This window comes from Pseudomonas sp. RG1 (assembly GCF_025910115.1).
GTDB classification, from domain to species: domain Bacteria; phylum Pseudomonadota; class Gammaproteobacteria; order Pseudomonadales; family Pseudomonadaceae; genus Aquipseudomonas; species Aquipseudomonas atacamensis.
In genome coordinates this window covers 1-56,967 of sequence record NZ_JAPCIK010000041.1, presented here as the reverse complement: position 1 = coordinate 56,967, position 56,967 = coordinate 1, and the positions used below count along the sequence as shown (strand labels likewise).

The 56,967-nt window shown below is 60.5% G+C and carries 55 protein-coding genes, 4 tRNA genes and 1 pseudogene (1 of these 60 only partly in view); 50 read left to right on the top strand and 10 right to left on the bottom strand.

The window, feature by feature from the left end:
* Positions 1–633 carry the 3' portion of a methyl-accepting chemotaxis protein gene (locus tag OK411_RS27210; RefSeq protein ID WP_413694519.1) on the top strand. The gene continues 249 nt to the left of window position 1, outside the view, so only the last 633 of its 882 coding nucleotides appear in the window; its start codon lies off the left edge, out of view; it ends in the stop codon at positions 631–633.
* A 255-nt stretch (positions 634–888) separates the two neighbouring features.
* Here OK411_RS27210 and OK411_RS20815 read toward each other — a convergent pair whose 3' ends face one another.
* Positions 889–1,647, bottom strand: a complete 759-nt coding sequence (locus OK411_RS20815) for a hypothetical protein (RefSeq protein WP_039764159.1) — start codon at positions 1,645–1,647, stop codon at positions 889–891.
* A 383-nt stretch (positions 1,648–2,030) separates the two neighbouring features.
* On the opposite strand from OK411_RS20815, the gene OK411_RS20810 reads away from it, so the two are divergent.
* The 4 genes from OK411_RS20810 (at position 2,031) to OK411_RS20795 (ending at position 2,443) form a co-directional block, all read left to right on the top strand.
* Positions 2,031–2,106, top strand: a tRNA-Glu gene (locus tag OK411_RS20810).
* Between the two features lie 2 nt (positions 2,107–2,108).
* Positions 2,109–2,184 (top strand) — tRNA-Gly (locus tag OK411_RS20805).
* Positions 2,185–2,288: 104 nt separating this feature from the next.
* Positions 2,289–2,364: transfer RNA gene (locus OK411_RS20800), tRNA-Glu, on the top strand.
* Between the two features lie 3 nt (positions 2,365–2,367).
* Positions 2,368–2,443: transfer RNA gene (locus tag OK411_RS20795), tRNA-Gly, on the top strand.
* Positions 2,444–2,578: 135 nt separating this feature from the next.
* Here OK411_RS20795 and OK411_RS20790 read toward each other — a convergent pair.
* From OK411_RS20790 to OK411_RS20775, 4 genes are all read right to left on the bottom strand, one after another.
* A complete protein-coding gene (locus tag OK411_RS20790; RefSeq protein ID WP_264365621.1) occupies positions 2,579–4,318 on the bottom strand; it encodes a dipeptidase in 1,740 nt (579 codons plus the stop codon).
* A gap of 187 nt (positions 4,319–4,505) precedes the next feature.
* Entirely contained in the window at positions 4,506–5,144 is a 639-nt protein-coding gene (locus OK411_RS20785) for a LysE family translocator (protein WP_016773667.1), read from the bottom strand.
* A 1-nt stretch (position 5,145) separates the two neighbouring features.
* Positions 5,146–5,916, bottom strand: coding sequence for a 2OG-Fe(II) oxygenase (locus OK411_RS20780; protein WP_264365620.1), 771 nt, complete (start codon positions 5,914–5,916; stop codon positions 5,146–5,148).
* A 90-nt stretch (positions 5,917–6,006) separates the two neighbouring features.
* Positions 6,007–6,633 carry an alanyl-tRNA editing protein gene (locus tag OK411_RS20775; RefSeq protein WP_217878670.1) on the bottom strand — a complete coding sequence of 209 codons (627 nt, stop codon included), beginning with the start codon at positions 6,631–6,633 and terminating at the stop codon, positions 6,007–6,009.
* Between the two features lie 89 nt (positions 6,634–6,722).
* On the opposite strand from OK411_RS20775, the gene OK411_RS20770 reads away from it, so the two are divergent.
* A complete protein-coding gene (locus OK411_RS20770; protein WP_024013940.1) occupies positions 6,723–7,721 on the top strand; it encodes a LysR family transcriptional regulator in 999 nt (332 codons plus the stop codon).
* Between the two features lie 645 nt (positions 7,722–8,366).
* On the opposite strand, the gene OK411_RS20765 is transcribed toward OK411_RS20770, so the two are convergent.
* Positions 8,367–8,774: a PA2817 family protein gene (locus OK411_RS20765; RefSeq protein ID WP_016771014.1), complete on the bottom strand. Its 408-nt coding sequence runs from the start codon at positions 8,772–8,774 to the stop codon at positions 8,367–8,369.
* 73 nt (positions 8,775–8,847) lie between these two features.
* Positions 8,848–11,295, bottom strand: a complete 2,448-nt coding sequence (locus OK411_RS20760) for an acyl-CoA dehydrogenase (RefSeq protein WP_110601722.1) — start codon at positions 11,293–11,295, stop codon at positions 8,848–8,850.
* 247 nt (positions 11,296–11,542) lie between these two features.
* Here OK411_RS20760 and OK411_RS20755 point away from each other — a divergent pair, with 247 nt between their 5' ends.
* The 4 genes from OK411_RS20755 to OK411_RS20740 all read left to right on the top strand — a co-directional run bounded on the left by OK411_RS20755 (position 11,543) and on the right by OK411_RS20740 (position 14,711).
* A complete protein-coding gene (locus tag OK411_RS20755; protein WP_264365619.1) occupies positions 11,543–12,202 on the top strand; it encodes a transglutaminase-like domain-containing protein in 660 nt (219 codons plus the stop codon).
* Positions 12,203–12,245: 43 nt separating this feature from the next.
* Complete coding sequence (locus tag OK411_RS20750) at positions 12,246–12,869, top strand: glutathione S-transferase family protein (protein WP_024013937.1); 624 nt, start codon at positions 12,246–12,248, stop codon at positions 12,867–12,869.
* Positions 12,870–13,002: 133 nt separating this feature from the next.
* Positions 13,003–13,935, top strand: coding sequence for an ABC transporter ATP-binding protein (locus OK411_RS20745; protein ID WP_016771010.1), 933 nt, complete (start codon positions 13,003–13,005; stop codon positions 13,933–13,935).
* On the top strand, positions 13,932–14,711 hold the full coding sequence (locus OK411_RS20740; protein WP_039760202.1) for an ABC transporter permease: 780 nt from the start codon (positions 13,932–13,934) through the stop codon (positions 14,709–14,711). The genes OK411_RS20745 and OK411_RS20740 overlap by 4 nt, the downstream gene beginning before the upstream one ends.
* 137 nt (positions 14,712–14,848) lie before the next feature.
* Here OK411_RS20740 and OK411_RS20735 read toward each other — a convergent pair whose 3' ends face one another.
* Positions 14,849–15,367 (bottom strand): DUF2062 domain-containing protein, encoded by a 519-nt coding sequence (locus OK411_RS20735; RefSeq protein WP_016770668.1) that lies wholly within the window; start codon positions 15,365–15,367, stop codon positions 14,849–14,851.
* A gap of 136 nt (positions 15,368–15,503) precedes the next feature.
* On the opposite strand from OK411_RS20735, the pseudogene OK411_RS20730 reads away from it, so the two are divergent.
* The 12 genes and pseudogenes from OK411_RS20730 to OK411_RS20675 all read left to right on the top strand — a co-directional run bounded on the left by OK411_RS20730 (position 15,504) and on the right by OK411_RS20675 (position 26,972).
* Positions 15,504–17,739 (top strand): annotated as a pseudogene (locus tag OK411_RS20730) (DNA internalization-related competence protein ComEC/Rec2).
* A gap of 101 nt (positions 17,740–17,840) precedes the next feature.
* Positions 17,841–18,476 carry a MotA/TolQ/ExbB proton channel family protein gene (locus OK411_RS20725; protein ID WP_016771007.1) on the top strand — a complete coding sequence of 212 codons (636 nt, stop codon included), beginning with the start codon at positions 17,841–17,843 and terminating at the stop codon, positions 18,474–18,476.
* Entirely contained in the window at positions 18,473–18,901 is a 429-nt protein-coding gene (locus OK411_RS20720) for an ExbD/TolR family protein (RefSeq protein WP_016771006.1), read from the top strand. The genes OK411_RS20725 and OK411_RS20720 overlap by 4 nt, the downstream gene beginning before the upstream one ends.
* A complete protein-coding gene (gene lpxK / locus OK411_RS20715; RefSeq protein WP_264365618.1) occupies positions 18,901–19,911 on the top strand; it encodes a tetraacyldisaccharide 4'-kinase in 1,011 nt (336 codons plus the stop codon). The genes OK411_RS20720 and lpxK overlap by 1 nt, the downstream gene beginning before the upstream one ends.
* A gap of 23 nt (positions 19,912–19,934) precedes the next feature.
* Positions 19,935–20,120, top strand: a complete 186-nt coding sequence (locus OK411_RS20710; protein WP_003179363.1) for a Trm112 family protein — start codon at positions 19,935–19,937, stop codon at positions 20,118–20,120.
* Positions 20,117–20,881: a 3-deoxy-manno-octulosonate cytidylyltransferase gene (gene kdsB / locus OK411_RS20705; protein ID WP_024013932.1), complete on the top strand. Its 765-nt coding sequence runs from the start codon at positions 20,117–20,119 to the stop codon at positions 20,879–20,881. Before OK411_RS20710 ends, kdsB begins: the two co-directional genes overlap by 4 nt.
* Positions 20,881–21,345, top strand: coding sequence for a low molecular weight protein-tyrosine-phosphatase (locus OK411_RS20700; protein ID WP_130927674.1), 465 nt, complete (start codon positions 20,881–20,883; stop codon positions 21,343–21,345). Before kdsB ends, OK411_RS20700 begins: the two co-directional genes overlap by 1 nt.
* Positions 21,342–22,361 carry a UDP-N-acetylmuramate dehydrogenase gene (murB, locus tag OK411_RS20695; RefSeq protein WP_136492924.1) on the top strand — a complete coding sequence of 340 codons (1,020 nt, stop codon included), beginning with the start codon at positions 21,342–21,344 and terminating at the stop codon, positions 22,359–22,361. The genes OK411_RS20700 and murB overlap by 4 nt, the downstream gene beginning before the upstream one ends.
* A gap of 249 nt (positions 22,362–22,610) precedes the next feature.
* Complete coding sequence (locus OK411_RS20690; protein WP_136492925.1) at positions 22,611–23,081, top strand: (2Fe-2S)-binding protein; 471 nt, start codon at positions 22,611–22,613, stop codon at positions 23,079–23,081.
* Positions 23,078–25,399 carry a xanthine dehydrogenase family protein molybdopterin-binding subunit gene (locus OK411_RS20685; protein WP_024013929.1) on the top strand — a complete coding sequence of 774 codons (2,322 nt, stop codon included), beginning with the start codon at positions 23,078–23,080 and terminating at the stop codon, positions 25,397–25,399. The genes OK411_RS20690 and OK411_RS20685 overlap by 4 nt, the downstream gene beginning before the upstream one ends.
* Positions 25,399–26,379 carry an XdhC family protein gene (locus OK411_RS20680; RefSeq protein WP_016770998.1) on the top strand — a complete coding sequence of 327 codons (981 nt, stop codon included), beginning with the start codon at positions 25,399–25,401 and terminating at the stop codon, positions 26,377–26,379. Before OK411_RS20685 ends, OK411_RS20680 begins: the two co-directional genes overlap by 1 nt.
* The gene (locus OK411_RS20675) at positions 26,376–26,972 is read left to right on the top strand and encodes a nucleotidyltransferase family protein (protein WP_136492926.1); all 597 of its coding nucleotides are present in this window, start codon (positions 26,376–26,378) and stop codon (positions 26,970–26,972) included. The genes OK411_RS20680 and OK411_RS20675 overlap by 4 nt, the downstream gene beginning before the upstream one ends.
* Positions 26,973–27,163: 191 nt before the next feature.
* On the opposite strand, the gene rne is transcribed toward OK411_RS20675, so the two are convergent.
* Positions 27,164–30,442, bottom strand: coding sequence for a ribonuclease E (gene rne / locus OK411_RS20670; protein ID WP_264365617.1), 3,279 nt, complete (start codon positions 30,440–30,442; stop codon positions 27,164–27,166).
* 699 nt (positions 30,443–31,141) lie between these two features.
* On the opposite strand from rne, the gene rluC reads away from it, so the two are divergent.
* Genes rluC through sppA form a run of 3 tightly spaced genes read left to right on the top strand, consistent with a single transcriptional unit; the run spans position 31,142 to position 33,764 of the window.
* Positions 31,142–32,101, top strand: coding sequence for a 23S rRNA pseudouridine(955/2504/2580) synthase RluC (rluC, locus tag OK411_RS20665; protein ID WP_016770994.1), 960 nt, complete (start codon positions 31,142–31,144; stop codon positions 32,099–32,101).
* Positions 32,088–32,750, top strand: coding sequence for an HAD-IA family hydrolase (locus tag OK411_RS20660; protein WP_041479448.1), 663 nt, complete (start codon positions 32,088–32,090; stop codon positions 32,748–32,750). Before rluC ends, OK411_RS20660 begins: the two co-directional genes overlap by 14 nt.
* 24 nt (positions 32,751–32,774) lie before the next feature.
* A complete protein-coding gene (gene sppA, locus OK411_RS20655) occupies positions 32,775–33,764 on the top strand; it encodes a signal peptide peptidase SppA (RefSeq protein ID WP_136492928.1) in 990 nt (329 codons plus the stop codon).
* Positions 33,765–33,850: 86 nt separating this feature from the next.
* Here the strand turns inward: sppA and OK411_RS20650 are convergent, their stop codons facing one another.
* Entirely contained in the window at positions 33,851–34,429 is a 579-nt protein-coding gene (locus OK411_RS20650; RefSeq protein WP_016770991.1) for a Maf family protein, read from the bottom strand.
* 105 nt (positions 34,430–34,534) lie between these two features.
* Here OK411_RS20650 and OK411_RS20645 point away from each other — a divergent pair, with 105 nt between their 5' ends.
* The 25 genes from OK411_RS20645 to OK411_RS20525 all read left to right on the top strand — a co-directional run bounded on the left by OK411_RS20645 (position 34,535) and on the right by OK411_RS20525 (position 56,920).
* Positions 34,535–35,062, top strand: coding sequence for a YceD family protein (locus OK411_RS20645; RefSeq protein WP_003204262.1), 528 nt, complete (start codon positions 34,535–34,537; stop codon positions 35,060–35,062).
* A gap of 13 nt (positions 35,063–35,075) precedes the next feature.
* Positions 35,076–35,258, top strand: a complete 183-nt coding sequence (gene rpmF, locus OK411_RS20640) for a 50S ribosomal protein L32 (protein ID WP_003179396.1) — start codon at positions 35,076–35,078, stop codon at positions 35,256–35,258.
* Between the two features lie 4 nt (positions 35,259–35,262).
* Entirely contained in the window at positions 35,263–36,273 is a 1,011-nt protein-coding gene (gene plsX / locus OK411_RS20635; RefSeq protein WP_264365616.1) for a phosphate acyltransferase PlsX, read from the top strand.
* A gap of 123 nt (positions 36,274–36,396) precedes the next feature.
* Positions 36,397–37,335 (top strand): ACP S-malonyltransferase, encoded by a 939-nt coding sequence (fabD, locus tag OK411_RS20630; protein WP_024013921.1) that lies wholly within the window; start codon positions 36,397–36,399, stop codon positions 37,333–37,335.
* A 16-nt stretch (positions 37,336–37,351) separates the two neighbouring features.
* A complete protein-coding gene (fabG, locus tag OK411_RS20625) occupies positions 37,352–38,095 on the top strand; it encodes a 3-oxoacyl-ACP reductase FabG (RefSeq protein ID WP_016770989.1) in 744 nt (247 codons plus the stop codon).
* 196 nt (positions 38,096–38,291) lie between these two features.
* Complete coding sequence (gene acpP / locus OK411_RS20620; protein ID WP_003175607.1) at positions 38,292–38,528, top strand: acyl carrier protein; 237 nt, start codon at positions 38,292–38,294, stop codon at positions 38,526–38,528.
* A 108-nt stretch (positions 38,529–38,636) separates the two neighbouring features.
* Entirely contained in the window at positions 38,637–39,881 is a 1,245-nt protein-coding gene (gene fabF, locus OK411_RS20615) for a beta-ketoacyl-ACP synthase II (RefSeq protein ID WP_038860467.1), read from the top strand.
* On the top strand, positions 39,881–40,696 hold the full coding sequence (pabC, locus tag OK411_RS20610; protein ID WP_136492930.1) for an aminodeoxychorismate lyase: 816 nt from the start codon (positions 39,881–39,883) through the stop codon (positions 40,694–40,696). Before fabF ends, pabC begins: the two co-directional genes overlap by 1 nt.
* Before the next feature lie 3 nt (positions 40,697–40,699).
* Entirely contained in the window at positions 40,700–41,881 is a 1,182-nt protein-coding gene (gene mltG / locus OK411_RS20605; RefSeq protein ID WP_264365615.1) for an endolytic transglycosylase MltG, read from the top strand.
* Positions 41,882–41,900: 19 nt separating this feature from the next.
* Entirely contained in the window at positions 41,901–42,533 is a 633-nt protein-coding gene (gene tmk / locus OK411_RS20600) for a dTMP kinase (RefSeq protein ID WP_016770985.1), read from the top strand.
* Complete coding sequence (locus OK411_RS20595) at positions 42,526–43,509, top strand: DNA polymerase III subunit delta' (protein ID WP_256809747.1); 984 nt, start codon at positions 42,526–42,528, stop codon at positions 43,507–43,509. The genes tmk and OK411_RS20595 overlap by 8 nt, the downstream gene beginning before the upstream one ends.
* A 42-nt stretch (positions 43,510–43,551) precedes the next feature.
* Entirely contained in the window at positions 43,552–43,908 is a 357-nt protein-coding gene (locus OK411_RS20590; RefSeq protein ID WP_016770983.1) for a PilZ domain-containing protein, read from the top strand.
* A gap of 15 nt (positions 43,909–43,923) precedes the next feature.
* Positions 43,924–44,715, top strand: coding sequence for a TatD family hydrolase (locus OK411_RS20585; protein ID WP_116658525.1), 792 nt, complete (start codon positions 43,924–43,926; stop codon positions 44,713–44,715).
* Between the two features lie 351 nt (positions 44,716–45,066).
* Positions 45,067–45,705 carry a TetR/AcrR family transcriptional regulator gene (locus OK411_RS20580; protein WP_016770981.1) on the top strand — a complete coding sequence of 213 codons (639 nt, stop codon included), beginning with the start codon at positions 45,067–45,069 and terminating at the stop codon, positions 45,703–45,705.
* 138 nt (positions 45,706–45,843) lie between these two features.
* Positions 45,844–46,812 carry a GTP 3',8-cyclase MoaA gene (locus OK411_RS20575; RefSeq protein ID WP_076563802.1) on the top strand — a complete coding sequence of 323 codons (969 nt, stop codon included), beginning with the start codon at positions 45,844–45,846 and terminating at the stop codon, positions 46,810–46,812.
* A gap of 180 nt (positions 46,813–46,992) precedes the next feature.
* Entirely contained in the window at positions 46,993–47,598 is a 606-nt protein-coding gene (locus OK411_RS20570; protein WP_016770979.1) for a DUF4823 domain-containing protein, read from the top strand.
* Positions 47,599–47,612: 14 nt separating this feature from the next.
* Entirely contained in the window at positions 47,613–48,173 is a 561-nt protein-coding gene (locus tag OK411_RS20565; RefSeq protein ID WP_136492932.1) for a DUF1285 domain-containing protein, read from the top strand.
* Between the two features lie 193 nt (positions 48,174–48,366).
* Positions 48,367–49,083: a FadR/GntR family transcriptional regulator gene (locus tag OK411_RS20560; protein WP_016770977.1), complete on the top strand. Its 717-nt coding sequence runs from the start codon at positions 48,367–48,369 to the stop codon at positions 49,081–49,083.
* Between the two features lie 133 nt (positions 49,084–49,216).
* Positions 49,217–50,092, top strand: a complete 876-nt coding sequence (locus OK411_RS20555) for an SMP-30/gluconolactonase/LRE family protein (protein ID WP_136492933.1) — start codon at positions 49,217–49,219, stop codon at positions 50,090–50,092.
* A 270-nt stretch (positions 50,093–50,362) separates the two neighbouring features.
* Positions 50,363–51,181, top strand: coding sequence for an SDR family oxidoreductase (locus OK411_RS20550; protein WP_136492934.1), 819 nt, complete (start codon positions 50,363–50,365; stop codon positions 51,179–51,181).
* Positions 51,182–51,319: 138 nt separating this feature from the next.
* A complete protein-coding gene (locus OK411_RS20545) occupies positions 51,320–52,324 on the top strand; it encodes a substrate-binding domain-containing protein (protein ID WP_110601693.1) in 1,005 nt (334 codons plus the stop codon).
* A 53-nt stretch (positions 52,325–52,377) separates the two neighbouring features.
* A complete protein-coding gene (gene araG, locus OK411_RS20540) occupies positions 52,378–53,925 on the top strand; it encodes an L-arabinose ABC transporter ATP-binding protein AraG (RefSeq protein ID WP_041479431.1) in 1,548 nt (515 codons plus the stop codon).
* A gap of 12 nt (positions 53,926–53,937) precedes the next feature.
* A complete protein-coding gene (araH, locus tag OK411_RS20535) occupies positions 53,938–54,906 on the top strand; it encodes an L-arabinose ABC transporter permease AraH (protein WP_038861078.1) in 969 nt (322 codons plus the stop codon).
* 305 nt (positions 54,907–55,211) lie between these two features.
* On the top strand, positions 55,212–55,925 hold the full coding sequence (locus OK411_RS20530) for a GntR family transcriptional regulator (protein ID WP_016770970.1): 714 nt from the start codon (positions 55,212–55,214) through the stop codon (positions 55,923–55,925).
* On the top strand, positions 55,922–56,920 hold the full coding sequence (locus OK411_RS20525) for an ADP-ribosylglycohydrolase family protein (protein ID WP_264365614.1): 999 nt from the start codon (positions 55,922–55,924) through the stop codon (positions 56,918–56,920). Before OK411_RS20530 ends, OK411_RS20525 begins: the two co-directional genes overlap by 4 nt.
* Positions 56,921–56,967: the final 47 nt, after the last annotated feature.

Genomic DNA, 56,967 nt, shown 5'->3' with positions numbered 1-56,967 from the left:
AAGGTCGAGAGCGGCCAGCAGGTGGTGCGCCAAAGCATGGCGCGGATCGAGCAGTTGGCGGATTCGGCGACCTCGGCCAGTTCCAGCATCGAGAGCCTCAGCGCCGAGATTCAGAATATCGGCACGGTGCTGGAGGTGATCAAGAGCGTGGCCGAGCAGACCAATCTGTTGGCGCTGAACGCGGCGATCGAAGCGGCGCGGGCCGGCGAGCAGGGCAGGGGATTCGCGGTGGTGGCCGATGAAGTGCGTGCACTGGCGCGGCGCACGCAGCAATCGACCGAGGAGATCGAGCGCCTGGTCAGTGCTCTGCGCGCGGCGGCGCAGTCGTCGGTGCAGCAGATTCGCAGCAGTGGCGAGTTGGTCAAACTGGCGGTCAGTGATGCGTTGCAGACCGAAAGTGCGCTGGGGAGTATTGCCGCGGCGGTGTCGTTGATTCAGCAGATGAATCAGCAGATCGCGGCGGCGGCGGAGGAGCAGAGTTCGGTGGCGGAGGAGATCAACCGCAGTGTTACGCAGATTCGTGCGAGTGCGGATCACTCTTCCGTAGCGATGCGCGGGAATGCGGCTTCGAGTGTTGAGCTGGCGCAGTTGGGTGGGGAGTTGCGCTCGATGGTTGGGCATTTTCGGCTTTGAGTCTTGGCGGCCTTTGGGCCGGCCAGGCTCTCGGCTTCGCCGCGTGGTGATGGCCCGGGTTTGCTTTTGCTGTTCTGTGGGAGCTGGCTTGCCAGCGAAGGCGGCCTGACACCCGGCCGATTTTTACCTGAGAACACTGCTTCCCAATGTGGGAGCGAGCCTGCTCGCGAAAGCGATCTTCAATTCACACCCTTTTTCAATTCGCCCACAAAAAAGCCACCAATAACGGTGGCTTCTCTCCCCAGCATTCGCGCCTCAGTCGTAAATCACTTTCTTCTTCCAGTCCGCATCGGCTTCGACATCCTTCAAGCCGGCGGTCAGTTGGTTTTCTTCACCTTCCACCGGGGCGATCTTGTCCATGACTTGGGCGTTGGCTCGGGCGAGGAGTTTTTCCAGGTATTGCAGTTGCTCGGCATACATCTGCGGGTCCTGCTGTTTGCGCAGGTATTGCACGCCGCGTTCGAAGGCGAGGCGGGCCTGGCCGGGTTGGTTTTGTTGCAGGGACTGTTGGCCGAGGTTGTTGAAGAATTCGATGTGCAGCAGCACGAGGATGTGGCGCACTTCGCGAATCCATTGTTTGGCTTCGTTCGGTGGCAGGAAACCGTCGTGGGCGGCGCGGGTGATCTGGCCGTGCAGGGCTTCGAGGAGGAAACGCACGTCTTTGGCTTTGGCCTCGGTCAGGATCGGCGCGGGCGGGTTGTTCACCGGGATCGATTCGCCCTGGGCAACGAGGGCGCTGAGTTCGGTGATGCGGGCCTTGGTCGTCGCGCTGGTTTTTTCCAGATTGAGCAGGCGCTGGCAGACGTTGAGTTCCAGGCGGGTCAGCAGCAGCTTGAGCGCCGGGGTCATGAACTGGCCGGGGAAGGTTTCGGTCAGTTCGCCGCAGCGGCGCAGGCGGTCGTTGAGTTCGACTTTGGTGCGGGCCTTCTCCAGTTTGTTGTTTTCCACCACATGGTTCATGTAGCCAATGGCGATCAGAATTGCGATCCCGGCTACGACTAGCAGGGTGATCATGAGTGGTGTCACCGGTAAGACCTCTTTATAGGGTTCGCATGCGAGTGTAGTGGCTGGGCATTTAGGCGCCTAGCGCCGCTCGACGGGTTTGATCGGCTGCTGCAATCTGTATCGGCCGCCAGCTGTATAGATGAATGCTGGCGCTTGATGTGCAGATTGCCATCACTGTGCGGTGACTATAACGTCTTGGCGAGTGGCGGAATATAGGCGTCAGGTTTCGGACGACGGAAAAGCCCTACGCGGCCCGTAATCCAGGTCGAAGTCATTGATTTAAATAAATTTATATCAGGGGGTTGACGACCCCTCAATCCATCCATAGAATGCGCGCCACTTGCAGCGTAAAGCACACAGCGAAACGCAGCAGGGAGTGAATGTTGTAGTGTGTCCCCTTCGTCTAGTGGCCTAGGACACCGCCCTTTCACGGCGGTAACAGGGGTTCGAGTCCCCTAGGGGACGCCAATGCGGGAATAGCTCAGTTGGTAGAGCACGACCTTGCCAAGGTCGGGGTCGCGAGTTCGAGTCTCGTTTCCCGCTCCAATTTTAAACAGCAGTGCTTTCGGGCGGTGCTGAGTGAAACCAGAACCAAGTCTTCGGATGCGGATCTGGACACCGAAACACACACCATGTGTTCCGGGTAGCGTGTCCCCTTCGTCTAGTGGCCTAGGACACCGCCCTTTCACGGCGGTAACAGGGGTTCGAGTCCCCTAGGGGACGCCATTTGCGGGAATAGCTCAGTTGGTAGAGCACGACCTTGCCAAGGTCGGGGTCGCGAGTTCGAGTCTCGTTTCCCGCTCCAATTTCACAAAAACGCCGATCAGTGATGATCGGCGTTTTTGTTTGTGCGCGTTTAGTGGCGGCAATAAAAAGGACCTTTTCACAGGTCCTTTTTTATTTTGCGCCCGGTCATCAATGATCGGGCCCAGGCAGAGCTTTACAGCTTCGGCAACTGCCCGACACGCCCCATCATTTCCGTGACGATCTGCAGATCCAGCAGGAACTGGTCGACGGTCTTGAACTCGCCATCGGTGTGGCCGGTGTATTTGGCTTCGGGTCGCGCCAGGCCAAATTGCACGCCGTTGGGCAACTCGTGAACCGACGTCGCGCCAGCGGAAGTACCGAATTCCGATTTCATGCCGAGGTTTTCGCTGGCTACGGCAAGCAGCGCCTTGACCCATTCACCTTCGGGGTTGCGATACATCGGCTCGGCCACGGAATAGTCGAACGCTACAGCGACATGAGTCTTCTTGCTCCAGGCATCCAGTTTCTCAGCGATCTCAGCCTTGAGCTTTTCCGGAGACTTGCCCTTCGGTACGCGCAGATTCACCGCCAGTTTGAAGGTTTTGTCATCCTCACCGACGTAGGTCAGCGAGGTGGTCAGTGGCCCCATGAACGAGTCGGAGAAACCGACGCCAAGTTTTTTGCCCAGATAATCCAGGCCCCAGTTGTCATCGGCATAACGTGCGGCGTCGGTGAACTGGTTGTGCTTGAGCGCGACTTTGCCGTCCAGGCTGTTGATGAAGCTCAGCATCCGCGCGACCGGGTTGACGCCGGACTCTGGTTCGGAGGAGTGCGCAGAAACTCCCGTCACGGTCAGTTTGACGTCTTTGCCATCAACCTTTGCCGCGACTTCGAAATCGCCGCCGTTGGCCTTGGCATAAGCGTCGCCGGCTTTTTGCAGACTGGCGGCAAGCTCGGCTGGCTTGTCGGTTACCAGTGTGACCACCGAAGCGGACGGAATCTGGTTGGTCGCTTTGCCGCCAGTCATCGAAATGATTTCCGCGCCGTTGCCTTCACCTTTGCGTTTGGCAAAGTTGGCCATGACAGTGCCGTAACCTTTTTCGGCGATCACTACCGGATAACCGCCGTCCAGCGCCATGTTGTAGTTCGGCGTCGGGTTGCGTTCGAAGTAATAAGGAATTGCATCGCCGCTGGTTTCTTCAGTGGTGTCGACCAGCAACTTGAAGTTACGCGCCAGTGGCAGTTTCTCGTCCTTGATCACTTTCATGGCGTACAGCGCGACGACGATAGCGTTCTTGTCATCCTCGGTGCCGCGACCGTACATGCGATCGCCAATCAGCGTGACTTTGAACGGGTCGAGTTTGGTGCCGTCCTTCAGCACCCAGTTTTCCGGCGTCACCGGCACCACATCGGCGTGGGCATGAATGCCAACGACTTCGTCGCCTTTGCCGTCCAGAGAAATTTCGTAGATACGGTTATCGATATTGCGGAATTTCAGACCGAAAGATTCGGCGAGTTTCTGGATCTCGCCGGCAATCTTGATGAATTCCGGGTTGTCGTGTTGCTCCACGCCGTCCTTGCGGAAGGTCGGGATCTCGACGAGTTGGCGCAGGGTTTCCAGCGCGGCCTTGCCATATTTCACGCGGGTATAAATGCCCAGCAGACGGTGAATTTCATTCTGCTGTTCGGCGTTCAGGGTCTTGTTGTCGAGGAAGGCGCTGATGGACGGGTTGAGCTTATCCGTCTTGGCCAGGTCGCTTTTCGCCAGGCTGCCAAGAAAGCTACGGAAGTCCGTCAGATTCTTGCCGTCGAAGGATTTCAGAATCGCTGCACTTTGCTCGGCAGTGATGTTGGCTTGTGCGGCACTGGTGAACGCTGTGAGGCTGGCCATGACGAGCGTGGCAGCGGCCAGTTTTTTCAGGGAAAAGACCATGTAACAGGCATTCCTTTGCTAGAGATTGGAAAAATATGTCTGACGCTTGCGGCAGAAACATTTTGCAACCTACCACCATGAGCAGGTGAAGAGGGAGTCACAAACTTGATCTGTCGCACAGAAATGCAAAAGAGGCGCACAAATGAAAAAGTCCCGGCAACTGATGCCGGGACTTTTTTTGTGCGAGTTACATCGACAGCATCAGGCGTCCGGCAAATAGAATGAGGATGACGCCCATGCTGCGCTCGAACCAGTGTCCAAGGCGCATGAACAGCAGGCGCACTTTGTTGCTGGAGAAAAACAGCGCGACGATCACGAACCACAGCGCGTTGACGAAGCACATCCACAAGCCATAGAACGCCTGGATCTGCAGCGGTGTGCTGGCGCTGATGATCGTGGTGAAGATGGCCAGGAAAAACAGCGTGGCCTTGGGGTTGGTCGCGTTGGTCAGAAAACCGGTGCTGAATGCCTTGAACAGTGACTGTTCAACCAGCGGCTCATCGGCGGTTTTTTCGCCTTCGACGCTGCTCTTCGGTTTGCTGCGGATCAGGCTGACGCCTAGATAAAGGATATAAGCCCCACCGACCACTTTGGCCACAGTCAGCAGCCACGGCGTGGTGTGCATCAGGGCGCCGACGCCGAGCAGGGTATACAGCACGTGCACGGAGATTCCCGCGCCGATGCCCAGCGCAGTGCAGATGCCGACGAGCCGGCCGAAGCGCACGCTCTGGCGGATGGTCACGGCGAAGTCCGGACCGGGCGCCACCACGGCGAGAAAGTGGATGGTGGCCAATGCGAGAAACTCGCCCAGGTAATTGGAAAGCATGTCAGCTCCAGAAAGTCAGAGGGGAGGCATTGCCGCGATAGCCGACAAAGAACGACAGGCTCAAACGCGGATCGGCCACGCCCGGAGTCACCGAGTGCATGCGCCGCGAATTGAACATGATGAAATCGCCGGGCTGCGGTCGTACTTCGAGGGCGGGCGGCCCCAGCAGCGACGGCTCGATGCCATAACTGTCGCCGCGCATTTCGTCGAATTGATCCGGGGTGATGTGGTCGTTCCACATCTGCAAGGCGCCACCCTCGGTGGGCATGTTCAGGTAGACGTTGCAGGCGAATTGCGCCTCGAGGCTGCGCGCCTGAAAACTGTCCGGGGCGTCCTTGGCGAAGATGTCGTGATGAGCAAGAAAGCACACGCCGGGTTTGACCACGCGCGACAAGCCGACATACATCTTGCGCCCGTAGAGATTTTCCAGATGCGCACCAGCGGGCCAGGATTCGTCGAGCATGCAGCGTAACGTGTCGATCGGCGAGGAGTAGGGTGCGCAGCGCTGGCGCAATTCGTCGATGTTGCGGGTGGCGCGTTCGAAGTAATCCTCGATCAGCAGCGGCTGGTTTTCCGCCTCGTAAAAGGCCATGCCGATGCGGCCGATGCTCGGTGCGTTGATGTAGCCTTCAAAGCCCGGGGCGAGGATCTTGTCGCCGATCTCGATCGCCAGCGGCTCGGGCAGAAAGCGTTTGACGCGGATGGCGAGGACTTCTTCGTTGGCCAGTTTTTTTATGCACATCTCATCGAGACGCTCGACGTCTAGCATCATTTGTTTTAGGTCCATCTATCGATAGTCAACGGAACCGGCGAGTGCGGTTCCCCGGCGTCGGACGCTGCGCGACGGCAACGTCCGAAATGCTCAATCCACGCTGTAGTGGACGGACAGCGTGCCTTTCTTCTGTGAAAGGGACGCGATCGTGACTGTGCCCAGATCCTTCAGGCTGCGTACGTGGGTGCCACCGCAGCCATAGGCTGGCAGCTCACCGAAACTGATTTCCCGCGCGCCCTCGCGCAGTGAAGTCAGACGCGGCAGATCGTGTTCGATCCACTGCTCGATACCGGTTTGCACGGTTGGCGCATCGACTTCTTCCGCGCCATCGCCCGGTTTGAATTGCACCCGGCCTTCGTCCGGCCAGTGGTGCGCCTTAATCGGCATCCAGCCCATGGTCTGAATGAAATGACCGATCAGGTGCCCGGCCGTGTGCATGCGCGTGTTAAAGCGGCGGCGTTCTTCATCGATGCGGATGACGGTCATGCCCAGCGGCAGCGGGCGGTCGACGAAATGCACAATGCACTCCGCTTCCTGCACCACGCGCGACACCCGGCTTTCACCGATCCAGCCGGTGTCGCAAGGCTGACCGCCGCCCTGGGGGTGAAACAGAGTAGCGCGCAGCACTACGGCGAATTCGTTCTCGTGGGGTGTGCAGTCGAGGACTTCGACATTCGCCTTGAGGTCGTCACTGTGAAAAAACAGGCGAAGCGTCATATTCCATGCCCTGATCGAAGTTCTGTTTTTATTATATGAATCGTGCAATAACGTGATAATCCGTTCGAACATCAAAGGACTTGTGCGTCGTGAGCATCAATCTTCCGCTCCCGCTGTTGGGTGAAATGGCGATTTTCGTCAAGGTTGTCGAGACCGGCAGCTTCTCTGAAGCGGCGCGGCAGATGGGTTCCTCACCCTCGGCGGTCAGTCGCAGTATTTCCCGCTTGGAGAAGGCGTTGGCCACGCGCCTGCTGCAACGCACCACGCGCAAACTGCGCTTGAGCGATGGCGGCGAAGAGGTGTTCAAGCGTTGCCAGGAAATGGTCAGCGCGGCCAGATCGGTGATGGAAATCAGCGGCCAGTTCACCCACGAAGCCGAAGGTCTGGTGCGGGTCAGCGTGCCGAAAGCGGTGGGGCGCTTTGTGATTCATCCGCACATGCCGGAGTTTCTGCGCCGCTATCCCAAGGTCGACGTCGAGTTGTTGCTGGAAGATCGTCAGGTCGATCTGATCGATGATCATGTCGATCTGGCGATTCGCATCACTGATCGTCCGCCGGCGGGTCTGGTCGGGCGGCAGTTGCTGACCATCGATCATTTGCTTTGCGCCACGCCGCAATACCTGGCCGAACACGGCACGCCGACGCATCCTCACGATTTGCTCAACCACAGTTGTATTTATCTGGGCGAAACGCCGAGCGATGCGCGCTGGAAGTTCAAGAAGGGCAGTAAAGCTGTCACGGTCGGGGTGCGTGGGCGTTATGCCGCCAATCACACGGGTGTGCGCTTGGGGGCGGTGTTGCAGCACATCGGGATTGGCAGTCTGCCGTATTTCACGGCGCGTTATGCGCTGGAACAGAAGTTGATTGTGCAGGTGTTGCCGGACTGGACGTTTCTTGCTTCCTATCATGGCGGGTTGTGGTTGCTGCATTCGCCGACGCGTTATCTGCCGCCGAAGTTGCGGGTGTTTATTGATTATCTGGTGGAGTGTTTGCAGAAGGAGCCGACGTTGGGTAGGCCCGGGAAATCTGCCGGTGGGAGCAATGCGGCTGTGGCGTATGAGCTGCCGGAGAGTGAGGGGTTGCTTTGAGGTTTTTTTGGTGGGACTTGGCGGCCTTGGGGCCGACCAGGTTCTTGGGGTTTTGGGTGTATATCCGTTGCTTAGGTTGTCGCTTCTGGCGGTTTCGCCCTTACGGCGAGTCACCTTTTCCAAACGCCGGAGTGCCGGCCCAGCAAAAAGGTAACCGAAAAGGCTTGCTCCTGCGTTCGGCCCTCGCAGGCTCGGGTTCCTTCGCTGCGGGATCGATCCGGGCGCAGCGGCTAAGGTTTGCTTCGCTGCACCTCCTTTCGCTGTGTACGACTGCGTCGTACGGTCGCTGCGCTCCCACGCCCGGATCAATCCCTACGCTCAGCCTTCCGACGTCGCTTATGGATCAAGATCAAGAGCGGTACTCGAGCTTGCGCTCATTGTTTTGAGTGGTGAAAAGCGTGTGGTCTGCTTTGGATCTTTGTTGGATTCGCCTCTCACCCCAGCCCTCTCCCCGGGGAGAGGTAGCTGATTTGTGTGCTTTTCAAATCCCGAGTTCAACTCGGACTTTCACATCGACGTAACTCGCCCAAACACCTCGGTCAGTCCCCTCTCCCTCCGGGAGAGGGCTATGGTGAGGGGCTTTTGATCTTGAAAAAAAGGCCCGCATGGAATCACCAGTGCGGGCCTTTCGATTACCTGTCGATATCAGTGCTTGCTGTCCTGCGCAGACATGGCCAGCAGTTGTTTTTCCTGGTTCCAGTCGAACGGTTCGTCGTTCTGTTCGGCTTCGTAGCGGCGTTCTTCGAGGGCCTGGTAGAGGTCGATTTCTTCGTCGGAGAGGTAGTGCAGGCAGTCGCCGGCGAAGAACCACAGCAGATCGCGCGGGATCAGGTGGGCGATTTGCGGGTAGCGGCTGATGACTTGGGTGAGGATGTCCTGGCCCAGATATTGGCTTTCGATAGGGTCGATCGGCAGGGAGGCCAGCAGTTCGTCGAAGCGCTCGAGGAACAGGGCATGGCTTTCTTCGGGCACTTGTTCGGCCTCACCTACGGCGACCAGGATAATGCGCAGGTGGTCGAGCAACACGAGATGATCGGCAACGACGTTGGACACGAGATAAGTCCTCAAGAGCAAAACGGGCGCGGGAGTATAAAGCCCTCGCGCCGTTTTTTCACATAAACCGGGATCAGCGGACTTTGCCCTCTGCCTGGGTCAGTTCTTCTTTGGCGAAATCATCGACGTCGATCACCTTGCGGCGGGCCGCTTCGGCGTCGCGCAGGCTTTGCGCTTCGACGGCTTGCAGTACGCCGGCTTCCAGTGCGGCATCGATGGCGTGTTCGCCGGCTGCCGGTTTGACCTGGCCGCTCTTCAGTGCGGTGTGCAGTTTCTTGTGCAGCGGTTGCGCGGCGTTAAGCAGGTCACTGGCGTGTTGCAGGGCGCCCACCGCATCGTCCGCCGATTGCGGGCGGTAGCAGCCGGCGAGCAGTTCTTCCAGCGCCGGATCGCCTTTGGCGCGACCGATGACCGCAGCGACTTCGGCGCCGAGTTTGTCCGATGGGCCTTTGTGACGGCGACCGAACGGGAAGACGATGACCCGCAGCAGGCAGCCGAAGACTTTGTTCGGGAAGTTGCTCAGCAGTTCATCCAGCGCACGCTCCGACTGGCCGAGGCTTTCTTCCATGGCCCAGCGGAACAGCGGTTCCATGTACGCCGGCGAATCCAGGTCGTGATAACGCTTGAGCGCGGCGGAGGCCAGATACAGGTTGCTCAGTACATCGCCAAGGCGAGCCGACAGACGTTCGCGGCGTTTCAGTTCGCCGCCCAGGAGCATCATGCTGAAGTCGGCGAGCATGGCAAATGCGGCGGCCTGACGGTTCAGCGCGCGGAAGTAGCCCTGACTGATCCTGTCGCCCGGCGCATGTTCGAAATGACCGAGCCCGAGGTTCAGCACCAGTGTGCTGGCGGCATTGCTGACGGCAAAACCGATGTGCTTGAGCAACAGGCCGTCGAATTCCTTGAGTGCCTGATCCTTGTCCTCGCGACCGGCCAGGGCCATTTCCTTGAGCACAAATGGATGGCAGCGGATCGCGCCCTGACCGAAGATCATCAGGTTGCGCGACAGGATGTTCGCGCCTTCGACGGTGATGAAGATCGGCGCGCCGTTCCAGCTGCGGCCCAAGTAGTTGTTCGGCCCCATGATGATCGCTTTACCACCATGCACATCCATGGCGTGGCTGATGCATTCGCGGCCGCGTTCGGTGAGGTGATATTTGAGGATCGCCGACAGCACCGATGGTTTTTCACCCAGGTCCACCGCGTTGGCGGTGAGCATGCGGGCGGCGTCCATCATCCACGCGTTGCCGCCGATGCGCGCCATGGCTTCCTGAATGCCTTCGAACGCGGACAGCGGTACATTGAATTGCTCGCGAATCTGCGCGTACTGGCCGGTGACCAGACTGGTGAACTTGGCCGCACCGGTACCGACGGCTGGCAGCGAGATCGAACGCCCGACTGACAGGCAGTTCATCAGCATCATCCAGCCCTTGCCGAGCATTTCCTGACCACCGATGAGGTAGTCAAGCGGAATGAACACGTCCTTGCCGGAGTTCGGGCCGTTCATGAACGCGGCGCCCAGCGGCAGGTGTCGACGACCGATTTCCACTCCTGCGGTATCGGTCGGGATCAGCGCCAGACTGATGCCGAGGTCCTCTTCCTCACCGAGCAGGTGATCCGGGTCATAAGCCTTGAATGCCAGGCCAAGCAGGGTAGCGACCGGGCCGAGGGTGATGTAGCGCTTTTCCCAGTTCAGGCGCAGGCCGATGACTTCCTGTCCTTCCCACTGGCCTTTGCAGATGATCCCGGTGTCGGGCATCGCGCCGGCGTCGGAACCCGCCAGCGGGCCGGTGAGGGCGAAGCACGGGATATCGTCGCCACGCGCCAGGCGCGGCAGGTAGTGATTACGTTGTTCATCGGTGCCGTAATGCAGCAGCAATTCGGCCGGGCCGAGGGAGTTCGGGACCATCACGGTTGAGGCGAGGTCACCGCTGCGCGTCGCCAGTTTCATTGCCACTTGGGAGTGAGCGTAAGCGGAGAAGCCTTTGCCGCCGTATTCCTTGGGAATGATCAGGGCGAAAAAGCCATGTTCCTTGATGTGCGTCCAGGCCTCGGGCGGCAGGTCCATGGACTGGCCGATCTGCCAGTCGCTGACCATCGCGCAGAGTTCTTCGGTCGGGCCATCGATGAAAGCCTGTTCTTCTTCAGTCAGTTGCACCTTGGGATAGGACAGCAGTTTGTCCCAGTCCGGACGGCCGCTGAACAGCTCGCCGTCCCACCACACGGTGCCGGCATCAATCGCGTCGCGTTCGGTCTGCGACATCGGCGGCAGGGTTTTCTGGAACCAGTTGAACAGCGGCGCGGTGAAGTGTTTACGGCGCAGGTCGGGCAGCAACAACGGCGCTGCGACCACCGCCAACAGGACCCAGAAGACAAACAGCAGCCAGCCCGGCGCGTGACTGAAAATCCCCATGGCGACCAGATAGGCCGCAACGATGCCCAACGCGGGCAGCGGGGCGATGCGTCGATGGGCGAGATACGCCACGCCGACGATCAAAACCAGTATCCACAACAACAGCATATTCAGTCCTCCGTGAACCAAGGCAAATCGACCCTCCAGAGCTTAGACGGCATCTGCAAATAAGGGTGGTCAGAGCATGGTGATTGAAATCGTGGGAAACCCCGGATGGTTTTCGTAGGTTCGGTGGGCAACACGTGTGGGAAATCGTTCGTTGCTGCGCAGCTTTGCTTTCAGGTTTGGCCGAAACGTCGTTATCTCTGTGCTCAAGCTGTCGCTAGACTCGTGGCTTACCCAGGAGATTGCCGTCATGCACGAGTATCTGAGCCCCGGCCGCTTCATCGATAGTGACCACCCGGCGGTGGTGGAGTTCGCCGAGCAGCATCGCGGTGCCAGTAATGATCCGCGTGAGCAGGCGATCAGTCTGTATTACGCCGTGCGCGAGGCGGTGCGCTACAACCCGTACACCTTCAGCCGTGATCCGCAAACCCTGCGCGGCAGTTACGCACTGGCAGCAGGGGAGAGTTACTGCGTGCCGAAAGCCACGCTGCTCGCCGGTTGTGCGCGGCATTGCGGGATCCCGGCGCGCATCGGTCTGGCCGATGTGCGCAATCATCTGTCGACGCCACGTCTGCTCGAGTTGCTGAAAAGCGATGTGTTTGCCATGCATGGCTACACCGAGCTGTTTCTCGACGGCCGCTGGGTCAAGGCGACGCCAGCGTTCAACCAGCAACTGTGCGAGTTGTTCAACGTCGCAGCGCTGGAGTTCGATGGCATCAATGACAGCGTTTTCCACCCGTTCAACCGTGACGGCGCGCAGTTGATGGACTATCTGCTCGATCACGGCCAATTCACCGATGTGCCGGAAACCTTCTTCTTCGAGCACCTGCAAAAGTGCTATCCGCATCTGTTCAGTGAGCAACTGCCGGTGCTGCTGGGCGATATGCAGGCCGATTTGAGTCGCACCTGATCCGGCGTATGCTGGCCGTCCACTCACTTGCAAAGAGGCGGTCATGCTGAAGATCTGGGGACGGAAAAATTCATCGAACGTCAGAAAGCCCTTGTGGGCTGCCGAAGAGCTGGGCCTGGCGTACGAGGCCATCGATGCCGGCGGCGCGTTCGGTGTGGTCGACACGCCCGAGTACCGCGCAATGAACCCCAATGGCCGGGTGCCGGTGATCGAGGATGACGGTTTCGTGCTGTGGGAATCCAACGCGATCGTGCGCTATCTGCTGGCCAAACACGCCCCGGACAGCGCCTGGTATCCGGCGGATGCGCAAGCCCGCGCCGCAGCGGACAAGTGGATGGACTGGACCACTTCCAGTTTCGCCGGACCGTTTCGCACGGTGTTCTGGGGTGTGCTGCGTACGCCTGCCGAAAAGCAGGACTGGAAGGCGATCAACGCCGCGATCAAGGAATGCGATGAATTGCTGAACATGGCCGACCATGCCTTGATCAGCCAGCCTTATCTCTCCGGCAATGACATCGGGATGGGAGACATCCCGCTGGGCAGTTTCATTTATGCCTGGTTCGAAATGCCCATCGAGCGCGCGCCGCAACCGCATCTGCAAGCCTGGTATGAACGCTTGAAACAGCGTCCGGCCTATCAGAAAGCGGTCATGACCGCGTTGACTTGATAATTACTATCGACACACTTGACTGTACTTGTGCGGCGGCGGCAAGCACCATTGCGAACTTGCGCCGCGGTTGTTTCCCTCGCCGCCCGCCCTTATTTACTTCTTTCCTTCCTTCTTGGTGCGTAAATCCGATATGAGTTCCGCTCTGTCCATCCGGCAGCTAACCAAAACCTACGGCAACGGGTTCCAGGCCTTGAGTGGTATCGATCTGGACGTCGCCGAAGGTGACTTTTTCGCCTTGCTCGGCCCCAACGGCGCCGGCAAATCCACAACCATCGGCATCCTCTCGACCCTGGTCAACAAGACCAGCGGCACCGTGAATATTTTCGGCAATGACCTGGACAAGAACCCGGCGGCGCTCAAGCGCTCGATCGGCGTGGTGCCGCAGGAATTCAACTTCAACCAGTTCGAAAAGACTTTCGACATCGTCGTGACCCAGGCCGGCTACTACGGCATTCCGGCGAAAGTCGCCAAGGAACGCGCCGAGCAGTACCTGACCCAGCTGGGGCTGTGGGACAAGCGTGATGTGCCGTCGCGTTCGCTGTCCGGCGGCATGAAACGGCGTCTGATGATTGCCCGTGCGCTGGTGCACGAACCGCGTCTGCTTATTCTTGATGAGCCGACTGCGGGCGTCGACATCGAGCTGCGCCGTTCGATGTGGACCTTCCTCACCGAGCTGAACCAGAAAGGCATCACCATCATTCTGACCACGCATTATCTGGAAGAGGCCGAGCAGCTGTGCCGCAACATCGGCATCATCGACCACGGCACCATCGTCGAAAACACCAGCATGAAACAGTTGCTGGGCCAGTTGCATGTGGAGACCTTTTTGCTTGACCTGAAGAACGACTTGAGCGCGGCGCCGCAATTGCTCGGCTACCCGGCCCGATTGCTCGACGGCCATACCCTCGAAGTCCAGGTCGATAAATCCATGGGCATCACGGCGCTGTTCACCCAGCTGGCGCAGCAGAACATCGAAGTGCTGAGCCTGCGTAACAAAACCAATCGCCTCGAGGAGTTGTTCGTGTCCCTGGTGGAGAAAAATCTGTCGAAGGTGGCGGTATGAGTTCCGAGTTCGGTCCCAACCTCGTCGCCCTGCAAACCATTGTCTACCGCGAGGTCAAACGCTTCATGCGGATCTGGCCGCAGACGTTGCTGCCGCCGGCGATCACCATGGTTCTGTACTTCGTGATCTTCGGCAACCTGATCGGCCGGCAGATCGGCGACATGGGCGGCTTCACTTACATGGAGTACATCGTGCCGGGGCTGATCATGATGTCGGTGATCACCAACTCCTACGGCAACGTGGTCTCGAGCTTCTTCGGCAGCAAGTTCCAGCGCTCGATCGAAGAGTTGATGGTCTCGCCGGTGTCACCGCACACGATCCTGATCGGCTTCACCATTGGTGGCGTATTGCGCGGTCTGGCGGTGGGTCTGATCGTGACGATCCTGTCGCTGTTCTTCACAGATTTGCAGGTGCATCACCTCGGCGTGACCATTCTGGTGGTAGTGCTGACCGCGACAATCTTCTCGCTGCTGGGCTTCATCAACGCGGTGTTTGCGCGCAACTTCGATGATATTTCGATCATTCCGACCTTTGTGCTGACCCCGCTGACTTACCTGGGCGGCGTGTTCTACTCGATCACTTTGCTGCCACCGTTCTGGCAGACCGTGTCGCTGGCCAACCCGGTGCTGCACATGGTCAACGCCTTCCGCTACGGCATCCTTGGTGTCTCGGATATCCGTATCGGCATCGCCATCACCTTCATGCTGGTGGCGACCGTGGTGCTGTATCTCGGCTGTGCGCGGTTGCTGGTGAGCGGGCGCGGGATGCGTACCTGATCCCGACCGCGTCGCTTTCTTCGCTAGCAGGCTCGCCCACATTGGAATGATGTTCTCTGTGGGAGCGAGCCTGCTCGCGAAGGGGCCAGCCCAGACACAACAAAAAACGGCCTCCCATAGCGGAGGCCGTTTTGCATTCACTTCTGCCGACTTTTCTTGCGCCGCCGCCATTGCCGCGCTACCCACCAGCGCCAGTACAGCATCACCAGAAAGTACGCGAGGACGCCAAGCACCAGACCGACGACCACCGAGCCCAACAAAAACGGCTGCCACAATGTCGACAGCTCACCGCTGATCCATTCCCAGGTCAGCTCGTCCGGCAGATGCCGCGCCGGCACATCCATCAGGAACGCCCCGGCCTGGTAGGTGCAGAAAAACACCGCCGGCATGGTGATCGGATTGGTCAGCCAGACCAGACTCACCGCGATCGGCATATTGCCGCGCACCATCACTGCCAATGCCGCCGCGACCAGCATCTGCGCGGGTATCGGCAGGAATGCCGCAAACAGGCCGACCGCCATCGCCCGGGCGACCGAGTGGCGGTTGAGATGCCAGAGGTTCGGGTCATGCAGCAACGTGCCGAGAAAGCGTAAGGATTTGTGTTCCCTGATGCTCGTCGGGTCGGGCATGTAACGTTTGAATAAGCGCCGGGGCATAAGGCTTCTCGGTCGGTTAAGGCGGCAAGTATGTCTGGATTCTACGAACCGCCCATTCAGACTTTGTGACAATTGTTGACGACGGTGGTGCCGCACACCCGCTATGCCTAAGGAGGGGACTCTCAAGGACGGGCATATGCGCACAGGGATGATGGCGCTGGCAGTCGGTCTGCTGGCCCCGGTTTTTTTGCCGGCCTTGCCGCCGGTCGGCTTGCTGGTAGTGCTGCCAGTGGTGGCGCTGATGCTGCTGCCGTTTCGCAGCTATCCATTGGCTTTTTTGCTGTTTGGTTTCACGTGGGCTTGTTTCAGTGCGCAGTGGGCGCTGACTGACCGCTTGCCACCGAGTCTGGACGGCGAGACCCGTTGGCTTGAAGGGCGAGTGGTCGGCTTGCCGCAACACAACGATGGCGTGGTGCGTTTCGAGTTGGCTGATGCGCGTTCACGGCACGAAAAGCTGCCGTCGCTGCTGCGCCTGGCCTGGTACGCCGGGCCGGCGGTGAATAGTGGTGAGCGGTGGCGTCTGGCGGTGAAATTGAAGCGCCCGAGTGGCTTGCTCAATCCGGATGCCTTCGATTACGAGGCCTGGCTGCTGGCGCAACGGATCGGGGCGACCGGCACGATCAAGGATGGCCAGCGCCTGGCTGAGGCCCGGTATGCATGGCGCGACGGTGTTCGCCAACGCCTGCTTGCGGCCGATGCACAAGGACGAGAGGGCGCGCTGGCGGCGCTGGTGCTTGGTGACGGTTCAGGCCTCAGTCGCGAGGATTGGCAGGTGCTGCAAGACACCGGCACCGTGCATTTGCTGGTGATCTCCGGCCAGCACATCGGCTTGCTCGCCGCAGTGATGTATCTGCTGGTCGCCGGGCTGGCGCGTTTCGGAGTCTGGCCGTTGCGCTGGCCATGGCTGCCGTGGGCGTGCGGCCTGGCCTTCACGGCGGCGCTGGGTTACGGCCTGCTCGCCGGTTTCGATGTGCCAGTGCAGCGCGCCTGCGTGATGGTGGCGCTGGTGCTGCTGTGGCGCCTGCGTTTTCGCCATCTTGGTGCGTGGTGGCCGTTATTGCTGGCGTTCAATGGCGTGCTGTTGTTCGATCCGCTGGCCAGTTTGCGTCCGGGTTTCTGGCTGTCCTTCGCGGCGGTGGCAGTGTTGATCTTCACTTTCGGCGGGCGGCTGGGGGCCTGGCGGTGGTGGCAGACCTGGACCCGCGCGCAGTGGCTGATCGCAATCGGCTTGTGTCCGGTATTGCTGGCGCTGAGCTTGCCGATCAGCGTCAGCGGGCCGGTAGCCAATCTGCTGGCCGTTCCGTGGGTCAGCCTCGTGGTGCTGCCGCCGGCATTGCTCGGCACGCTAATGCTGCCCGTGCCTTATGTTGGTGAAGGGCTGTTGTGGCTGGCCGGTGGTTTGATCGACTGGCTGTTTATCGGGCTAGCGCTGATCTCCGGGCAATGGCCGGCGTGGATACCTGCCGCGATTCCATGGTGGGCATTGGTCCTGGGCAGCCTTGGCGCGATTTTGTTGCTGTTGCCCCGTGGCGTGCCGCTGCGTCCGTTGGGCTGGCCGCTGCTGTTGCTTTTGGCATTGCCGCCCCGAGAGCAAACAGAAGAAGGGCGGGCCGATGTCTGGCAACTCGATGTTGGCCAGGGCCTGGCCATCCTCATCCGCACCCGCCATCACGCGCTTCTCTATGACGCCGGCCCGCGTTTCGGCGAGTTCGATCTCGGCGAGCGGGTGGTGCTGCCAGCGTTACGTAAACTCAATGTGCAAGCGCTCGACCTGATGCTGCTCAGCCACGCTGACGCCGATCACGCTGGCGGCGCTCGGGCGGTAATGCAGGGATTGAAGGTGCACCGCGTGGTCAGCGGCGATGTGCCAAACCTGCCGCCGGAGCTGAACGCCGAAGCCTGCGCAAGTGGCGAACAGTGGCAGTGGGATGGCGTGCAGTTCCAGCTTTGGCAATGGTCGGCGGCCGATGACAGCAACCAGCGCTCCTGTGTATTGCAGATCGTGGCCAACGGTGAACGCCTGCTGCTCACCGGCGATATCGACATTCGCGCCGAGCGCGTTCTGCTCGACAGCCCGCTGGCCGTGCCGACGCAGTGGCTGCAATCGCCACATCACGGCAGCCGCAGTTCATCATCGATGGCCCTGCTCAAAGCCTTGCAGCCCGAAGCGGTGCTGATCTCCCGTGGCCACGGCAACTCCTTCGGTCATCCGCATCCAACCGTGCTGGCGCGCTACCGCAAGCAAGGTCTGCGCATCTACGACAGCGCCGAGCACGGTGCCATTCATCTGCAACTGGGCAGCTTCAAACCGCCGTGGACGATGCGTCAACAGCGGCGTTTTCTGGCGCGATCCGCCGGTGGCTGGCCGTTGATCGGTGCCAGCATGGGTGCCACCTCACGGTCGTCGGGGCGGCGACTCTTAATCGCGGATCGGTATGGTAAAGTGGCGCACTTTTTCGAGGGGACTGTCACTGTGTGGGAATTGGTCAAATCCGGCGGCTGGATGATGTTGCCGATCATTCTGAGTTCCATCGCGGCCATGGCGATCGTCGCCGAGCGCCTGTGGACACTGCGCGCCAGTCGCGTCACCCCCGAGCATCTGCTGGGTCAGGTCTGGGTCTGGATCAAGGACAAGCAGCTCAACAAGGAAAAACTCAAGGAATTGCGCGCCAACTCGCCGCTGGGGGAAATCCTCGCCGCAGGCCTGGCCAATTCCAAGCATGGTCGCGAGATCATGAAAGAGTGCATCGAAGAGGCCGCCGCGCGGGTCATTCATGAACTCGAACGCTACATCAACGCACTCGGCACCATCGCCGCCATGGCGCCGCTGCTCGGCCTGCTCGGCACCGTGTTGGGCATGATCGACATTTTCAGTGCCTTCACCGGTTCCGGCATGACCACCAATGCTTCGGTACTGGCCGGCGGTATTTCCAAAGCGCTGATCACGACCGCAGCAGGCCTGATGGTCGGGATTCCAGCGGTGTTCTTCCACCGGTTTTTGCAGCGCCGCATCGACGAGCTGGTGGTCGGTATGGAGCAGGAAGCGATCAAACTGGTGGAAGTAGTGCAGGGCGACCGTGATGTCGATCTGGCCGAGGGCAAAGCGTGAAATTCCGCCGCAAGCCCCGGGAAACCGTAGACATCAACCTCGCGTCGCTGATTGACGTGGTGTTCATTCTGCTGCTGTTTTTCGTGGTCACTACCACTTTCACTCGGGAAACCCAGTTGCGCGTGGATCTGCCGGAAGCGGTCAGCGGTTCGCCTGCCGAAGATCAGCAGGTCAAACAGCTGGACGTCGCGATCAGTGCCGAAGGCGTGTTCTCGGTGAACAACAAGATTCTGCCGAAGAATGATCTGGCGACGCTGATGGAAGCCATGCAGAAAGAATCCAACGGCGACACCAACATGCCGTTGTCGATCAGTGCCGATGGCAAGGCCCAGCATCAATCAGTGATCACCGCCATGGACGCGGCCGGCAAGCTCGGTTTCAGCCATCTGCGCATGACCACGGTCGAGGCGGCGCCGAAATCCTGATGAGCCTGTCCGATCGCCTGCTCGCCGCGTGGTATCAGGGGCATCCGGCCCTGACGCTGCTGCGGCCACTGGAAATGCTGTATCGCCGTGTGGTGATCAACAAGCGTCAGCGCTTTCTCGACGGTCAAGGCGAGATCTACCAGTCGCCCGTGCCGTTGATCGTGGTCGGCAATATCACCGTTGGCGGTACCGGCAAGACGCCGATGATTCTCTGGCTGATCGAACATTGCCGACGCCGTGGACTGCGCGTCGGCGTGGTCAGTCGCGGTTACGGCGCCAAACCGCCGCAACTGCCGTGGCGGGTTGAGGCCGAGCACAGCGCCGAGATTGCCGGTGACGAGCCGTTGCTGATCGTCCAGCGCACCGGCGTGCCGCTGATGATCGATCCCGATCGCAGCGCCGCCGTCAAAGTCTTGATTGCCAGTGAGCCACTGGACCTGATTCTGTCTGACGACGGCATGCAGCATTATCGTCTGGCGCGGGATCTGGAACTGGTGCTGATCGATGCCGCACGGGGCCTGGGCAATCAGCGCTGTCTGCCGGCCGGGCCGTTGCGTGAGCCGGTCGAGCGCCTGCAAAGTGTCGATGGCGTGCTGTTCAACGGTGCCCTTGATGATCGCGACGATGGTTTCGCCTTCCGCCTGCAACCCACCGCGCTGGTCAATCTGCGCAGCGGCGAACGTCAGTCGCTCGAGCATTTCCCGCCCGGGCAAGCGCTGCATGCGGTGGCCGGGATCGGCAATCCGCAACGTTTCTTCAGTACCCTCGAAGCGCTAGACTGGCGGCCGATCACCCATGCATTTGCCGACCACGCCGAGTACAGCGTGCAGGCGTTGAATTTCACCCCGTCATTGCCGTTGGTGATGACCGAAAAGGACGCGGTGAAGTGCCGTGCCTTTGCTGCTGCCGACTGGTGGTATCTGGCGGTCGATGCCGTGCCGTCGCCAGCCTTCGTGGCCTGGTTCGACACTCAGCTGATGCGCCTGTTGCCGGATCGTCTGCTGCCTTAACTCTTTTATTTCTGGGAATGTTCATGGACACCAAACTGCTCGACATCCTCGCTTGCCCCGTGTGCAAAGGCCCACTCAAGCTCAGCGCCGACAAGACCGAACTGATCAGCAAGGGCGCCGGCCTGGCCTATCCGATCCGCGACGGCATCCCGGTGATGCTGGAAAGCGAAGCGCGCACCCTGACCACCGACGAGCGTCTGGATAAATGACCACAGCCTTCACCGTTGTCATCCCGTCGCGGTTCGCCTCGACCCGTCTGCCGGGCAAGCCGTTGCTGGATATTGCCGGCAAACCGATGATCCAGCATGTCTGGGAACAGGCGAGCAAAAGCAGCGCGACCCGCGTCGTTGTTGCAACTGACGATGCACGCATCGTCGAGGCATGCAAAAGCTTTGGCGCCGAAGTGGTGCTGACCCGTGAAGATCACAACTCCGGCACTGATCGTCTGGCCGAGGTCGCGGCTAAACTGGGCCTTGCGCCTGATGCGATCGTGGTCAACGTCCAGGGCGATGAGCCGCTGATTCCGCCAAGCGTGATCGACCAGGTCGCCGCCAACCTTGCTGCCCACACCGAAGCGCGCATGGCCACGCTGGCTGAGCCGATCGAAGACGTGGAGACCCTGTTCAACCCCAACGTGGTCAAGGTCGCCAGCGACATAAACGGCCTCGCGCTGACTTTCAGCCGCGCGACCTTGCCATGGGCACGCGATGCATTTGCCAAGAGCCGCGAGCAGCTGCCAGAAGGCGTGCCCTATCGCCGCCACATCGGTATTTATGCCTATCGCGCCGGGTTCCTCCACGACTTCGTGAGCTGGGGGCCGTGCTGGCTGGAAAATACCGAATCTCTTGAGCAACTGCGTGCCTTGTGGCACGGCGTGCGTATCCATGTTGCCGACGCGCTGATCGCGCCGCCGACCGGTGTCGACACCGTTGAAGACCTTGAGCGGGTTCGTCGCCTGCTGGGGGCCTGATGCGCGTTCTGTTTGTGTGCCTGGGCAACATCTGCCGTTCGCCCACCGCTGAAGGCGTGTTGCGTCACAAGTTGCGTGAAGCCGGGCTGGCCGATGTGGTCGAAGTGGCCTCCGCCGGCACCGGTGACTGGCACGTCGGCAACCCGCCGGACAAGCGCAGCCAGGCCGCGGCGAAAGTGCGCGGTTATGACCTGTCGACGCAACGCGCGCAGCAGGTCAGCCGGGCCGATTTCGCCAGCTACGACCTGATTCTCGCCATGGACAACAGCAATCTGCGCAATCTCAAGGCCCTGCAGCCGTCCACCGGCAGAGCCGAGCTGGATCTGTTTTTGCGTCGTTATTCCGGGCTGGTCGATGAAGTGCCGGATCCGTATTACGACGGTGATCAGGGTTTCGAACAGGTGCTCGATCTGATCGAAGCGGCCTGCGACCAGTTGCTGATCGAAGTGAAGGGCCGTTTATGAGTTTGCAGGTCCAACCGCAAGTATCGTTGCAGGCCTTCAATACGTTTGGCGTCGATGTGCGCGCGCAGCTGTTTGCCGAAGCCCGCAGTGATGACGATGTCCGCGAAGCGCTGGCCTATGCCGCTTCCCATGACGTGCCGTTGCTGGTGATCGGCGGCGGCAGCAACTTGCTGCTCACGGCGGATATTGCGGCGTTGGTATTGCGCATGGCCACGCGCGGCATCCGCGTGCTCAGCGACGATGGCAGTCGCGTGGTGGTCGAGGCGGAAGCGGGCGAACCGTGGCATCCGTTCGTGCAGCACACGCTGGCCGCGGGTTTTGCCGGGCTGGAAAACCTCAGCCTGATTCCCGGCACCGTCGGCGCCGCGCCGATGCAGAACATCGGCGCCTATGGTGTCGAGATCAAGGACGTGTTTGCCGGCCTGACTGCGCTGGACCGCGAGAGCGGCGAGCTGCGGGATTTCAGCCTGGAGCAGTGCAATTTCGGCTACCGCGACAGTGTGTTCAAGCAGCAGCCGGGACGTTGGCTGATCCTGCGGGTGCGCTTCAAGCTTGATCGCGCCGCGCACCTGCATCTGGAATACGGCCCGGTCCGTCAGCGCCTGAGCGAGCAGGGCATCGAGCAGCCGACGCCCAGCGATGTCAGCCGCGCCATCTGCAGCATCCGCAGTGAAAAACTGCCGGACCCGGCGGTGCTCGGCAATGCCGGCAGCTTTTTCAAGAATCCGCTGGTGCCTGCCGCTGTGGTCACGCAGATCAAAGCGCAGCACCCGGATCTGGTGGCTTACCCGCAAGCGGACGGGCAGATGAAACTGGCCGCTGGCTGGCTGATCGAACGCGCCGGCTGGAAGGGTTTTCGCGATGGCGATGCCGGCGTGCACAAGTTGCAGGCGCTGGTGCTGGTCAACTACGGCACGGCCACCGGCCTGCAACTGCTCGACCTGGCGCAACGTATCCAGAAAGACATCGCCGAACGGTTTCATGTCGAACTGGAAATGGAGCCCAACCGCTATTGAGGCTACGCTTGCCTGACGCCATCAAAAGCCCTGCACTGATGAAAAAGTGCAGGGCTTTTTTGTTAATGCTGGGTTAACTTAGCGAGCTAACGATACCAACCATTTGCTCCACCCAAAGGCCCGGTGCAGACGTTCCCGTCGGCGCAAGAGAGCCTGATTAGCCTGAGTCGATCTGCGCGAACCCACCGCTGATTTTCCGGCGGCAGATTGCTCGACCCCATAACCACTAAAAAATATGCGGGCGTGCCCATGATTACCATGAAACTCAACGGTCAAGACCACTCCCTCGATGTCACCGAAGACATGCCGCTGTTGTGGGCGATTCGTGACGTCGCCGGATACAACGGCACCAAATTCGGTTGCGGCATGGGCCTGTGCGGCGCCTGCACCATCCATATCGACGGTTTGCCGGCACGCAGTTGCATCACGCCGATCGGCTCGGTAATCGGCCAGAACGTCACCACCATCGACAATCTCCACGCCGATCCGGTCGGCAAGGTCGTGCAGCAAGCCTGGCTCGACAGCGCCGTGGCTCAATGCGGTTATTGCCAAGGCGGGCAGATCATGTCGGCCACCGCTCTGCTGAAAACCAACCCCAACCCGAGCGACGAGCAGATCGAAGAAGCCATGGTCGGCAACATCTGCCGCTGCGGCACCTACAACCGGATCAAAACCGCGATCCGCCAGGCCTCCACCCACCTGAAGGAGGTGAAGGCATGAGCCGCGTCCCGAATGATTTCGCCCTGAGCAACCTCAGCCGCCGTGGTTTTCTCAAAGGCGTCGGCGCCACCAGCGCGCTGGTCCTCGCCGCGAGCTGGGGCTGGCAGGATGCGTTGGCCGATGACGCTGCGAAGAAATTTGGCGCCGACGGCATGCCCAATGGCTGGATCGACGATCCCAAGGTCTACGTGAGCATTGCTGCCGATGGCAGCGTCACCGTGGTGTGCAACCGTTCGGAAATGGGCCAGGGCGTGCGCACCAGCCTGAGCATGGTGGTTGCCGATGAACTTGAGGCCGATTGGGCGCAGGTCAAAGTGCAGCAGGCGCCGGGCGACGAAGTGCGCTTCGGCAACCAGGACACCGATGGTTCGCGCAGCATGCGTCACTGGTACGAGCCGATGCGTCGTTGCGGCGCCGCCGCGCGGACCATGCTCGAACAGGCCGCCGCTGCGCAGTGGAAAGTGCCGGCTGGCGAATGCCATGCGCAACTGCACAAAGTCATTCACAAACCGTCCGGACGTGAACTGGGCTACGGCGAACTCGCCGCTGCCGCCAGTGCGCTGGCAGTACCGGCACGTGACAGCCTGCGACTCAAGCAGCCGTCGGAATTTCGCTACATCGGCAAGGAAGGCACCAAGGCCATCGACGGTGCCGACATCGTCAATGGCCGCGCAGTGTACGGCGCCGACGTGCATTTCGACGGCATGCTCTACGCCACTATCGCTCGCCCGGCAGTGTACGGCGGCAAGGTCAAAAGCCTCGATGACAGCGCCGCGCTGAAAGTCCCCGGCGTGCTAAAAGTCATGCAGATCGAAGGCCGGCCATTGCCGTCAGAGTTCCAGCCATTGGGCGGCGTCGCGGTTGTGGCCAGCAACACCTGGGCGGCGATCAAGGGTCGCGAGGCGCTGAAGATCGAGTGGGACGACGGCCCGAATGCCAGTTATGACTCGATTGCCTATCGCAAAGAGCTTGAAGCCGCGTCGCTGAAGGCCGGCAAAGTGGTGCGCAACACCGGTGATATCGACAAGGCCTTGAGCGGCGCCGCCAGCACTCTCGAGGCCTCGTATTACCTGCCGCACTTGGCGCAGGCGCCGATGGAACCGATGGTCGCTATCGCCCGTTACAAGGACGGCGTGTGCGAAGCCTGGGCGCCAAGTCAGGCACCGCAGGTCACCCGTGAGCGCATCGCCGAGCGTCTTGGCGTGCCGTTCGAAAAGGTCACCGTCAACGTGACATTGCTGGGCGGTGGTTTCGGTCGCAAGTCGAAACCGGACTTCGTCGTTGAAGCGGCGATTCTCGCCAAGGAGTTCCCGGGCAAGGCTGTACGGGTGCAGTGGACGCGCGAAGACGACATCCACAATTCGTATTTCCACACTGTGTCGGCGGAATATCTCAAGGCCGGCATCGACAAGAACGGCATGCCATCCGGGTGGCTGCATCGCACCGTGGCGCCAAGCATCACCGCGCTGTTTGCGCCGGACATGAACCACGAAGCGGCGTTCGAGCTGGGCATGGGCTTTACCAACATGGCCTATGCGATTCCCAACGTGCGCCTGGAAAACCCCGAAGCCAAGGTACACACGCGGGTCGGCTGGTATCGCTCGGTGTCGAACATTCCCCACGGCTTCGCGATTCAGAGCTTCGTCGATGAACTGGCGCACAAGGCCGGGGAAGATCCGCTCAAGTACCAGATCAAATTGCTCGGCCCGGACCGGCAGATCGATCCACGCACCTTGAGCGAAGAGTGGAATTACGGCGAATCGCCCGAGCGTTATCCGATCGACACCGGGCGCATGCGCACGGTGCTGGAAACTGCCGCCAAGGCCGCCGGTTGGGGGCGCAAACTGCCCAAGGGTCGTGGTCTCGGTCTGGCGGTGCATTACAGCTTCGTCACCTATGTGGCGGCGGTGATTGAAGTCGAGGTCAAGGACGACGGTTCGCTGATCGTGCACAAGGCCGACATCGCCGTGGACTGCGGGCCGCAGATCAACCCTGAGCGCATCCGTTCGCAGTTCGAAGGTGCGTGTGTCATGGGCCTGGGCAACGCTGTGCTCGGTGAGATCAGCTTCAAGGAAGGCAAGGTCCAGCAGGACAACTTCCATATGTACGAGGTCGCGCGCATGTCGCTGGCGCCCAAGGAAGTCGCGGTGCATCTGGTCACGCCGCCGGGTGACGTGCCGTTGGGTGGCGTTGGTGAGCCGGGCGTGCCGCCGATTGCGCCGGCGCTGTGCAATGCGATCTTCGCCGCCACCGGCAAGCGCATCCGCAATCTGCCGGTGCGGTATCAGTTGCAGGGCTGGCAGAAGGCGCAAGCGTAATGGACAGCGTCGATCTCAACGTTCTGCGCAGCGTCCTCGAGTGGCGCCGCGCCGGACAGCGGGTGGTGCTGTTCAGCGTGGTGCAGACGTGGGGCACCGCGCCGCGCTCGCCCGGCGCCATGCTCGCCTTGCGCGAGGACGGCGTGGTGATCGGTTCGGTGTCAGGTGGCTGTGTCGAAGATGACCTGATCGCGCGGCTGCACGACGGCCGCATTGCCACCGATGGTCCGCCAGTGCAGATGATTACCTACGGCGTGACCCGCGAGGAGGCCGCGCGTTTCGGCCTGCCTTGCGGCGGCACCCTGCGCCTGACCGAAGAGCGCGTCGGTGACCCGGCGTGGGTCGCCGAGCTGCTGCAGCGTTGCGAAAACCATGAAATCGTCGCCCGGGAACTGAACATCGAAACCGGCGAGGTGCGGCTGGCTCCGGCGAGCAAGTCCGATTCGCTGGTGTTCGACGGCAAGACTCTGCGAGCGATTTATGGTCCGCGCTGGCGCTTGTTGCTGATCGGTGCCGGGCAGTTGTCGCGCTACGTCGCCGACATGGCGCGGCTGCTGGATTTCGAAGTGCTGATCTGCGATCCGCGCACCGAGTTCGTTTACGGCTGGGAAGAGCAGCATGGCCGTTTCGTCCCCGGCATGCCGGATGAAGCTGTGCTGAACATCCAGACCGACGAGCGCACGGCAATTGTCGCCTTGACTCACGATCCACGCCTGGACGATATGGCTTTGCTCACTGCGCTCGACTCGCCGGCGTTCTACGTCGGCGCGCTCGGTTCGCGGGTCAACAGCCAGAAGCGCCGGGAAAATCTGGCTCAGCTAGGCTTGTCGCAAGCATCGATTGATCGCTTGCACGGGCCGATCGGCCTGCACATCGGCAGTCATTCGCCGGCAGAGATCGCCTTGTCGTTGCTGGCGGAAATTGTCGCGATCAAGAACGGTGTGGAGCTGAAACAGAAAAAACCGCTGGAGGGTGCATGAGCCAATCCATCGCAGTGATTGTGCTGGCGGCGGGCGAGGGCAAACGCTTTCGCCAGATCGCCGGCCCCGACAAAGATAAATTGCTCGCTGACTGCACCGGGCGTGACGGCGCGGTGCGCTCGGTCATCGAGCAGGTGCTGGTGAACCTGCCGGCCAGTCTCGACAAGCGCGTGCTGGTCACCACCGAGGCTCGACCGCAGGCGATGCGCATGGCTCAGGCTTACGGCTGGGACGTGGTGTCGATCGAATCGACCGGCATGGGCGACAGCATTGCCGCAGGTGTTGCTGCTTGCCCGGACGCTGATGGCTGGTTGATTGTGCTCGGCGATATGCCGTTTATCTCGCCTTCGAGTATCGAGAGAGTGGTCGCGGCGATGGCTGATGATGCGGTGAGCGTGCCGGTGCTGGGTGGCGAGTTTGGCCATCCTGTGGGGTTTGGTCGCTCGTTTGGCGCGCAGTTGCAGGCGCTGACCGGCGATCGTGGCGCACGGCCGTTGTTTGCGCAGGGTAGGGTGGTTGAGGTGGCGGTAGATGATCCGGGGGTGTTGTGGGATATCGATGTGCCTGAATCTCTGGTATTTCCTCAGCCCTGAGCCGTGTTGAAATCCCTTGTGGGAGTGAGCCTGCTCGCGAATGCGATGGTTCAGTTACATGAATATTGTCTGACCCAGCGCTTTCGCGAGCAGGCTTGCTCCCACAAAGGTTGTGGATAATGCTGGAATTTCAGGCATAAAAAAGCCCCGCCAGGCTCTCACCAGGCGGGGCTTTTTATTGGCTTCAGGAATTACACGAGTGGTTTAGGCTCGTGCTCTTTTTCCTGGGCTTCTTCGCGCTGTTCAACTGCATCCTGAACGGAGCGTGGTGCTTCAGCGATCACCGATTCTACCGATGCTTCTTCCGCGACCGGGGCAGGAGCTGCCTCGGTCACTTCAGCTGCAGGGGCTGGTTCGGCAGCAACCGGAGTTGCAGCGGCGGCCAGTTCGGCTTCCTTCTGCAGACGCTCGGCTTCACGCTTGCGACGACGCACTTCACGCGGGTCGTTTGGCGCGCGGCCGTTCGGCGTCAGGGCGCTGACCGGAGCCGGCGCTTCAACCACTGGCGCTGGCGCTGGCGCTTCGACTGCGGGTGGTGCTTCTTCAACCTGAGCCTCGGCAACCGGAGCTTCAACCACTGGTGTCGGCGCCGGCTCTGCTGCTGCAACTACTGGCTCGGAAACCATGGCTTGCGGCACTTCGGCTTCAGCGACTGGCGCTGGAGTTTCAGTGACGGCTGGCTCGGCAACCCAGTTGAACGCAGTCTGCTCTTCGCGAACTTCACGCACGGTCTTGGTCACGTTTTCGCTGACGGTTTCTACCGCTGGCTCAGTGATGGCCGTTGGTGCTTCGACGACAGCTTCCGGTTCGGCAGTTGCTTCAGCCTGAGGTTGAGCTTCGCGGACCGGAGCGACTTCGATTTCCGGTGCAGCAGTCGCTTCCACTGGAGTGGTGGCTTCGACAACCGGCGCTTCGACTGGAGCAGTTTCCAGTGTGGCGGCGGTGGCGCGTTCAGCCTGCTCGTGAGCTTCGGCTTCTGCCGGAGCGCTGATGGTGCTGCTGGCAACGGCGGCGGTGACGGCCAGGCCAGCGGCCAGATCGGCAGTGCTTGGCTCGCCAGCGTTTTCAGCGGACTCGGATTCTTCCGAACCTTCGATCACGTTGCCGTTGGCATCACGTTGACGCTCGCGACGGTTGCTGCGACGACGCTGGCCACGGGAGCGACGACGTGGACGATCGCCTTCGGCGGTATCCTGACCGTCTTCCGGCAGTTGCTCTTCGTTGTTGCTGTTCACTTCTTCTTCAGCGACGGCAGCAGCGGCCTGCTCGGCACGCGGTTGACGCTCTTCACGCGGTGGACGCGGAGCGCGTTCTTCGCGTGGCTGACGGGCCGGACGCTCTTCAGCGGTCACGGCAGCAACGGCTGCGGCTGCGGCTGGCGCGGCGTCCAGCGGCTCGCGCAGTTCACGCACGCGTTCTTCACGCTCGCCACGCGGCTTGCGATCTTCACGTGGGGCACGCGGTGCACGTTCTTCACGCGGGGCACGTGGTGCGCGCTCTTCGCGGGCTACCGGCGCTTCGCTGCGGGTTTCACGCGGCTCGCGGGCTTCACGTGGCTGGCGCTCTTCGCGCGGCTCGCGTGGTGCGCGCTCTTCACGTGGAGCACGTTCTTCGCGCGGCTTGCGTTCTTCATCGCGGCGACCGTTACGGTTGCGGCTCTGCTGACGACCGTTGCGGCGCTCTTCGTTGCGGGCAGGACGCTCGGTGGCAGCCGGTTTCGCAACCGCGACCGGTGCGGCTGGCTCTTCCTTGGTGGCGAACAGGCTGACCAGCGACTTCACCAGGCCCTTGAACAGGCTTGGCTCAGGCGCGGCAACCGGTGCAGGAGCAGGTGCGGCAGGGGCAACTTCAGTCGGCACCGGTGCATTGGCACGGGCCGGCGCGGTTTTCACTGCAGCTTCCTGGCGAACCAGAGTGCGAGTCGCAGCGGCTGGCTGGACTTCTTCGACTTCGGCAGCGGCGGCAGCGATTTCGTAGCTGGACTGGTTGGTCGCGGCTTCCGGGCTGTCGTCACGCAGACGCTGAACTTCAAAGTGCGGCGTCTCGAGGTGATCGTTCGGCAGAATGACGATACGGGCACGGGTGCGCAGTTCGATCTTGGTGATCGAGTTGCGTTTTTCGTTGAGCAGGAACGCAGCGACCGGGATCGGCACTTGCGCGCGAACTTCGGCGGTGCGGTCTTTCAGGGCTTCTTCTTCGATCAGGCGCAGAATGGCCAGCGACAGCGATTCAACGTCACGGATGATGCCGGTGCCGTTGCAACGCGGGCAGACGATGCCGCTGCTTTCGCCCAGCGATGGACGCAGGCGCTGACGGGACATTTCCAGCAGGCCGAAACGCGAGATGCGACCGATCTGCACGCGGGCACGGTCAGCTTCCAGGCATTCACGGACTTTTTCTTCCACGGCGCGCTGGTTCTTGGCCGGGGTCATGTCGATGAAGTCGATGACGATCAGGCCGCCGATGTCGCGCAGGCGCAACTGACGGGCGATTTCTTCGGCGGCTTCAAGGTTGGTCTGCAGGGCGGTTTCTTCGATGTCGCTGCCTTTGGTGGCGCGCGCCGAGTTGATGTCGATCGACACCAGGGCTTCGGTCGGATCGATGACGATGGAGCCGCCGGAAGGCAGTTCGACGACGCGCTGGAACGCGGTCTCGATCTGGCTTTCGATCTGGAACCGGTTGAACAGCGGCACGCTGTCTTCGTACAGCTTGATCTTGCTGGCGTACTGCGGCATCACCTGGCGGATGAAGGTCAGGGCTTCGTCCTGGGCTTCAACGCTGTCGATCAGCACTTCGCCGATGTCCTGGCGCAGGTAATCGCGGATGGCGCGGATGATCACGTTGCTTTCCTGGTAGATCAGGAATGGCGCGGAGCGATCCAGCGAGGCTTCTTTGATGGCGGTCCACAGTTGCAGCAGGTAGTCGAGGTCCCACTGCATTTCTTCGCTGCTGCGGCCCAGGCCGGCAGTGCGCACGATCAGACCCATGTCGGCCGGAGCAACCAGGCCGTTCAGCGCTTCACGCAGTTCGTTGCGCTCTTCACCTTCGATGCGACGGGAGATGCCGCCGGCACGCGGGTTGTTCGGCATCAGTACGAGGTAACGACCGGCCAGGCTGATGAAGGTGGTCAGGGCGGCGCCCTTGTTGCCACGTTCTTCTTTCTCGACCTGAACGATGACTTCCTGGCCTTCGCTCAGGACGTCCTTGATGTTGACGCGGCCTTCTGGGGCTTTCTTGAAGTATTCGCGGGAGATTTCTTTGAGGGGCAGGAAGCCGTGGCGCTCGGAGCCGAAATCGACAAAGGCAGCCTCAAGGCTTGGTTCGATGCGAGTGATACGGCCTTTATAGATGTTGGCCTTCTTCTGCTCGCGTGCACCGGATTCGATGTCCAGGTCGTAGAGGCGCTGGCCATCTACCAGTGCAACACGCAACTCTTCGGGTTGAGTTGCGTTAATCAGCATTCTTTTCATGTAGTACCGTCGGTTTCCGGGCTGCCGGAAACGGCGTTCGGCACACACGACTTCTCACGGTCGGTGTCAGGTGCGTCGGGAGTGGTTGGCCATTCCCGTGTCCAGCGATGTGCGGCCAATTGGGCCGATACCGCGACGTACGCGTCCTGCTTGCTGTGGCTACTTAAGCACTCAGTCAGGAGGAGGAATCAACCAGCGGCTGTGGACGAGATGAAGCGTCTTGATCAAAGCTTGTTGCTACACAGTCCGGCGGTTGTGCATCTCCACCCTACACGTATCCCTGATAATTCGGGTGCTGCCGCGCGCAGAATCCGCAGCGGGTTGGCATTTACCGTGAGCTCCGAAAGGGGAGGTCACGCATCATGGCTAATTCAGGCGATGTTTCCGAAGCAATCGCTCGGGGTCATTCGCAGTCGACTGCACTTTGTGAACTGGCCTTGAATGTTGCCTGCCGGGCGAGTGAGAACTCTGCTCGGCGGTGTAATTCAGGCCTCATGTCACCTGCGCTCGTTACAACCGCAAACTCCACCGTTACGTAGCGAAAGCCCCGTAGGACGGCCTCGCGCCCTGGTGAATTGCGTTGGTCAGGGCCGGTCTTTGACCGTGGTTCCGCTGTCCAGGCCGCTTTTGGCGGCGTTCGCGACTATAGCAGCAATGATTAAGTGCTTCAATTCCATAAAAATTGTTATCATCCGCGGCATGACAACTACTGCCCCTTCGACTCCAGGCGTTCAACTGCTTGAAGTCTCGCCGGAGTATGCCGGCCAACGAATCGACAACTTTCTCCTCGCCCGGCTCAAAGGCGTGCCCAAGACCTTGATTTACCGCATTTTGCGCAAAGGCGAAGTGCGTGTGAACAAAGGTCGGATCAAGCCCGAATACAAGCTGCAGGCCGGCGATATCGTACGCGTGCCGCCGGTTCGCGTGCCTGAGCGCGACGAACCGGTGCCGCTGGCCCAGGGGCTGTTGCAGCGCCTGGAAGCCTCGATTGTCTTCGAAGATAAAGCCCTGATCGTGATCAACAAGCCCGCCGGCATTGCGGTGCATGGCGGCAGCGGGCTGAATTTCGGCGTGATCGAAGCCTTTCGTCAGTTGCGTCCCGACGCCAAGGAGCTGGAGCTGGTTCACCGTCTCGACCGTGACACCTCCGGCCTGCTGATGATCGCCAAAAAACGCAGCATGTTGCGCCATCTGCACGAGCAGCTGCGTGGCGATGGCGTCGACAAGCGCTACATGGCGCTGGTCCGTGGCAACTGGGCAACCTCGATCAAGCAGGTTCGCGCACCGTTGCTCAAGAGCAATCTGCGCTCCGGCGAGCGCATGGTCGAAGTCAATGACGAGGGCAAAGAAGCCCTGACGCTATTCAAGGTGCTGCGCCGCTTCGGCGATTTTGCCACCATGGTCGAGGCGAAACCGGTTACCGGTCGTACCCACCAGATTCGCGTGCACACCTTGCATGCTGGCCATTGCATTGCCGGTGACAGCAAGTATGGCGACGAGGATTTCACCAAGGAAATCCGCGATCTGGGTGGTAAGCGCCTGTTCCTGCACGCCTACATGCTGACCGTGCCGCTGCCCGACGGCGGCAAGCTGAATCTGCAAGCGCCCGTCGATGAAATGTGGGCCAAGACCGTGGAGCGATTGAGTGCGCCCATCTGATTACAAGCTGTTGATTTTCGACTGGGACGGCACCCTTGCCGATTCCATTCATCGGATCGTCGAGGCGATGCACTCGGCGTCCGGGCGTTCCGGTTTCGAGCTGCGCGATGACTTCGCCGTCAAAGGCATCATCGGTCTCGGCTTGCCGGAAGCGATTCGTACGCTGTATCCCGAAATCAGCGATGCAGAAATGCTCGCGTTTCGCGAGTACTACGCCGATCACTACATCGCTGCCGAAGCCGTGCCTTCGCCGCTGTTCGAAGGGGTGGTCGAGTCGATGGCATCGTTTCGCGAGCAGGGTTATCACCTGGCGGTAGCGACCGGCAAGAACCGTCGCGGGCTGGATCGGGTACTCAAGGCCAATGGCTGGGAAGATTATTTCGATATCACCCGCGCTGCCGATGAAACTGCCAGCAAGCCACACCCTCTGATGCTTGAGCAGATTGTCAGCCACTGCGGCGTACGCCCGGAGCAGGCGTTGATGGTCGGTGATTCGTCGTTCGATCTGCTGATGGCGCGCAACGCGGGAATGGATTCGGTGGCGGTCAGTTATGGCGCGCAATCGATCGAGTCCCTGCAACAGTTCGAGCCGCGCCTGTCGATCGACCGTTTTTCTCAATTGCACGCCTGGCTGGGTCAGCGGGCTTAATACGTTTTTGCTGGGGTAGATGGCATGACCGACGAATGGAAAGCACCGGCCAAGGCAAGTGCCGACGACGGTGACGCGAAAAGCTGGAAGCTGTTGGAAAAGACTTTGCTGGCCGGCGTGCAGGAACAACGCCGTTCGCGGCGCTGGGGGATTTTCTTCAAGCTGCTGACGTTTGTTTATCTGTTTGTTGCGCTGCTGCTGTTCACGCCGCTGATGGACATGGAAAAAAGCGCCACCCGCGGCCCGAACTACACGGCGTTGATCGAGATCGACGGTGTGATCGCCGACAAGGAACCGGCCAGCGCCGATAATATCGTTGGCAGCCTGCGCGCGGCGTTCGAAGACAAGAAGGTCAAAGGCGTGGTCCTGCGCATCAACAGTCCGGGCGGCAGTCCGGTGCAGTCCGGTTATGTCTATGACGAGATCAAGCGTTTGCGTGGCCTGCATCCAGAGATCAAGCTCTACGCAGTGATTTCCGATCTTGGTGCTTCGGGCGCCTATTACATCGCCAGCGCGGCGGATCAGATCTACGCCGACAAGGCCAGTCTGGTCGGCTCAATCGGCGTGACAGCAGCGGGTTACGGTTTTGTCGGCGCCATGGAAAAGCTCGGGGTTGAGCGTCGCACCTACACCTCGGGCGAACACAAGGCATTCCTGGATCCGTTCCAGCCGCAAAAGCCTGAAGAAACCGCCTTCTGGCAAAGCGTGCTCGACACCACGCACAAGCAGTTCATCAACAGCGTCAAGCAGGGTCGTGGTGATCGCCTGAAGGACAAAGAGCATCCGGAGCTGTTTTCCGGGCTGGTCTGGTCGGGTGAGCAGGCGCTGCCGCTGGGTCTGATCGATGGCTTGGGCAGTGCCAGTTCGGTGGCGCGTGATGTGATTGGCGAGAAGGAGCTGGTGGACTTCACCGTGCAGGAATCGCCGTTCGATCGCTTCTCGAAAAAGCTCGGCGCCAGCGTGGCCGAGCAGTTGGCGATGTGGATGGGTTTCCACGGGCCTTCGTTGCGGTAAGACGTTTCAAGGTCGAAAGATCGCAGTCGGCGGCAACTCTTGCACGGATCGGTGTAGGAGCTGCCGAAGGCTGCGATCTTTTGCTTTCAAGGGATTTGCACGCCTTCGACCAACAACATGTCGATCAGGCGAATCAGCGGCAGGCCGATCAGGCTGGTGGCATCCGGGCCTTCGGTCGATTGAAACAGGCTCACGCCCAGTCCTTCGGCCTTGAAGCTGCCGGCGCAGTCGTACGGTTGCTCGATGCGCAGGTAGCGTTCGATGCGCGCCTGATCCAGCTGACGCATGTGCACGGTAAACGGCACGCAGTCGACCTGGCATTGCCCTGTGTGGCTGTTGAGCAGTGCCAGGCCGGTCAGGAATGTCACGCTCGCGCCGCTCGCCGCCATCAATTGCTCGCGAGCCTTCTCGAAGGTGTGCGGCTTGCCGATGATCTGTTCGCCGAGGACGGCGACCTGATCCGAGCCAATGATCAGATGAGCAGGGTGGCTGTCCGCCAGGGCGCGGGCCTTTTCTTCGGCGAGGCGTTTGACCAGGTCGATTGCGGACTCGCCCGGGCGATGGCTTTCGTCGATGTCCGGCGAGCTGCAGACGAACGGCAAGTGCAGGCGGGCGAGCAATTCGCGGCGATAAGTCGAGCTTGAAGCGAGTAATAAAGGCAGCATGGACGTCTCCTGAGGCAGGTGCGGATTCTAGCGGAGGCGCGCAAGTGACGGACAGGGCACAATTTCCTTTGACATGGGTGGGTGCATCCCTATAATGCTGCGCCTATGTTGAATGACCCGATTCCACCTCACGTTGACCCGCGCAAATTGGCTGACCGTGGCACCACCCTTCAAGGTGAACTGCTGCTGGCCGATTTGAAGAGACTCTGCGACCCGCTTTCCGACGATGTCGGTACGGTGCAGGCCAAATTCGTTTTTGAACGAGATGAACGTAAGTCTGTGGTCATCCACAGCTTTATCGACACCGAAGTCAAAATGGTTTGCCAGCGTTGTCTTGAGCTGGTCACCCTGCCGATCCACAGCGAATGCAGTTACGCGGTGGTGAAGGAGGGTGCGAATACCCAGTCGTTGCCGAAAGGTTATGACGTGCTGGAACTGGGCGAAGATCCATTGGATCTGCAGTCACTGATCGAGGAGGAGCTTCTGCTCGCCTTGCCCATTGTGCCTGCTCATCATCCGGAAGAATGCCAGCAGCCGGCGGGAGCAGATGAGCCCGAACCGAGCGAGGACGAGGTAACGCGGTCCAACCCGTTCAGTGTATTGGCGCAGTTAAAGCGTGACCCAAACGTTTAGGAGTTAATCAATTATGGCTGTTCAGCAGAACAAAAAATCCCGCTCTGCCCGTGACATGCGCCGTTCGCACGACGCTCTCGAGGCTAGCACCCTGTCTGTAGAAAAAACCACTGGTGAAGTTCACCTGCGTCACCACGTATCGCCAGAAGGCGTATACCGTGGCCGTAAAGTGATCGACAAGGGCGCTGACGAGTAATCACTTGTCTGCTCAAGTCATCGCGATTGACGCAATGGGCGGGGACTTCGGTCCCCGCAGCATTGTTCAGGCCAGTCTCGCTTGCCTGTCTGCTACACCCTCGCTGCACCTGACCCTCGTCGGTCAACCCTCCCTTCTTGAAGAACTGATCCACGGCCAGTCGGCTGCCGATCGCGCGCGCCTCACGATTGTTGCGGCCAGCGAAGTCATCACCATGGACGAAAAACCCGCTCAGGCCCTGCGTGGCAAGCCGGATTCGTCGATGCGTGTAGCCCTTGAACTGCTGCGCGATGGCAAGGTGCAGGCCTGTGTCAGTGCCGGCAATACGGGTGCGTTGATGGCCTTGTCGCGATTCGTGCTGAAGACATTGCCCGGCATTGATCGGCCGGCCATGGTCGCGGCGATTCCGACGCAGACCGGTTATTGCCAACTGCTCGATCTGGGCGCCAACGTCGATTGCAGTGCCGAGCACCTGTTGCAGTTCGCGGTGATGGGCTCGGTCGCTGCGCAGACTCTGGGTATCGCCCGTCCGCGTGTGGCACTGCTGAACATCGGCACCGAGGACATCAAGGGCAATCAGCAGGTCAAACTGGCCGCAACGTTGTTGCATGCCGCGCGCGGGATCAACTACATCGGTTTTATCGAAGGCGACGGCTTGTATCGCGGTGAGGCCGACGTGGTGGTGTGTGACGGCTTCGTCGGCAACATCCTGCTCAAGTCCAGCGAAGGTCTGGCGACGATGATTGCGGCGCGCATCGAGGCCCTGTTCAAGAAAAACTTGGCCTCGCGCGCTGTCGGCGCTCTCGCGCTGCCGTTGATGAAACGTCTGCAAGCTGATCTGGCCCCGGCGCGACATAATGGCGCAAGCTTTCTCGGCTTGCAGGGCATCGTTGTGAAAAGCCACGGATCGGCCGGGGTACAGGGCTTTCAGAGTGCCATTCAACGGGCGCTGATCGAGATTCAGGAGAACCTGCCCGAGCGTCTCCACGGTCGTCTGGAGGAACTGTTGTCTTAGGCGTTTTCGTCGGACAATGCTTAAATGTGACCGCCCGGTTCAAAGGGCCATCCAAACTGTCAGTTTCTGGCGTCCCCAACGGGGCGTTATTTTCCGACGACAAGATCATTAGGGGCTTGTTACATGTCTGCTTCCCTCGCATTCGTCTTTCCAGGACAGGGTTCGCAGTCCCTCGGCATGCTGGCCGAGCTGGGCGCGCAACATCCGCTGATCCTCGAAACCTTTCAAGAAGCCTCTGCTGCGCTGGGCTACGACCTGTGGGCACTGACCCAACAGGGCCCGGAAGAGCTGCTCAATCAAACCGACAAAACCCAACCGGCCATTCTGACCGCTTCGATCGCCCTGTGGCGTCTGTGGCTGGCCGAAGGCGGCGCGCGTCCGGCGTTTGTCGCCGGCCATAGCCTGGGTGAATATAGCGCGCTGGTCGCTGCCGGCAGCCTGAGCCTGGCTGACGCGGTCAAGCTCGTCGAGCGCCGTGGTCAGTTGATGCAGGAAGCGGTGCCGGCCGGGCAGGGCGGCATGGCCGCGATCCTCGGCCTGGAAGATGCCGACGTGCTGGCTGCCTGCGCCGAAGCGGCGCAAGGCGAAGTCGTCAGCGCGGTGAACTTCAACTCGCCGGGCCAAGTGGTGATCGCCGGTGCCAAGGCGGCTGTCGAGCGCGCCATCGAGGGTTGCAAGGCCCGTGGTGCCAAGCGCGCCATGCCGTTGCCAGTGAGCGTGCCGTCGCACTGCGAGCTGATGCGTCCGGCTGCCGAGCGCTTCGCTGAATCCATCGCCGCCATCGACTGGCAGGCGCCGCAGATCCCCGTGGTGCAGAACGTCAGTGCGCAAGTGCCGGCCGATCTGGAAACCCTCAAGCGCGATCTGCTCGAACAGCTCTACAAGCCAGTGCGCTGGGTTGAGTCGGTTCAGACTTTGGCCGCCAAGGGCGCGACCAATCTGGTCGAATGCGGCCCGGGCAAAGTCCTCGCTGGCCTGAACAAACGTTGCGCCGAAGGCGTTTCGACTTCCAATCTCAATACCCCAGATGCCTTCGCTGCCGCTCGCGCAGCGCAGGCCTGAATCAGGAGAAACTTGCATGAGTCTGCAAGGTAAAGTTGCACTGGTTACCGGTGCAAGCCGCGGTATCGGCCAGGCCATCGCGCTGGAACTGGGTCGTCAGGGCGCCATCGTTGTCGGCACCGCGACCTCCGCGTCGGGCGCCGAGCGCATTGCCGCGACCCTGAAGGAAAACGGTATCCAGGGCGCCGGTTTCGAACTCAATGTCACCAGCGACGAATCGGTCAGCGCCGTGCTGGCAGGCATTCAGGAGCAGTTCGGTGCGCCGGTGGCGATTCTGGTCAATAATGCCGGTATCACCCGCGATAACCTGATGATGCGCATGAAAGACGACGAGTGGTACGACGTGATCGATACCAACCTGAACAGTCTGTATCGCCTGTCCAAGGGCGTTTTGCGTGGCATGACCAAGGCGCGCTGGGGTCGAATTATCAGTATTGGCTCGGTGGTGGGTGCCATGGGCAACGCCGGCCAAGTAAACTATGCAGCCGCCAAGGCCGGTCTGGAAGGTTTCAGCCGGGCGATGGCGCGTGAAGTCGGTTCGCGTTCGATTACGGTCAACTCGGTAACCCCTGGGTTCATCGACACCGATATGACCCGCGAGCTGCCTGAAGCACAGCGTGAAGCCTTGCAGACGCAGATTCCGCTGGGTCGTCTGGGGCAAGCTCAAGAGATCGCGTCCGTGGTCGCTTTTCTTGCATCCGACGGTGCGGCATACGTTACCGGGGCTACAATCCCGGTGAACGGTGGGATGTACATGTAAGTAAAATGTGACGGATTGCTTCAAAAAAATGTCATACGAGCTGTCTAAAATCCGTTATAAAGCTGCAATCTATTTATAGGCAGAGGGCCGCAGGGTTTGAGGAGTGAAGCTTTCAGTTGAAAAACTGAAAAGGCTTTCTATACACTTACCCACTGGCCAGCTGCCTGAATTTGTCCATTAGGAGTGAAAACAAGGTATGAGCACCATCGAAGAGCGCGTCAAGAAAATCGTTGCCGAGCAACTGGGTGTTAAAGAAGAAGAAGTGGTCAACACCGCTTCCTTCGTAGAAGACCTGGGTGCCGACTCCCTTGACACCGTTGAGCTGGTGATGGCTCTGGAAGAGGAATTCGAAACCGAAATCCCTGACGAAGAAGCTGAAAAGATCACTACTGTACAAGCTGCAATCGACTACGTTACCAGCCACCAGGCGTAACAGTTTGTAATCGTTGCTTGCTGTCATGGAAAAACCGCACTGCCATCATGGCGTGCGGTTTTTTCTTTAGGCCTGATGCAAAGTCGTCATTTGAAAAAGGAGAGTGCTGTGTCGCGTAGACGCGTCGTAGTCACCGGTATGGGTATGTTGTCGCCACTGGGCACGGATGTGCCGAGCAGTTGGCAGGGCATTCTGGCTGGCCGCAGTGGCATTGGTCTGATCGAACACACCGACCTTTCTGCCTATTCGACCCGCTTCGGTGGTTCGGTCAAAGGCTTCAATGTCGAGGAATACCTGTCGGTCAAGGAAGCGCGCAAGCTCGACCTGTTCATTCAGTACGGCCTCGCCGCAGGCTTCCAAGCCGTGCGCAACGCCGGTCTGGAAGTCACCGATGCCAACCGTGAACGCATTGGCGTGGCCATGGGTTCGGGGATTGGCGGTCTGACCAACATCGAAGAGACCAGCCGCACCCTGCACGAGACCGGTCCGCGACGGATCTCGCCGTTCTTTGTGCCTGGCTCGATCATCAATATGATTTCCGGTTTCCTGTCGATCCATCTGGGCGCACAGGGACCCAACTACGCCATCGCCACCGCGTGCACCACCGGTACGCACTGCATCGGCATGGCGGCGCGCAACATCATGTACGACGAAGCCGACGTGATGATTGCCGGCGGCGCGGAAATGGCCGCTTGCGGTCTGGGCATGGGCGGCTTCGGCGCGTCCCGTGCGCTGTCGACCCGCAACGACGAGCCGACCCGCGCCAGCCGTCCATGGGACAAGGGTCGGGACGGTTTCGTCCTGTCCGACGGTGCTGGCGCTCTGGTTCTTGAAGAACTGGAACACGCCAAGGCCCGTGGCGCGACGATCTACGCCGAGCTGATCGGTTTCGGCACCAGTGGCGATGCGTTCCACATGACCTCGCCACCCGCCGATGGCGCCGGTGCCGCGCGCTGCATCACCAATGCCCTGCGCGATGCGAAAATCAACGTCGACCAAGTGCAGTACATCAACGCCCACGGCACCTCGACGCCGGCCGGCGACCTTGCCGAAGCCAACGCGATCAAGTCGGTGTTCGGCGATCACGCCTACAAGCTGGCCGTCAGCTCGACCAAGTCGATGACCGGCCACCTGTTGGGTGCGGCGGGCGCGGTCGAAGCGATTTTCAGCGTGCTGGCGATCAACAGCCAGGTGGCACCGCCGACCATCAACCTTGATGAACCGGACGAAGGCTGCGATCTCGATTTCGTTGCGCACACCGCGCGTAACATGGACATCGATGTCGTGCTGTCCAACTCCTTCGGTTTTGGCGGCACCAACGGCACGCTGGCGTTCCGCCGGTTCGCCGGCTGATGGACAGCTGGGTCGACGGTCAACCGGCTGACGCGCTGTCGCTGAAAGATCGCGGCCTGGCTTACGGCGATGGCCTGTTCGAGACCATTGCCGTGCGCAGTGGACAGCCGGTCCTGCTGGATCGACACCTGACGCGCCTGGCCGATGGCTGCGCGCGTCTGGCCATTGCGACCGATCTCGAGCTGGTTCGCCATGAGCTGCTCAGCTATGCCGCTGCGATGGGCGAGGGCGTGCTCAAGCTCATCCTCACTCGGGGTGACGGCTTGCGCGGTTATGCGCCCGATCCTGCGGCGCAGGGCCGACGCATCCTGCAAGGCAATCCGCCGGCGGCTTATCCCGCTGCCCATGCCGAGCACGGTATCCGCCTGTTTCCCTGCAACACGCGTTTATCTACGCAGCCGTTGTTGGCCGGGCTCAAACATCTGAATCGACTGGAACAGGTGCTCGCCCGCGCCGAATGGCAGGACAGCGAGCATGCCGAAGGCTTGATGCTTGATCAGGCCGGGCGCGTCGTTGAGGGCGTGTTCAGCAATATTTTCCTGGTGCGCGACGGTGGTCTGATCACGCCCGACTTGAAGCGCTGCGGCGTCGCAGGTGTGATGCGCGCGGAAATATTGTTTCAGGCCGAGTCGCTGGCCATCCCCACGCAAATCGCCGATATCCGCCTCGAACAGCTGCAATGGGCTGATGAAGTGTTTGTCTGCAACAGCGTTTATGGCGTCTGGCCGGTACGCGCCTGTGCTGCACTGAGCTGGCCGGTTGGCCCGCTCACCCGTAAACTGCAAACCATTGCCCGCGCGCTACTGGATGCTTGATTCGTGAGACGTAAACTTTTGCTGCTGCTGGAAACCGGACTGGTTCTGGCAGGGCTGCTGTTGGGCGCCAGCGCCTGGAAAATTCATTCGGCGCTGGAACAGCCCCTGAACATCCCGCAGGAACAACTGCTGGATGTGCCGAAAGGCTCTACACCGACCCGTACCTTCCTTGAACTCGAAACCGATGGCGTCATCAAGGACGCGTTCTGGCTGCGCGTCTACTGGCGCTTCAATCTTGCCGGCACGCCGATTCACAGCGGCGAATACCGCATGCAGCCGGGCATGACCGTCAACGGTCTGATCGAATCGTGGAAGCGCGGCGACGTGGTTCAGTACAGCCTGACCCTGGTCGAAGGCTGGACTTTCCATCAGGTGCGCGCCGCCCTGGCCAAGGACGACAAGCTCGAGCAGACCCTCAATGGTCTGAGCGACAGCGACGTCATGGCGAAGATTGGCCACAAGGGCTTGTTCCCCGAAGGCCGGTTTTTCCCGGACACCTACCGCTTCGTACGTGGCATGTCCGATGCCGAGCTGTTGAAGAAAGCCTTTGACCGTCTCGACGAAGTGCTCGCCAAAGAGTGGGCGCAACGTTCTGCCGATGTGCCTTACAGCGAACCTTATCAAGCGCTGATCATGGCCTCGCTGGTCGAGAAAGAGACCGGCGTTCCGCAGGAGCGCGGGCAGATTGCCGGCGTCTTTGTACGGCGCATGGCGCTGGGCATGCAGTTGCAGACCGATCCGACGGTGATTTATGGCCTCGGTGATCGCTACACCGGCAAACTGACCCGCGCGCATCTGAAAGAACCGACGCCCTATAACACTTACGTGATTCCCGGTTTGCCACCGACGCCGATTGCGATGGTCGGGCGCGAAGCGATTCATGCTGCGCTCAACCCGGTGGAAGGCAGCAGCCTGTATTTCGTCGCCCGTGGCGATGGCAGCCATGTGTTCTCCGATGATCTGGATGCGCACAACAACGCAGTGCGCGAATACCAGCTCAAGCGCCGTGCCGATTACCGTTCCAGCCCGGCACCAGTAACCGCGCCGGCCACCGATGAGGCCATTCCGGCGGCCTCGCCGAACACCGCGCCCGAGGTGCTGCCCGAAGTGCCATCGAAAGCGTCGCCGCAAGATCCGGCGCCAGCCCAAGAACCGGACGCCGCTGCACCGCAGAACGCGCAATGACTTTGATGAAGGACTGCCTGTGACTGGCTTGTTTATTACCCTGGAAGGCCCGGAAGGCGCGGGCAAGAGCACCAACCGCGAATACCTTGCCGAGCGCCTGCGCGCCGCCGGTATCGAAGTGCTGCTCACCCGTGAGCCTGGCGGTACGCCGCTGGCCGAGCGGATTCGTGACGTGTTGCTGACCCCGGCCGACGAAGTGATGCACCCGGACGCCGAGCTGTTGCTGGTGTTCGCCGCCCGCGCCCAACACCTGGCCGAGGTGATTCGCCCGGCGCTGGCCCGTGGCGCTGTGGTGCTGTGTGATCGTTTCACCGACTCGACATACGCCTATCAGGGCGGCGGTCGTGGTTTGTCGCTGGAACGCATCGCCACCCTGGAAACTTTCGTGCAGGGTGACTTGCGGCCCGATCTGACACTTATTTTCGATCTGCCCGTAGAGATCGGTCTGGCCCGCGCCAGTGCCCGTGGCCGACTGGATCGTTTCGAACTCGAAGGCCGGGCGTTTTTCGAAAACGTGCGCAATGCGTTCCTGAAGCGCGCCGAAGCCGACCCGTCGCGTTACGTGCGCATCGATGCCGGTCAGCCATTGGCCAAGGTCCAGCAATCGCTGGACACCTTGCTGCCGAATCTGCTGGAGCTGGCCCGTGGCTGAGGCCTATCCATGGCAGGACAGCCTCTGGCAGCAACTGGCCGGACGCAGTCAGCATGCCCACGCGTACCTGCTGCACGGTCCCGCCGGTATCGGCAAGCGTGCTCTGGCCGAACGCTTGATGGCCAGCCTGCTGTGTCAGCGTCCTACGCCTGAGGCGTGCGGCGAGTGCAAATCCTGCTTGCTGCTCAAGGCCGGCAGTCATCCGGACAATTACATCCTGGAGCCGGAAGAGGCGGACAAGGCGATCAAGGTCGATCAGGTTCGTGATCTGGTCAGTTTCGTCGTGCAGACCGCGCAGCTCGGCGGGCGCAAGGTGGTGTTGATCGAGCCGGTCGAGTCGATGAACATCAACGCTGCCAACGCCTTGCTCAAAAGCCTTGAAGAGCCGTCCGGCGATACTGTTCTGCTGTTGGTCAGCCACCAGCCCAGCCGTTTGTTGCCAACCATCAAAAGCCGTTGCGTGCAGCAGGCCTGCCCGTTGCCGGGCGAGGCGATGAGCCTGCAATGGCTGGCTCAGGCGCTGCCGGATTGCGCGGAAGAAGAGCGCGTCGAACTGCTGACGCTGGCCGCCGGATCGCCGCTGATGGCGGTCAGCCTGCAGTCGCAAGGTGTGCGTGAACAACGTGCACAAGTGGTCGAAGGCGTAAAGAAGTTGCTCAAGGGCCAGCAATCGCCGACGCAACTGGCGGAAGAGTGGAAAAGCATTCCGATGTTGCGTCTGTTCGACTGGTTCTGCGACTGGTCGAGCCTGATCCTGCGCTATCAACTGACTCAGGACGAAGCCGGCCTCGGCCTGGCCGATATGCGCAAGGTCGTGCAGTACCTGGCGCAGAAAAGCGCGCAGGGCAAAGTGCTGGATATTCAGGACTGGATTCTCGCCCAACGGCAGAAAGTGTTGAGCAAGGCCAACCTCAACCCGGCCCTGTTGCTGGAAGCATTGTTGGTGCAATGGGTGGGATTGCCTGGTCAAAGATAAGAATGTGTACCTAGACTCTGAAGATCAGCAGTGGAGGTGAACATGATTGAACCTGTCAGCCCGGGGCCGCGTAACGGCATCTTGTCCCTGACCATCAAGGACAAGTCGGTGCTTTACGCCGCCTACATGCCGTTCATCAAGAATGGTGGTCTGTTCATCCCGACCAACAAAAGCTACCGGTTGGGCGACGAGGTGTTCATGCTGTTGCACCTGATGGACGAAGCGGAAAAAATCCCCGTCGCCGGCAAAGTCGCCTGGATCACCCCCAAAGGTGCACAAGGCAATCGCGCCGCCGGTGTCGGCGTGCAGTTCAATGACGGCGACGACACTGCGCGCAGTCGCATCGAAACTCATCTGGCCGGAGCGCTGAAATCCGACCGTCCCACTCATACGATGTAAGTTGCAGTCCTTTTTATGCTCGTAGATTCCCATTGTCACCTTGACCGTCTCGACCTCGCCGCCCATGACGGCTCGCTGGATGCCGCACTCGCTGCGGCCCGCGAGCGTGGGGTCGGACACTTTCTGTGCATCGGCGTCAGTGCCGACAACGCCGCCGACGTCAAAGCCCTCGCCGAGCGGTATGCCGATGTTGATTGTTCGGTCGGCGTGCATCCGCTGGATGTTCAGCCGGGCGCGGCTCCTGCGCTGGACTGGCTTCTGCACGAACTCAATCATCCGAAAGTGGTGGCGATCGGCGAAACCGGTCTCGACTATCACTACGAGCCGGAAGCCGCCGAGTTGCAGCAGGAGTCGTTTCGCCTGCACCTGCAAGCGGCGCAGCAGACCGGCAAACCGGTGATCATCCACACCCGTGGCGCCCGTGCCGACACCCTCGAACTGCTGCGCGAAGCGGCGCTGCCCCAGGCGGGCGTGTTGCATTGCTTCACCGAAGACTGGGACATGGCCAAAGCGGCGCTGGACATGGGTTATTACATTTCCCTGTCGGGCATTGTTACGTTCCGCAATGCCGACGCCTTGCGTGACGTGGCGAGCAAAGTGCCGGCCGATCGCCTGCTGGTGGAAACCGACTCGCCGTACCTGGCGCCGATCCCGTATCGCGGCAAGCCGAACCTCCCGCAGTACGTGCGCGAAGTGGCGGAGTTTCTGGCGATGTTGCGTGGTGAGAACTACGAGCGCTTTGCCGAGCAGACCACAGAGAACTTCAAGCGTCTGTTCCCGCTGGCGAGTGTTAAATCTGCCCTGTGACGGCTGGCCAAATCGCAGGCAAAAAAAACCCGGGTTCTGGGGGGTGAATCCGGGTTAAGACCATTAGGAGTAAAACAAAGGCACGCGGTCCGTTGGTACCTTTATCGGCGCGACACTTGGGGGAGATGTCGCCCGACAGTTCAAGTATTGATCAGTCTGGCGTGCAGTCCAGTGAGCCGGTGGGGGTTTTTAAACAAATTTGGAATACGTTTGCTTCAGTTGAGTTCTCATTGCACCCGAATCGTTCTCGAAATGAACAAGAAACACAGATTTGGTCGATGAACCGTGCTTTTTTGCGCAAGTTAGGCATAATACGCGGCTTCGAATTTTGACCCTTCAGACCTTTTTCTTATGCATAAAGAACCTCGTAAGGTCCGTGAATTTCGTCGCCGCGAGCAGGAAATTCTCGATACCGCGCTCAAGCTGTTCCTCGACCAGGGTGAAGACAGTGTCACCGTCGAGATGATTGCTGATGCTGTGGGTATCGGCAAAGGCACGATCTACAAGCACTTCAAATCCAAGGCGGAGATCTACTTGCGCCTGATGCTCGACTACGAGCGCGATCTGAACGAGCTGCTGCATTCGGCGGATGTCGACAAGGACAAGGAAGCGCTGTCGCGCGCCTACTTCGAATTCCGCATGCGCGACCCGCAGCGCTATCGCCTGTTCGACCGCCTCGAAGAGAAAGTGGTCAAGGGCAATCAGGTGCCGGAGATGGTCGAGGAGCTGCACAAGATCCGTGCCTCGAACTTCGAACGCCTGACCCTGCTGATCAAGGGTCGCATCAGCGAAGGCAAGCTCGAAGACGTGCCGCCGTACTTCCACTACTGCGCATCCTGGGCATTGGTGCACGGCGCGGTGGCGCTGTATCACTCGCCGTTCTGGAGCAATGTGCTGGAAGATCAGGAAGGCTTCTTCCAGTTCCTGATGGACATCGGCGTGCGCATGGGCAACAAGCGCAAGCGCGACCCGGAAACGCCGAGCACATAAGTCATTCAGCGGGCTGATTGCGCCGTGTTTTCACAACATGGCGCAATAGCACAGGAATATACTCAGGCATAGGGCTTGCTAAAACCTGATTTCTCAGTCAAGTTTTGCTCGCTCGATTTTCTTTCGCCGGAGTGTTTCATGATCGTTGACCGTCAAGGCAGGCGTTTTCGCAATCTGCGCATCAGCCTGACCTCTGCCTGCAACTACGCCTGTACCTACTGCGTGCCCAACGGCAAGCGGTTGGTCGCTGCGCAGGATGAGCTGTCGGCCGAAGCCATGGCACGGGGCGTCGAATACCTGATCGAAGCGGCCGGCATCGAGCGCCTGCGCATCACTGGCGGCGAGCCACTGGTCAGCCCCAAACTCGAATCGTTCATGACTGCCGTCGGCCAGATGGGCCTCGACGACATCAGCCTGACCACCAACGGTCAACTCCTCGCGAAAAAACTGCCGCTGCTGGTCGATGCCGGTCTGCGCCGGATCAACGTTTCCCTCGATACTCTCGATGCCGCTGCTTTTCGCAGCATCGCCCGTGGCGGCGATCTGGCCAGCGTGCTCGATGGCATGGATCAGGCTGCCGCCGCCGGGATGAAGATCAAGGTCAACATGGTGCCGTTGCGCGGGCAGAACCTCGATCAGGTCATGCCGTTGCTTGATTACTGTCTGGAGCGCGGCTTCGAACTGCGCTTCATCGAGCTGATGCGCATGGGCCACCTGGCCAAGGATTCCAATGCCTTCCTGCAGCAGTTCGTCAGCCTTGAGCAGTTGCTCGGCCTGATTGGCGAGCGCTATGAATACGCCCAGACCGACGCACCGGTGGACGCCACGGCCGTACGCTATGCGATTCCCGGTCGCGGCAATTTCGGAGTGATCGCCAACGAAAGCGTGCCGTTCTGCCGTACGTGTTCGCGCTTGCGTCTGTCGTCGACCGGTTGGCTGCATGGCTGCCTGTCGTCGAGCAACCGCCACTATGTCGGCGATCTGCTCGACAAGCCGCGCCACCAGGCGTTGCCGGCGCTGCAACGTTTGCTGGTCAAGGCGTTGGGTGACAAGCAGGAAGTGGCGTTTTCCGGTGGTGCGACCGTCATGAAGATCATTGGCGGCTGATTAACCGCTTTCGCGAGCAGGTCGAATCGTCGCACCGTCGCTCCCACATTTGGAATGCATTTCAATTGTGGGAGCGAGCCTGCTCCGAATGCCTCTATCACTGAATTTGCCGAGCTGGCGCAAAAGCTGCATCCAACGGCCATTCGCCGGTTTTCCGACACCGGCTTCTGGAGGAATAGGATGCGTAGCCTGGTTTTGCTGCTGGCCGTTTTGGCGCTTGGTGGCTGCATGAATGTCAGCGATATGGCCGAAGGCACTCGGTATCACATGAGCGATGCGGGGCTTCTGGACCACAGCGACAGCCGCCGGGTGAACAATCTCCGCATTCAGCCGGACTCGTTCATCTTCATCGCCCAGGGTGCGTTCGCACCGCCGGGTGGTTCCTATCCGCGGCCGAACGTGGTCGCCGAAGAAGCCTTCAAGGGCTTTGTCGAATATTTCCCGATGGTCCGCCGCGCCCGTGCGCCGGAAGGCCTCGATCAAGCCATGGGCGAAGCCCGTGATGCCGGCGCGCATTATCTGCTCTACACACGTTTCGCCAAGGCTGACGACCGCATCGGCAACTCTGACGAGTGGCTGGATCAGGAGGCGGTGGATCGCCTCGGTATCGACGGCGGCGTGATTCAGATCATGTTGATCGAGACCAGCACCCAGTATTTGATTGATACTGCACGGATCAAGAGTCGTGGCGGTTTACTGACGTTCCATGACTCCAAACCCGAAGACCTCATCGGTCCGCCGCTGGCGCAATACGCACGCAGCCTGCTGGGGATCGGCGACCAGTAATCAAGGAGTACGCCATGAGTGACCCGCAAACAGCCAATGACCTGCTGGGGCAGATCCCCAAGACCAAAGGCCTGCCACCGGTGCATTTGTGGAACCCGGATTTCTGCGGCGACATCGACATGCGCATCGCCCGCGACGGCACCTGGTACTACCTGGGCACGCCGATCGGGCGCAAGCCGATGGTCAAACTGTTCTCCACCATCATCCGCCGCGACGGCGATGATTACTTCCTGATCACCCCGGTCGAGAAGGTCGGGATCAAGGTCGATGACGCGCCGTTCGTGGCGGTTGCCGTTGACGTGGAGGGGGAGGGCGAGGCGCAGGTTTTGCGCTTTACCACCAATGTCGAGGAAACTACCGAGGCGGGGGCCGAGCATCCGCTGCGTGTCGAGATCAATCCTGAGACCCAGGAGCCTGCGCCTTATGTGCATGTGCGCAGCAACCTTGAAGCGCTGATTCACCGCAATGTGTTTTACCAGTTGGTGGAACTGGCGGTGAGCCGCGAGATCGATGGTCAGCGCTGGTTGGGCGTGTGGAGTGGCGGCGAGTTCTTTCGCATCGGTCTGGAGCCCTGACACAACATCAAAATGTGGGAGCGAGCCTGCTCGCGAACGCGCTGTATCAGTCGCCAGCAATGTTGACTGACACGACGCTTTCGCGAGCAGGCTCGCTCCCACAATGGTTTGTGCAAGCTGAAAAAAATCCGATTGACTGTTATTCGTATGATGATTAGCGTAGGCACCCATCGCGATTCGCCTTGAGGTGTACATGTCCAGCAGCTTTCATGCGTCGACCGTTGACTGGCTGGGCAGTTGGATTGCTGCCGGTCAGGTCAAGCCGGGGCAGACCATCAAGGTCGAGGCGGATCTGGGCGAACAGCTTGGTGTCAGCCGCACGGTGATTCGCGAAGCCATCAAAACCCTCGTCGCCAAAGGCATGCTCGAAGTCGGGCCGAAAGTCGGCACGCGGGTGTTGCCGGTCCGGCGCTGGAATCTGTTCGATCCGCAAGTGGTCGGTTGGCTATCGCGCAACGGCTTGCCGGAAAACTTCGTCGATGACCTGCTGGATTTGCGCCGCACCATTGAGCCGATGGCGGTGCGTTGGGCCTGTGAGCGCGCAACGCCGGAGCAGATCGAAGCGGTGCAACTGGCTTTCAATGCACTGGAGCGTGCGGTCGACAGTGGCATCGATTACAACCGTGCCGACCAGGCCTTCCACGAATGCATCCTGGCCGCCAGCCATAATCAGTTCATCGAACAAATGGTCCCGGCCCTCGGCGCGTTGCTGGCGGTGTCGTTCGAAGTCTCCGCCGCCGACCCCGATGAACTGCGCCGCACCTTGCCGATCCATAAAGACATGGCCGACGCCATCGCCGCGCGCGATTCGACCCGTGGCGTGTGGGCGTGCATGACCTTGATCGACAACGCCGACCTGGCGATAAAACGCTTTTACCCGAAAGTCATGGCCAGTAGAAAAGCTAGCTGAAAATGTCGAGACATCCTGTGGTAGCGAGCTTGCTCGCGAATGCGTCAGGTCAGATAAATCATCATTGACTGACACTCCGCCTTCGCGAGCAAGCTCGCTTCCACAGTAAAACAACAACTCAGAAGGACTTGATATGCCGTTCACCGCCCTGACCCAACACCGCGCGAAACTCGGCGAAGGCCCGTTCTGGGATGCTCCGACCCAAGCGCTTTACTGGGTCGATATCGCCGGTAAGCAAGCGTTGCGCCTGATCGGTCAGAACGTGCAGATCTGGCAGATGCCCGAGCACATCTCCGCCTTCATTCCCTGCGCCAGCGGCGATGCGCTGGTCACGCTCAGCAGCGGTGTCTATCGGCTGGATCTCGATTCGCCCGGCCTCGAGCCACGCTTGACGTTGTTCTGCGTTGCCGACCCGCAACCGGGCAACCGCCCCAACGAAGCCCGTTGCGATGCCTTGGGCCGGTTGTGGTTGGGCACCATGCAGAACAACATTGGCGAGCACGGCGAGGATCTGCCGCTCGTACGCCGTTCCGGTGGCCTGTTCCGCATTGACCCCGATCAGCGCGTCACACCGCTGCTACTCGGTCTGGGCATCCCCAACACCCTGCTGTGGAGTGACGACGGCACCACGCTGCTGTTTGGTGAAAGCCTCGACAGCACGCTCAATCGATATTTCATCCGCACCGACGGCAGTCTTGATGCGCCGCAGGTGTTTTACTCGTCCGATCAACACGGTGGTCCCGATGGCTCGGCGATGGACGCCGAAGGCTACGTGTGGAATGCACGCTGGGACGGCAGTTGCCTGTTGCGCCTGACGCCGGACGGGCAGGTGGATCGCAAAATCGATCTGCCGGTCAGTCGCCCGACCAGTTGCGTGTTCGGTGGCGAAGACTTGAAAACCCTGTTCATCACCAGTGCCAAGAGCCCGCTGAATCATCCTTTGGACGGTGCGGTGCTGAGCATGCGCGTTGATGTTGCAGGAAAACTCTGTACGCGTTTTGCTGGCTAGATCCCAAAATATGGGATGCAAAATTATATATTGAGATTATTTGGCGGTCGGGTTTATAGTCGGCTCCAGCAGTAACACGCACTCACACTTAAAAAGAACAAAACAGGTGAAGTGATGCAGCGAATTCTTCTCGCCCGCGCAAGCGGGATCCGCCTTTTGTCGCGGCTTAATGCCGTCGGCGACGCTTGCCTGTTTGTTTTCCCCAGCCGTCAGAACCGGACATCGACCGATGCCCGGTTTTTTTGCGCCTGCGTGCAGGAGGCCTGAGCCATGGCTGAAGCGCTGACATTGCCGGCAGTGCCGGCGCCGCCGAAAGGCGAGCGCCTGAAAAACAAGGTCGTGCTGTTGACCGGGGCCGCTCAGGGCATCGGCGAAGCGATTGTCGCCGCCTTCGCCTCGCAGCAAGCCAGATTACTCATCAGCGACATCCAGGCCGACAAGGTCGAGCAGGTCGCCGCTCACTGGCGCGATCAGGGCCATGACGTGCAGGCGTTCAAGGTCGACGTATCGAATCAGCAGGATCTGCACGCCCTGGCCCGACGCGCGGTGGAATTGCATGGCCGCATCGATGTGCTGGTCAACTGCGCCGGGGTCAATGTGTTCCGCGATCCTTTGCAGATGACCGAAGAAGACTGGCGCCGCTGCTTTGCCATCGATCTGGACGGCGCCTGGTATGGCTGCAAAGCCGTGCTGCCGCAGATGATCGAGCAGGGCGTAGGCAGCATCATCAACATCGCCTCGACCCATTCCAGCCACATCATTCCCGGCTGCTTTCCGTACCCGGTGGCCAAGCACGGCTTGCTCGGCCTGACCCGCGCACTCGGCATCGAATACGCGGCCAAGGGCATTCGCGTTAACGCCATCGCGCCGGGCTACATCGAAACGCAACTGAACGTCGATTACTGGAATGGCTTTGCCGATCCGCACGCCGAACGGCAGCGCGCCTTTGACCTGCACCCGCCCAAGCGCATCGGCCAGCCGATCGAAGTGGCAATGACGGCGGTGTTTCTGGCCAGCGATGAGGCACCGTTTATCAACGCTTCGTGCATCACCATCGATGGTGGTCGCTCGGTTATGTACCACGACTGAATAAAACGGATCTCCAGCGCTGAACTACGCTTGAAATCCAATCATCATACGATATGACTATTTTTAACCGGCTTCACTGAGAACACGCTTCAACGCTTTTCAAACCTTGCTCAAAAAAAAATAACAAGGAGTCATCTGATGAAACGTCGTTTCGGGATTCGTACCCTGTGCAGCACTGCCCTGGCGGTCACTGCGTTCAGCCTGAGCAGTGCGCTGCTCGCCGCCGACGCGGTGAAGATCGGTTTTCTGGTCAAGCAGGCCGAAGAACCGTGGTTCCAGACCGAATGGGCTTTTGCCGAAAAAGCCGCCAAGGACAAAGGCTTTGAACTGATCAAGATCGCCGTGCCGGATGGCGAGAAGACCCTCTCGGCCATCGATAGTCTGGCCGCCAACGGCGCCAAGGGTTTTGTGATCTGCCCGCCTGACGTGTCCCTCGGCCCGGCCATCATGGCCAAAGCCAAGATCAACGACTTGAAAGTGATTGCCGTCGACGACCGTTTCGTCGATGCCAACGGCAAGTTCATGGAAGACGTGCCGTACCTGGGCATGGCCGCGTTTGAAGTCGGCCAGAAGCAGGGCGCCGCCATGGCTGCCGAAGCGAAGAAGCGTAACTGGGACTGGAAAGACACCTACGCGGTGGTCAACACCTACAACGAACTCGACACCGGCAAGAAGCGCACCGACGGTTCGGTCGATGCCCTGAAGAAGGCCGGCATGCCTGAGGACCACATCCTCTTCGCCGCGCTGAAAACCCTCGACGTACCGGGCAGCATGGACGCCACCAACTCGGCGCTGGTGAAACTGCCGAGCGCGGCGAAGAACCTGATCATCGGCGGCATGAACGACAACACCGTGCTCGGCGGCGTGCGCGCCACCGAAGCGGCCGGGTTTGCCGCGAGCAACGTAATCGGCATCGGCATCAACGGCACCGACGCCATCGGCGAGTTGAAAAAGCCTAACAGCGGCTTCTTCGGTTCGATGCTGCCAAGCCCGCACATCGAAGGCTACAAGACCGCCGAGATGATGTACGAGTGGATCACCGCTGGCAAAGAGCCGCCGAAGTACACCGCCATGGATGACGTCACCCTGATCACCCGCGACAACTTCAAGCAAGAGCTGGAAAAAATCGGCTTGTGGAACTGAGGCAGCGACGGCCCGGGCAGCCGGGCCGTTTTTCGGTGTGAAGAGGTGGCTTTATGCACGCGCAAGTACAGACACAAGAACAACACGGCGCCAGCGGCAGCCTGCGCTTCAACGGGATCGGCAAGACCTTTCCCGGCGTGAAAGCGCTCGACGGCATCAGTTTCGTCGCCCACCCCGGCCAGGTTCATGCCTTGATGGGCGAGAACGGCGCGGGCAAATCGACCCTGCTGAAAATCCTCGGTGGCGCTTACATTCCGAGCAGCGGCGAGCTGCAGATCGGCGAGCAGGCGATGGCGTTCAAGTCCACCGCTGACAGCATCGGCAGCGGCGTCGCGGTGATTCACCAGGAACTGCATCTGGTCCCGGAAATGACCGTGGCCGAGAACCTGTTTCTCGGGCATCTGCCGGCCAGTTTCGGCCTGATCAATCGCAGTGAGCTGCGTCAGAAAGCCTTGAATTGCCTGAAAGGCCTGGCCGACGAAATCGATCCGCAAACCAAGGTCGGACGCTTGTCGCTGGGTCAGCGGCAGTTGGTGGAAATTGCCAAAGCGCTGTCGCGCGGCGCCCACGTTATCGCTTTCGACGAACCGACCAGTAGTCTCTCGGCACGCGAGATCGATCGCTTGATGGCGATCATCGGTCGTCTGCGCGACGAAGGCAAAGTGGTGCTCTACGTGTCCCATCGCATGGAAGAAGTCTTCCGTATCTGCGACGCCGTCACCGTGTTCAAGGACGGCCGCTACGTGCGGACCTTCGACGACATGAGCCAGTTGACCCACGATCAACTGGTGACCTGCATGGTCGGTCGCGACATTCAGGACATCTACGATTATCGCCATCGCCCGCGTGGCGCCGTGGCGTTGAAAGTCGATGGTTTGCTCGGCCCGGGCCTGCGCGAGCCGATCAGTTTCGAAGCGCACAAAGGCGAAATCCTTGGCCTGTTCGGACTGGTCGGGGCAGGGCGCACCGAGCTGTTTCGCCTGCTCAGCGGACTGGAGCGCAACACCGCCGGCCGTCTCGAATTGCGCGGTCATGAGCTGAAGCTGCGCTCGCCCCGTGACGCGATTGCCGCCGGCATTCTGCTCTGCCCGGAAGATCGCAAGAAAGAAGGCATCATCCCCCTGGCCAGCGTCGCCGAGAACATCAACATCAGTGCCCGTGGTGCGCATTCCGGGCTCGGCTGCCTGATTCGCGGCCTGTGGGAAAAGGGCAACGCCGACAAGCAGATCAAGGCCCTGAAAGTGAAAACCCCGCACGCCGGCCAGCAGATCAAGTTCCTTTCCGGCGGCAATCAGCAGAAGGCCATTCTCGGCCGCTGGCTGTCGATGCCGATGAAAGTCCTGCTGCTCGACGAACCGACCCGTGGCATCGATATCGGCGCCAAGGCCGAGATCTACCAGATCATTCATAACCTCGCCGCCGACGGTATTTCGGTGATCGTGGTGTCCAGCGATCTGATGGAAGTGATGGGCATTTCCGACCGCATCCTGGTGCTGTGCGAAGGCGCCCTGCGCGGCGAAGTCAGCCGCGACCAGGCCAATGAATCCAACCTGCTGCAACTGGCTTTGCCACGCCACCGCGCTGACGGCGTGGCGAACTGAGAGGTGACTATGATGACTACGCAAAATGAAACCCTGCCGACCGAGCGCAAACCGCTGGACCTGCGGCGCTTCCTCGATGACTGGGTCATGCTGCTGGCGGCGATCGGCATCTTTGTCGCCTGCACATTGCTGATCGACAACTTCCTCTCGCCGCTGAACATGCGTGGCCTGGGCCTGGCGATTTCCACCACCGGCATCGCCGCGTGCACCATGCTTTATTGCCTGGCGTCCGGGCACTTCGACCTCTCGGTCGGCTCAGTGATCGCCTGTGCCGGCGTGGTCGCGGCGGTGGTGATGCGTGACACCAACAGCGTGTTTCTCGGGGTCAGCGCAGCACTGGTGATGGGCCTGATCGTTGGTCTGATCAACGGCATCGTGATTGCCAAGTTGCGCGTCAATGCGTTGATCACGACGCTGGCGACCATGCAGATCGTTCGCGGTCTGGCCTATATTTTTGCCAACGGCAAAGCGGTCGGTGTTTCGCAGGAATCGTTCTTCGTCTTCGGTAACGGCCAACTGTTCGGTGTGCCGGTGCCAATCCTGATCACCATCGTTTGCTTCCTGTTTTTCGGCTGGCTGCTGAACTACACCACGTACGGGCGCAACACCATGGCCATCGGTGGCAACCAGGAAGCGGCGCTGCTGGCGGGTGTCAACGTCGACCGGACCAAGATCATCATCTTCGCCGTGCACGGTTTGATCGGTGCGCTGGCGGGTGTGATTCTGGCCTCGCGGATGACTTCCGGGCAGCCGATGATTGGTCAGGGTTTTGAACTGACGGTGATCTCGGCTTGCGTGCTGGGCGGGGTTTCGCTGAGTGGCGGCATTGGCATGATCCGCCATGTGATTGCCGGGGTGTTGATTCTGGCGATCATCGAGAATGCGATGAACCTGAAGAACATCGACACGTTTTATCAGTATGTGATTCGGGGTTCGATCTTGCTGTTGGCTGTGGTCATTGACCGCCTGAAACAACGCTAACGTCAAAAGCTACCCTCACCCCAGCCCTCTCCCGGAGGGAGAGGGGGCCGACCGAGGTGTCTTGCGTTCTGCATCGACGTGAAATACCGAGTTGACTACGGATTCGACAATTACTCGGCAACAGGTCGATTTCGGATTCGGCGCAACACTTTCAGGTCGGCGTATCTCCTGAGCATCCCCCAATCAGTTCCCTCTCCCTCCGGGAGAGGGCTAGGGTGAGGGGCTTTTGATTTTGCTCTTCCCATCGGTCACCTCCCACAAATATCCCTTGCCCGCCACGCCCCGTTTCGGTTATCAATTTGTACATGATTAGACAGGTACGATTCGACAAGAAACAAAGGGTGGTCGACGAGCTCGTCCGACGCATCGAGAGCGGCCTCATGGAGGACGGCTTTCTGTTGCCCGGCGAACATCAGTTGGCTCAAGAATTCCAGGTCAGCCGTGGCACCTTGCGTGAGGCGCTGGCCGAACTGAAGCGGCGTAATTACATCGCCACGCAGAGCGGTGTCGGCTCCATTGTCACTTTCGACGGTGTCGCGCTGGATCAGCGCAGCGGCTGGGCGCAGGCGTTGGCCGACAGCGGGGCGCTGATCAATACCGAAGTGTTGCGCCTCGAAGCCGTGACTCGCCCGGATCTGCTGGTGCGTTTCGGCACCGATCAATTCATCACCCTCGACCGTCGCCGGCGCGCCACCGACGGTACGCTGGTGTCTCTCGAACGATCCTTGATGCCGGCTAACGGCGGCCTGGAAAGCCTGCCCCGCGTTGGCCTGATCGACAATTCCCTGACCATCACCCTGGCCGCCTACGGCTACATCGGCGAGCGCGGCGATCAGTGGATCGGCGCCGAGCCGCTGAATGCCGAAGACGCCGAGCTGCTCGGCCGTCCGGTCGGCACGGTGTTTCTCAAAGCCCTGCGCACCACCTACGACCGGCAGAACCGTTTCATGGAACAGGTCGAAAGCCTGCTCGACCCGGTGCACTTTCGTCTGCACCTGCAATTCGGAGAATCGAAATGACCGCGCTCAACCGTGCGCTTGGCGCTTTCTATGGTCTGGCCCTGGGTGACGCGCTGGGCATGCCGACGCAATCGCTCGATCGCGAAACGATCAAGGCGCGCTTCGGCCAGATCACTGATCTGCAAGACGCAGGTCCCTTGCAACCGATCGCCGCGAACATGCCCAAAGGCTCGATTACCGATGACACCGAGCAGGCGATCCTGGTCGGCGAGTTATTGGTCGAAGGTCACGGCCGCATCGAGCCGGCGGTCCTCGCCCAGCGCTTGATCGAGTGGGAAGCCGAGATGCAGGCCAAAGGCTCGCAGGACTTGCTCGGCCCGTCGACCAAGCGCGCCATTGAAATGATCCTCGCCGGGCATTCCCCGGAAGAAGCCGGGCGCTACGGCACCACCAATGGCGCGGCGATGCGCATTACCCCGGTGGGCATTGCCGCGAACGTGGCCGATCCGCAGCGCTTCATTGCGGCGGTCGTGCAGGCTTGCCAAGTGACGCATAACACCACGCTGGGAATTTCCAGTGCGGCGGCGGTGGCGGCGGTGGTCTCTGCTGGCATCAATGACGTCGATCTCGGCGAGGCGCTGAACCTCGGCCAGCAGATCGCCCAGCAGGCCGAAACCCACGGGCATTGGGTGGCTGGCGGGCGCATAGCCTCGCGCATCAGTTGGGCGCGCAGTATCAGTGTCGACAGCGACAAAGCACTGCTCGCCGATCTGCTCTACGACGTGATCGGTACATCGGTGGCGTCGCAGGAGTCGGTGGTGGTTTCATTCGCACTGGCCCAGCAAGTGGCCATCGGCGAGATGACTGCATTCGAAGCGCTGTGCATGGCGGCCAGCCTGGGCGGCGACACGGATACCATCGCGGCGATTCTCGGCGCCATGCTCGGGGCTTGCCTGGGCCTTGAGTGCTGGCCGCAGCCGATGATCGAGACGGTGAAAGCTGTTAATCAGCTGGAGCTTGAGCCGTTGGTGCAGGGGCTGTTGGCCTTGCGTTGACTGGCTGGCCTCTTCGCGAGCAGGCTCGCTCCCACAATTTGTATTCA

Coding starts and splice junctions, on each gene's coding strand:
- OK411_RS20550 (WP_136492934.1), top strand. CDS start 50,363: ATGGCTGAAGCGCTGACATTGCCGGCAGTGCCGGCGCCGCCGAAAGGC.
- rluC (WP_016770994.1), top strand. CDS start 31,142: ATGACAACTACTGCCCCTTCGACTCCAGGCGTTCAACTGCTTGAAGTC.
- pabC (WP_136492930.1), top strand. CDS start 39,881: ATGGACAGCTGGGTCGACGGTCAACCGGCTGACGCGCTGTCGCTGAAA.
- fabG (WP_016770989.1), top strand. CDS start 37,352: ATGAGTCTGCAAGGTAAAGTTGCACTGGTTACCGGTGCAAGCCGCGGT.
- sppA (WP_136492928.1), top strand. CDS start 32,775: ATGACCGACGAATGGAAAGCACCGGCCAAGGCAAGTGCCGACGACGGT.
- fabD (WP_024013921.1), top strand. CDS start 36,397: ATGTCTGCTTCCCTCGCATTCGTCTTTCCAGGACAGGGTTCGCAGTCC.
- OK411_RS20710 (WP_003179363.1), top strand. CDS start 19,935: ATGGACACCAAACTGCTCGACATCCTCGCTTGCCCCGTGTGCAAAGGC.
- OK411_RS20555 (WP_136492933.1), top strand. CDS start 49,217: ATGCCGTTCACCGCCCTGACCCAACACCGCGCGAAACTCGGCGAAGGC.
- OK411_RS20690 (WP_136492925.1), top strand. CDS start 22,611: ATGATTACCATGAAACTCAACGGTCAAGACCACTCCCTCGATGTCACC.
- OK411_RS20815 (WP_039764159.1), bottom strand. CDS start 1,647: ATGATCACCCTGCTAGTCGTAGCCGGGATCGCAATTCTGATCGCCATT.
- OK411_RS20530 (WP_016770970.1), top strand. CDS start 55,212: ATGATTAGACAGGTACGATTCGACAAGAAACAAAGGGTGGTCGACGAG.
- rpmF (WP_003179396.1), top strand. CDS start 35,076: ATGGCTGTTCAGCAGAACAAAAAATCCCGCTCTGCCCGTGACATGCGC.
- OK411_RS20585 (WP_116658525.1), top strand. CDS start 43,924: ATGCTCGTAGATTCCCATTGTCACCTTGACCGTCTCGACCTCGCCGCC.
- OK411_RS20745 (WP_016771010.1), top strand. CDS start 13,003: ATGAGTTCCGCTCTGTCCATCCGGCAGCTAACCAAAACCTACGGCAAC.
- murB (WP_136492924.1), top strand. CDS start 21,342: ATGAGTTTGCAGGTCCAACCGCAAGTATCGTTGCAGGCCTTCAATACG.
- OK411_RS20545 (WP_110601693.1), top strand. CDS start 51,320: ATGAAACGTCGTTTCGGGATTCGTACCCTGTGCAGCACTGCCCTGGCG.
- OK411_RS20685 (WP_024013929.1), top strand. CDS start 23,078: ATGAGCCGCGTCCCGAATGATTTCGCCCTGAGCAACCTCAGCCGCCGT.
- OK411_RS20590 (WP_016770983.1), top strand. CDS start 43,552: ATGATTGAACCTGTCAGCCCGGGGCCGCGTAACGGCATCTTGTCCCTG.
- OK411_RS20645 (WP_003204262.1), top strand. CDS start 34,535: ATGTTGAATGACCCGATTCCACCTCACGTTGACCCGCGCAAATTGGCT.
- araH (WP_038861078.1), top strand. CDS start 53,938: ATGACTACGCAAAATGAAACCCTGCCGACCGAGCGCAAACCGCTGGAC.
- lpxK (WP_264365618.1), top strand. CDS start 18,901: ATGAGCCTGTCCGATCGCCTGCTCGCCGCGTGGTATCAGGGGCATCCG.
- OK411_RS20775 (WP_217878670.1), bottom strand. CDS start 6,633: ATGACGCTTCGCCTGTTTTTTCACAGTGACGACCTCAAGGCGAATGTC.
- OK411_RS20560 (WP_016770977.1), top strand. CDS start 48,367: ATGTCCAGCAGCTTTCATGCGTCGACCGTTGACTGGCTGGGCAGTTGG.
- OK411_RS20580 (WP_016770981.1), top strand. CDS start 45,067: ATGCATAAAGAACCTCGTAAGGTCCGTGAATTTCGTCGCCGCGAGCAG.
- OK411_RS20785 (WP_016773667.1), bottom strand. CDS start 5,144: ATGCTTTCCAATTACCTGGGCGAGTTTCTCGCATTGGCCACCATCCAC.
- OK411_RS20570 (WP_016770979.1), top strand. CDS start 46,993: ATGCGTAGCCTGGTTTTGCTGCTGGCCGTTTTGGCGCTTGGTGGCTGC.
- OK411_RS20525 (WP_264365614.1), top strand. CDS start 55,922: ATGACCGCGCTCAACCGTGCGCTTGGCGCTTTCTATGGTCTGGCCCTG.
- OK411_RS20650 (WP_016770991.1), bottom strand. CDS start 34,429: ATGCTGCCTTTATTACTCGCTTCAAGCTCGACTTATCGCCGCGAATTG.
- OK411_RS20760 (WP_110601722.1), bottom strand. CDS start 11,295: ATGCTGTTGTTGTGGATACTGGTTTTGATCGTCGGCGTGGCGTATCTC.
- OK411_RS20735 (WP_016770668.1), bottom strand. CDS start 15,367: ATGCCCCGGCGCTTATTCAAACGTTACATGCCCGACCCGACGAGCATC.
- acpP (WP_003175607.1), top strand. CDS start 38,292: ATGAGCACCATCGAAGAGCGCGTCAAGAAAATCGTTGCCGAGCAACTG.
- OK411_RS20780 (WP_264365620.1), bottom strand. CDS start 5,916: ATGATGCTAGACGTCGAGCGTCTCGATGAGATGTGCATAAAAAAACTG.
- OK411_RS20790 (WP_264365621.1), bottom strand. CDS start 4,318: ATGGTCTTTTCCCTGAAAAAACTGGCCGCTGCCACGCTCGTCATGGCC.
- OK411_RS20700 (WP_130927674.1), top strand. CDS start 20,881: ATGCGCGTTCTGTTTGTGTGCCTGGGCAACATCTGCCGTTCGCCCACC.
- rne (WP_264365617.1), bottom strand. CDS start 30,442: ATGAAAAGAATGCTGATTAACGCAACTCAACCCGAAGAGTTGCGTGTT.
- OK411_RS20675 (WP_136492926.1), top strand. CDS start 26,376: ATGAGCCAATCCATCGCAGTGATTGTGCTGGCGGCGGGCGAGGGCAAA.
- araG (WP_041479431.1), top strand. CDS start 52,378: ATGCACGCGCAAGTACAGACACAAGAACAACACGGCGCCAGCGGCAGC.
- OK411_RS20575 (WP_076563802.1), top strand. CDS start 45,844: ATGATCGTTGACCGTCAAGGCAGGCGTTTTCGCAATCTGCGCATCAGC.
- OK411_RS20740 (WP_039760202.1), top strand. CDS start 13,932: ATGAGTTCCGAGTTCGGTCCCAACCTCGTCGCCCTGCAAACCATTGTC.
- OK411_RS20750 (WP_024013937.1), top strand. CDS start 12,246: ATGCTGAAGATCTGGGGACGGAAAAATTCATCGAACGTCAGAAAGCCC.
- OK411_RS20565 (WP_136492932.1), top strand. CDS start 47,613: ATGAGTGACCCGCAAACAGCCAATGACCTGCTGGGGCAGATCCCCAAG.
- OK411_RS20755 (WP_264365619.1), top strand. CDS start 11,543: ATGCACGAGTATCTGAGCCCCGGCCGCTTCATCGATAGTGACCACCCG.
- OK411_RS20680 (WP_016770998.1), top strand. CDS start 25,399: ATGGACAGCGTCGATCTCAACGTTCTGCGCAGCGTCCTCGAGTGGCGC.
- kdsB (WP_024013932.1), top strand. CDS start 20,117: ATGACCACAGCCTTCACCGTTGTCATCCCGTCGCGGTTCGCCTCGACC.